52 protein-coding genes (2 of these 52 cut by a window edge) are annotated in these 56142 nt (G+C 65.3%); 21 read left to right on the top strand and 31 right to left on the bottom strand.

The genetic code is table 11. The annotated features are described in order from the left end of the window. Positions 1-987, bottom strand: the 5' portion of a protein-coding gene (locus DES45_RS13825; RefSeq protein WP_114770612.1) for an alpha/beta hydrolase. The gene continues 33 nt to the left of window position 1, outside the view; the window shows 987 of its 1020 coding nt (coding positions 1-987); it begins with the start codon at positions 985-987; its stop codon lies beyond the left edge, outside the window. 173 nt (positions 988-1160) lie between these two features. On the opposite strand from DES45_RS13825, the gene DES45_RS13830 reads away from it, so the two are divergent. Both DES45_RS13830 and DES45_RS13835 read left to right on the top strand, forming a co-directional pair. Beyond that, the gene (locus DES45_RS13830; protein ID WP_114770613.1) at positions 1161-2498 is read left to right on the top strand and encodes a solute carrier family 23 protein; all 1338 of its coding nucleotides are present in this window, start codon (positions 1161-1163) and stop codon (positions 2496-2498) included. Positions 2499-2631: 133 nt separating this feature from the next. Further along, positions 2632-3492 (top strand): SDR family oxidoreductase, encoded by an 861-nt coding sequence (locus DES45_RS13835; RefSeq protein WP_114770614.1) that lies wholly within the window; start codon positions 2632-2634, stop codon positions 3490-3492. Positions 3493-3557: 65 nt separating this feature from the next. Here the strand turns inward: DES45_RS13835 and DES45_RS13840 are convergent, their stop codons facing one another. Next, a complete protein-coding gene (locus tag DES45_RS13840) occupies positions 3558-3767 on the bottom strand; it encodes a hypothetical protein (protein WP_114770615.1) in 210 nt (69 codons plus the stop codon). Between the two features lie 197 nt (positions 3768-3964). Between DES45_RS13840 and DES45_RS13845 the strand changes: the two genes are divergently transcribed. Beyond that, on the top strand, positions 3965-4138 hold the full coding sequence (locus tag DES45_RS13845; RefSeq protein ID WP_114770616.1) for a DUF1328 domain-containing protein: 174 nt from the start codon (positions 3965-3967) through the stop codon (positions 4136-4138). 93 nt (positions 4139-4231) lie between these two features. Here the strand turns inward: DES45_RS13845 and DES45_RS13850 are convergent, their stop codons facing one another. Further along, positions 4232-4780 (bottom strand): sigma-70 family RNA polymerase sigma factor, encoded by a 549-nt coding sequence (locus DES45_RS13850; protein WP_114770617.1) that lies wholly within the window; start codon positions 4778-4780, stop codon positions 4232-4234. After that, on the bottom strand, positions 4777-4995 hold the full coding sequence (locus tag DES45_RS13855; RefSeq protein WP_147282411.1) for a NepR family anti-sigma factor: 219 nt from the start codon (positions 4993-4995) through the stop codon (positions 4777-4779). Before DES45_RS13855 ends, DES45_RS13850 begins: the two co-directional genes overlap by 4 nt. Positions 4996-5173: 178 nt before the next feature. On the opposite strand from DES45_RS13855, the gene DES45_RS13860 reads away from it, so the two are divergent. The 3 genes from DES45_RS13860 to DES45_RS13870 all read left to right on the top strand — a co-directional run bounded on the left by DES45_RS13860 (position 5174) and on the right by DES45_RS13870 (position 8702). Next, the gene (locus DES45_RS13860) at positions 5174-5977 is read left to right on the top strand and encodes a response regulator (protein ID WP_114770619.1); all 804 of its coding nucleotides are present in this window, start codon (positions 5174-5176) and stop codon (positions 5975-5977) included. A 295-nt stretch (positions 5978-6272) separates the two neighbouring features. Continuing rightward, the gene (locus DES45_RS13865) at positions 6273-6809 is read left to right on the top strand and encodes a hypothetical protein (RefSeq protein WP_114770620.1); all 537 of its coding nucleotides are present in this window, start codon (positions 6273-6275) and stop codon (positions 6807-6809) included. A 45-nt stretch (positions 6810-6854) separates the two neighbouring features. Continuing rightward, a complete protein-coding gene (locus DES45_RS13870) occupies positions 6855-8702 on the top strand; it encodes an ABC transporter ATP-binding protein/permease (RefSeq protein WP_170151496.1) in 1848 nt (615 codons plus the stop codon). 250 nt (positions 8703-8952) lie between these two features. On the opposite strand, the gene DES45_RS25165 is transcribed toward DES45_RS13870, so the two are convergent. Beyond that, positions 8953-9255 carry a hypothetical protein gene (locus tag DES45_RS25165; protein WP_170151497.1) on the bottom strand — a complete coding sequence of 101 codons (303 nt, stop codon included), beginning with the start codon at positions 9253-9255 and terminating at the stop codon, positions 8953-8955. Between DES45_RS25165 and DES45_RS13875 the strand changes: the two genes are divergently transcribed. The 3 genes from DES45_RS13875 to DES45_RS13885 all read left to right on the top strand — a co-directional run bounded on the left by DES45_RS13875 (position 9227) and on the right by DES45_RS13885 (position 10873). Next, complete coding sequence (locus DES45_RS13875; protein WP_170151498.1) at positions 9227-9772, top strand: PRC-barrel domain-containing protein; 546 nt, start codon at positions 9227-9229, stop codon at positions 9770-9772. The two genes, DES45_RS25165 and DES45_RS13875, sit on opposite strands and share 29 nt — an antisense overlap. A gap of 285 nt (positions 9773-10057) precedes the next feature. Further along, the gene (locus DES45_RS13880) at positions 10058-10297 is read left to right on the top strand and encodes a hypothetical protein (RefSeq protein ID WP_114770623.1); all 240 of its coding nucleotides are present in this window, start codon (positions 10058-10060) and stop codon (positions 10295-10297) included. A gap of 27 nt (positions 10298-10324) precedes the next feature. Next, entirely contained in the window at positions 10325-10873 is a 549-nt protein-coding gene (locus tag DES45_RS13885) for a hypothetical protein (RefSeq protein WP_114770624.1), read from the top strand. A gap of 167 nt (positions 10874-11040) precedes the next feature. On the opposite strand, the gene DES45_RS13890 is transcribed toward DES45_RS13885, so the two are convergent. Further along, the gene (locus DES45_RS13890) at positions 11041-11235 is read right to left on the bottom strand and encodes a con-10 family general stress protein (protein WP_114770625.1); all 195 of its coding nucleotides are present in this window, start codon (positions 11233-11235) and stop codon (positions 11041-11043) included. Positions 11236-11667: 432 nt separating this feature from the next. On the opposite strand from DES45_RS13890, the gene DES45_RS13895 reads away from it, so the two are divergent. After that, the gene (locus DES45_RS13895) at positions 11668-12090 is read left to right on the top strand and encodes an HIT family protein (protein ID WP_114770626.1); all 423 of its coding nucleotides are present in this window, start codon (positions 11668-11670) and stop codon (positions 12088-12090) included. Between the two features lie 69 nt (positions 12091-12159). On the opposite strand, the gene glpK is transcribed toward DES45_RS13895, so the two are convergent. The 3 genes from glpK to DES45_RS13910 all read right to left on the bottom strand — a co-directional run bounded on the left by glpK (position 12160) and on the right by DES45_RS13910 (position 16481). Next, the gene (gene glpK / locus DES45_RS13900) at positions 12160-13644 is read right to left on the bottom strand and encodes a glycerol kinase GlpK (RefSeq protein ID WP_114770627.1); all 1485 of its coding nucleotides are present in this window, start codon (positions 13642-13644) and stop codon (positions 12160-12162) included. Positions 13645-13674: 30 nt separating this feature from the next. Further along, a complete protein-coding gene (locus DES45_RS13905) occupies positions 13675-15195 on the bottom strand; it encodes a glycerol-3-phosphate dehydrogenase (RefSeq protein ID WP_114770628.1) in 1521 nt (506 codons plus the stop codon). Positions 15196-15272: 77 nt separating this feature from the next. Beyond that, positions 15273-16481, bottom strand: coding sequence for an MFS transporter (locus tag DES45_RS13910; protein ID WP_114770629.1), 1209 nt, complete (start codon positions 16479-16481; stop codon positions 15273-15275). Positions 16482-16788: 307 nt separating this feature from the next. Here DES45_RS13910 and DES45_RS13915 point away from each other — a divergent pair, with 307 nt between their 5' ends. After that, a complete protein-coding gene (locus DES45_RS13915) occupies positions 16789-18231 on the top strand; it encodes a DEAD/DEAH box helicase (RefSeq protein WP_114770630.1) in 1443 nt (480 codons plus the stop codon). 78 nt (positions 18232-18309) lie between these two features. Here DES45_RS13915 and DES45_RS13920 read toward each other — a convergent pair whose 3' ends face one another. The 5 genes from DES45_RS13920 to DES45_RS13940 all read right to left on the bottom strand — a co-directional run bounded on the left by DES45_RS13920 (position 18310) and on the right by DES45_RS13940 (position 23105). Then, positions 18310-18651, bottom strand: coding sequence for a pilus assembly protein (locus DES45_RS13920; RefSeq protein WP_114770631.1), 342 nt, complete (start codon positions 18649-18651; stop codon positions 18310-18312). After that, positions 18623-19936, bottom strand: coding sequence for a type II and III secretion system protein family protein (locus tag DES45_RS13925; RefSeq protein ID WP_170151499.1), 1314 nt, complete (start codon positions 19934-19936; stop codon positions 18623-18625). The genes DES45_RS13920 and DES45_RS13925 overlap by 29 nt, the downstream gene beginning before the upstream one ends. Before the next feature lie 744 nt (positions 19937-20680). Further along, entirely contained in the window at positions 20681-21628 is a 948-nt protein-coding gene (locus tag DES45_RS13930) for an acetamidase/formamidase family protein (RefSeq protein ID WP_114770633.1), read from the bottom strand. A 98-nt stretch (positions 21629-21726) separates the two neighbouring features. Continuing rightward, positions 21727-22098: a putative quinol monooxygenase gene (locus DES45_RS13935; protein WP_114770634.1), complete on the bottom strand. Its 372-nt coding sequence runs from the start codon at positions 22096-22098 to the stop codon at positions 21727-21729. Between the two features lie 56 nt (positions 22099-22154). Beyond that, positions 22155-23105 (bottom strand): helix-turn-helix domain-containing protein, encoded by a 951-nt coding sequence (locus DES45_RS13940; protein WP_114770635.1) that lies wholly within the window; start codon positions 23103-23105, stop codon positions 22155-22157. Positions 23106-23294: 189 nt separating this feature from the next. Here DES45_RS13940 and DES45_RS13945 point away from each other — a divergent pair, with 189 nt between their 5' ends. Both DES45_RS13945 and DES45_RS13950 read left to right on the top strand, forming a co-directional pair. Further along, positions 23295-24020, top strand: coding sequence for a carbonic anhydrase (locus DES45_RS13945; RefSeq protein WP_114770636.1), 726 nt, complete (start codon positions 23295-23297; stop codon positions 24018-24020). A 634-nt stretch (positions 24021-24654) separates the two neighbouring features. Beyond that, the gene (locus DES45_RS13950) at positions 24655-28053 is read left to right on the top strand and encodes a DUF5801 repeats-in-toxin domain-containing protein (protein ID WP_114770637.1); all 3399 of its coding nucleotides are present in this window, start codon (positions 24655-24657) and stop codon (positions 28051-28053) included. Between the two features lie 75 nt (positions 28054-28128). On the opposite strand, the gene DES45_RS13955 is transcribed toward DES45_RS13950, so the two are convergent. From DES45_RS13955 to DES45_RS13990, 8 genes are read right to left on the bottom strand one after another with little or no spacing between them, the layout of a single operon-like run. Further along, on the bottom strand, positions 28129-29292 hold the full coding sequence (locus DES45_RS13955; RefSeq protein WP_114770638.1) for an ABC transporter permease: 1164 nt from the start codon (positions 29290-29292) through the stop codon (positions 28129-28131). Next, positions 29289-30308 carry an ABC transporter permease gene (locus tag DES45_RS13960; protein WP_114770639.1) on the bottom strand — a complete coding sequence of 340 codons (1020 nt, stop codon included), beginning with the start codon at positions 30306-30308 and terminating at the stop codon, positions 29289-29291. The genes DES45_RS13955 and DES45_RS13960 overlap by 4 nt, the downstream gene beginning before the upstream one ends. Then, positions 30305-32224: an ABC transporter substrate-binding protein gene (locus tag DES45_RS13965; RefSeq protein ID WP_245571717.1), complete on the bottom strand. Its 1920-nt coding sequence runs from the start codon at positions 32222-32224 to the stop codon at positions 30305-30307. The genes DES45_RS13960 and DES45_RS13965 overlap by 4 nt, the downstream gene beginning before the upstream one ends. Next, the gene (locus DES45_RS13970) at positions 32221-34086 is read right to left on the bottom strand and encodes an ABC transporter ATP-binding protein (RefSeq protein WP_114770641.1); all 1866 of its coding nucleotides are present in this window, start codon (positions 34084-34086) and stop codon (positions 32221-32223) included. The genes DES45_RS13965 and DES45_RS13970 overlap by 4 nt, the downstream gene beginning before the upstream one ends. Positions 34087-34120: 34 nt before the next feature. Next, entirely contained in the window at positions 34121-36046 is a 1926-nt protein-coding gene (locus DES45_RS13975; protein WP_210272445.1) for a glycosyltransferase, read from the bottom strand. Positions 36047-36048: 2 nt separating this feature from the next. Beyond that, entirely contained in the window at positions 36049-37179 is a 1131-nt protein-coding gene (locus DES45_RS13980) for a glycosyltransferase family 4 protein (RefSeq protein ID WP_245571718.1), read from the bottom strand. Further along, a complete protein-coding gene (locus DES45_RS13985) occupies positions 37176-38450 on the bottom strand; it encodes a glycosyltransferase family 4 protein (RefSeq protein ID WP_114770642.1) in 1275 nt (424 codons plus the stop codon). The genes DES45_RS13980 and DES45_RS13985 overlap by 4 nt, the downstream gene beginning before the upstream one ends. Before the next feature lie 8 nt (positions 38451-38458). Then, positions 38459-39706, bottom strand: a complete 1248-nt coding sequence (locus DES45_RS13990) for a glycosyltransferase family protein (protein ID WP_114770903.1) — start codon at positions 39704-39706, stop codon at positions 38459-38461. A 175-nt stretch (positions 39707-39881) separates the two neighbouring features. On the opposite strand from DES45_RS13990, the gene DES45_RS13995 reads away from it, so the two are divergent. From DES45_RS13995 to DES45_RS14005, 3 genes are all read left to right on the top strand, one after another. Beyond that, entirely contained in the window at positions 39882-42605 is a 2724-nt protein-coding gene (locus tag DES45_RS13995; RefSeq protein WP_114770643.1) for an ABC transporter ATP-binding protein, read from the top strand. After that, positions 42602-43045 (top strand): Crp/Fnr family transcriptional regulator, encoded by a 444-nt coding sequence (locus DES45_RS14000; RefSeq protein WP_114770644.1) that lies wholly within the window; start codon positions 42602-42604, stop codon positions 43043-43045. The genes DES45_RS13995 and DES45_RS14000 overlap by 4 nt, the downstream gene beginning before the upstream one ends. A gap of 194 nt (positions 43046-43239) precedes the next feature. Further along, positions 43240-44304, top strand: a complete 1065-nt coding sequence (locus tag DES45_RS14005; protein WP_114770645.1) for a transglycosylase SLT domain-containing protein — start codon at positions 43240-43242, stop codon at positions 44302-44304. A 93-nt stretch (positions 44305-44397) separates the two neighbouring features. Here DES45_RS14005 and DES45_RS14010 read toward each other — a convergent pair whose 3' ends face one another. Next, entirely contained in the window at positions 44398-44634 is a 237-nt protein-coding gene (locus tag DES45_RS14010; protein ID WP_114770646.1) for an Lrp/AsnC ligand binding domain-containing protein, read from the bottom strand. An 88-nt stretch (positions 44635-44722) separates the two neighbouring features. Further along, a complete protein-coding gene (locus tag DES45_RS14015) occupies positions 44723-46027 on the bottom strand; it encodes a UDP-glucose dehydrogenase family protein (RefSeq protein WP_114770647.1) in 1305 nt (434 codons plus the stop codon). A 159-nt stretch (positions 46028-46186) separates the two neighbouring features. Between DES45_RS14015 and DES45_RS14020 the strand changes: the two genes are divergently transcribed. Beyond that, positions 46187-47194, top strand: a complete 1008-nt coding sequence (locus DES45_RS14020) for an asparaginase (protein WP_114770904.1) — start codon at positions 46187-46189, stop codon at positions 47192-47194. Here DES45_RS14020 and DES45_RS14025 read toward each other — a convergent pair. Then, positions 47166-48074, bottom strand: a complete 909-nt coding sequence (locus tag DES45_RS14025) for a LysR family transcriptional regulator ArgP (protein ID WP_114770648.1) — start codon at positions 48072-48074, stop codon at positions 47166-47168. The genes DES45_RS14020 and DES45_RS14025 overlap by 29 nt on opposite strands. A gap of 87 nt (positions 48075-48161) precedes the next feature. Here DES45_RS14025 and DES45_RS14030 point away from each other — a divergent pair, with 87 nt between their 5' ends. Beyond that, positions 48162-48773 carry a LysE/ArgO family amino acid transporter gene (locus DES45_RS14030; RefSeq protein WP_114770649.1) on the top strand — a complete coding sequence of 204 codons (612 nt, stop codon included), beginning with the start codon at positions 48162-48164 and terminating at the stop codon, positions 48771-48773. Between the two features lie 11 nt (positions 48774-48784). Here DES45_RS14030 and DES45_RS14035 read toward each other — a convergent pair whose 3' ends face one another. Both DES45_RS14035 and DES45_RS14040 read right to left on the bottom strand, forming a co-directional pair. Further along, positions 48785-49570 (bottom strand): bestrophin-like domain, encoded by a 786-nt coding sequence (locus DES45_RS14035; protein ID WP_170151500.1) that lies wholly within the window; start codon positions 49568-49570, stop codon positions 48785-48787. A gap of 97 nt (positions 49571-49667) precedes the next feature. Then, entirely contained in the window at positions 49668-50300 is a 633-nt protein-coding gene (locus DES45_RS14040) for a TetR/AcrR family transcriptional regulator (RefSeq protein WP_114770651.1), read from the bottom strand. A gap of 139 nt (positions 50301-50439) precedes the next feature. Here DES45_RS14040 and DES45_RS14045 point away from each other — a divergent pair, with 139 nt between their 5' ends. Then, positions 50440-51156: a glutathione S-transferase family protein gene (locus DES45_RS14045; protein WP_114770652.1), complete on the top strand. Its 717-nt coding sequence runs from the start codon at positions 50440-50442 to the stop codon at positions 51154-51156. Here the strand turns inward: DES45_RS14045 and meaB are convergent. Then, positions 51134-52120 carry a methylmalonyl Co-A mutase-associated GTPase MeaB gene (gene meaB, locus DES45_RS14050; protein WP_114770653.1) on the bottom strand — a complete coding sequence of 329 codons (987 nt, stop codon included), beginning with the start codon at positions 52118-52120 and terminating at the stop codon, positions 51134-51136. The two genes, DES45_RS14045 and meaB, sit on opposite strands and share 23 nt — an antisense overlap. Before the next feature lie 32 nt (positions 52121-52152). After that, positions 52153-52911, bottom strand: coding sequence for a DUF3750 domain-containing protein (locus tag DES45_RS14055; protein ID WP_114770654.1), 759 nt, complete (start codon positions 52909-52911; stop codon positions 52153-52155). Between the two features lie 180 nt (positions 52912-53091). Here DES45_RS14055 and DES45_RS14060 point away from each other — a divergent pair, with 180 nt between their 5' ends. After that, positions 53092-54075, top strand: a complete 984-nt coding sequence (locus DES45_RS14060) for an alpha/beta hydrolase (protein ID WP_114770655.1) — start codon at positions 53092-53094, stop codon at positions 54073-54075. A 79-nt stretch (positions 54076-54154) separates the two neighbouring features. Next, the gene (locus tag DES45_RS14065; RefSeq protein WP_114770656.1) at positions 54155-55138 is read left to right on the top strand and encodes a Bug family tripartite tricarboxylate transporter substrate binding protein; all 984 of its coding nucleotides are present in this window, start codon (positions 54155-54157) and stop codon (positions 55136-55138) included. 15 nt (positions 55139-55153) lie between these two features. Here DES45_RS14065 and DES45_RS14070 read toward each other — a convergent pair whose 3' ends face one another. Both DES45_RS14070 and DES45_RS25735 read right to left on the bottom strand, forming a co-directional pair. Then, the gene (locus DES45_RS14070; RefSeq protein WP_114770657.1) at positions 55154-55372 is read right to left on the bottom strand and encodes a hypothetical protein; all 219 of its coding nucleotides are present in this window, start codon (positions 55370-55372) and stop codon (positions 55154-55156) included. A 184-nt stretch (positions 55373-55556) separates the two neighbouring features. After that, a protein-coding gene (locus DES45_RS25735; protein ID WP_147282412.1) for a family 16 glycosylhydrolase crosses the window boundary here: on the bottom strand, positions 55557-56142 show its 3' end. It continues 596 nt past the right edge of the window; 586 of the gene's 1182 nt are visible here — the last part of the coding sequence; its start codon lies beyond the right edge, outside the window; the stop codon is at positions 55557-55559.

Here is a 56142-nt window from a genome sequence, read left to right on the forward strand (position 1 = left end):
CGTGTCCATCCGGTAGTCGACCGAGGAGTGGTTGTCGTGAAACTCCTCGTAGGTGTGGGCGACCCCGGCGGCGTCGAGCTTCCGATGCAGGAGGCGCGAGCCGTAGACCATGTTGTACTGGTCGATATCGCCGCAATCGATGAAGAGGAGCTTGAGCTTCTTCAGGGATTCGAGGTGCTCGGGCCTGTCGGCCATCCGGAGCGGATCCCAGCGCAGCCAGTTCGCCCAGCGCTCCTCGATGAGCGTGCAGGTCTCGAGATCCACCGGCAGGCGGATGCCGCAGAACTGGCTCGGGTCCGGATCGAAGGTGGCGGCCTGCGCCAGGATCATCATCACGTGCCAGTCGGCATCCTTGACCTTGGGGCCCTGCTCGAACTTTCGGAGGAAGGTCTCGACCGACATGCCGTCCTCGGAGAGGCGCCGCAGGGTGTTTGCGAACTCCCCGAGATGGTAGAGGAACTCGAACCCCACATCCCCCGAATGCGACGCGGCCGCCGACCACACCGTGCCGCCGTGGCGCAGCGCATGGACGAGGGCGCCATAGCCGCCCGAACTCTTGCCGAAGACGCCGCGCCTGCCTTGGCCGCCGCAGCCGAACCGCCCCTCGACGAAGGGGAGCATTTCCCGGATCAGGAACGTCTCCCAGGGACCCATGGCGGCGCTGTCGATGTACTGGTTGCCTCCCAGGCGCGTGAAGCAGTCCGGAAAGGCGACGACGACCGGCGGCATCGTGCCGGCTGCGATCAGGCGGTCGAGCCGCTCCGGGACGTTCTCGCCATAGTTCTTCCAGTTGGTATGGCCCGGCCCGCCGCCGGTATAGCCCACGAGATCCACCAGGAGCGGCAGGCCGCGGCCGTCGTGGCCCTCCGGCATGTAGACGTCGATCCTTCTGCGGGACGGGTCCCCGAGGAGATTGCCCTTGAGGCATTCGCTGTCGATCCAGAGGGTGTGCACGGCGCCTTGCGGCGCATCGTAGTCCTTGCGCATCGTCGTCCTCGTCCGTTGAAGCCCATCGGTGTGATCGCCCGGAAGGCAATTGTCCATAACCCGGGCAGCCGCGGCGGTTAATAAGTCCTTACCGCACCTACCATTCCCCTGGCCGCGGGATTACGGTGCACCCTCGTTAGCAATCTCATACGGCGTGACTTGGGGGAGTAATCATGTCCGACAGTTTCCTGCCACGATGGACCCTGAAGACCGAAGGGACCATCATGCCCGACGAGCGGCTGCCGGGTGGACAGATGTTCATCCTCGGCCTGCAGCACGTGGTCGCCATGTTCGGCGCCACCGTGCTGGCGCCGCTCCTGATGGGCTTCGATCCGAACGTCTCGATCCTGTTCTCCGGCATCGCCACGATCCTCTTCTTCTTCGTGGTGGGCGGCCGGGTGCCGAGCTATCTCGGCTCGAGCTTCGCCTTCATCGGCCCGGTCCTGGTCGCGACCGGCGCCTCCGTCGGGCAGCCGAACCCCAACATCCCCCTGGCGCTCGGCGGCATCATCGCGGCCGGCGCGCTGTATTTCCTCATCGGCCTCGTGGTCCAGCTCGCCGGCCATCGCTGGGTCGAGCGGATCATGCCGCCGGTGGTGACCGGTGCCATCGTGGCTGCCATCGGCCTCGTTCTCGCGCCGATCGCGATCTCGAGCGCCTCCGGAGTGACGCCGGACAACCAGAACGGCACGGCCTTCGCCCGCTGGATTGCCCTGACGACCGTCGTCGCCGTCGGCCTCATCGCCGTATACGCACCGGGCATCTGGCGCCGTCTTCCGGTTCTGGCCGGAGGGGCGATCGGTTATCTCGTCTACTTCATCTGCGCCAACGTCCTGGGGCTCGGCCAGCCGATCGACTTCTCCAAGGTGGCGCAGGCAGCCTGGTTCGGCCTTCCGACCTTCCAGAGCCCGGTCTTCAACACGCAGGCGATCAGCCTGATCGCGCCCGTGGCCATCATCCTGGTGGCGGAGAACCTCGGGCACATCAAGGCGATCGGCGCCATGACGGGCCGCAACCTCGATCCGTATCTCGGGCGCGCCTTCATGGGCGACGGCCTCGCCACCATGCTGTCTGGAGCCTCGGGCGGCACGGGCATGACCACCTATGCGGAGAACATGGGCGTCATGGCGGTCACCCGCATCTACTCCACGCTCATCTTCGTCATCGCCGCCGGCATTGCGCTGGTCCTCGGCCTGTCGCCCAAGTTCGGCGCCTTCATCGGAACGATCCCCGGGCCTGTCCTCGGCGGCCTGTCCATCGTGGTCTTCGGCCTCATCGCCGCGACCGCAGGCCGGATCTGGGTGGAGAACGCCGTCGACTTCTCGAACCCGCGCAACCTGATCACCGTGGCGGTGGCGCTGGTTCTCGGCGCCGGCAACTTCAAGCTGAGCCTCGGCGGCTTCACCCTGGACGGAATCGGCACCGCCACGTTCGGGGCCATTATCCTCTACCACATCCTGAACATGGGCCAGACGGCGACCGCGGCGGAGCGCCCACACGCCGCCGAATAGCCTAACGTCCTTCAGGAACACGCCTTCGAAGCCCGCGTTGGACCACAACGCGGGCTTCCTCGTTTGGAAGTCCGGTTTTCATGCGTCGCGAAGGGTCCTCCGGGCCCATTCTCCCCTTTCAGACGGACATGCCATGAGCCCTGACCAGAACCAGACTTTGCCGCCTCAGACCCAAGAGCAGCAGCCCGGTCGCGAGACCCAGATGAACCCGAGGCCGGATTACGAGCCCCGCTACCCGGGCAGCGGACGGCTCAAGGACAAAGTCGCCCTCGTGACGGGCGGGGACAGCGGCATTGGCCGTGCGGTCGCGGTCCTCTTCGCCCGGGAAGGTGCGAGCGTCGCCATCGTCTACCTCAATGAAGGAGAGGACGCACAGGAGACGAAACGGCTGGTGGAGCGGGAAGGCGGCCGATGCGTCACGATTGCAGGCGACATCGGAGATCCCGGCTTCGCACGTGCCGCCGTCGACCGGACCATCAAGGAGTTCGGAAAGCTGGACGTTCTGGTCAACAACGCCGCCGAGCAGCATCCGAAAAAGGACATCGCCGAGATCACGCCGGAGCAGATCGAGCGCACCTTCCGCACGAACATCTTCGGGTACTTTCACGTGACGCAGGCCGCCATGCCGCACCTGAAAGAGGGCGCCGCGATCATCAACACGACGTCGGTGACGGCCTATCGCGGAAGCTCGGAGCTGCTGGACTACAGCGCCACAAAGGGGGCGATCGTGGCCTTCAACCGGTCCCTGGCGCAGAAGCTTGCGGAGAAGAAGATCCGGGTCAACGGCGTCGCGCCCGGCCCGATCTGGACGCCGCTCATTCCGTCGACCTTCGATGCCGACAAGGTGAAGAGCTTCGGGGCCAATACGCCGATGAAGCGGCCGGGGCAGCCGAACGAGGTCGCTCCGTCGTACCTGTTCCTGGCCTGCGCGGATTCCTCCTACATCACAGGTTCGGTGCTGCATCCCAACGGCGGCGACGCGACGGAATCCTGATCGAAACGAAAAAGGGCGGCTCCGGAAGGAGCCGCCCTTGTCCTTATGGCCTTGAAGGAAAACGCTTACCGACGACGCCGAACCCGGACGGGCACAAGCGAAGGAGCCGGGGAGGACACTGACAGGGCAAAGAAGAGCATCAGCGCGGAGAGAGATCCGCCAATGAGAAAAAGTACTTCCGCGATCTCGACCTGCGAAGCCAAGCCGGTGACGGCAGCAAACGCCGTCAGGATCGTGAAGAAGAGAAATGCTCGAAGGGCAATGGCCTTGTTCATCGAATCTGTCTCCCAAGTGTTCTGGGAAACGTGGTGACGGGATGTCGGTTCCATACCTAGCCTGGTCTCCTTCTTTACTTTTCGTCACCCTTTAAAAACTGTCCAAATGAGTCTTTTTCACGGAACCCCACAGTCTCGCTTGACGTTGGTTGGGTATCATCGGCTCCGGTCGATTGTCAGTAATGCGAGGTAACACCATGCTCGGTTGGGCTGTCACTTTTCTCATCATCGCGCTCGTTGCGGCTCTCTTCGGCTTCGGCGGCATCGCCGGCACGGCGGTCGAGATCGCCAAGCTCATCTTCTTCGTCGCGATCGTCCTCTTCGCCATCTCGGCCGTGGTCGGCCTGATGCGCGGACGCAATCCAATGTGACGCAGGTTCACCTGCGCCGAATGAGAACGCCGCCTCCCTAAGGCGGCGTTTTTCATGTGGGGAGAAGGAGCGAGAGCCGCAATGAGGCGGGGGTCAGACCGAACTCTGGAGAGCGGCGCGGGTCATGCTGTCCGGGCCGAGGTCATCGACGTCGTTGACGTTGAGCACGGAGGCCAAGCGGAAGCGGGCGCGGTTGACGCGGCTCTTGATGGTTCCCACGGCGCAACCGCAGATGCTCGCGGCTTCCTCGTAGGAGAAACCGGAGGCGCCGACGAGGAGGAGGGCCTCCCGCTGGTCGTGGGGAAGCTTCGCGAGCGCGGTCCGGAAATCCTCGAAATCGAGCCTGGAGCCCTGCTCGGGCTGGACCTTCAAGCGGCCCGCATAGGAGCCGTCGGGGTCTTCGACCTCCCGGCGCCGCTTCCGGTACTCGGAATGGAAAAGATTTCGCAGGATCGTGAAGAGCCAGGCGTTCAGGTTGGTGCCGGGCTCAAATCGGTGGAGGTTGGACAGGGCACGGAGGAGGGTGTCCTGGACGAGGTCGTCTGCCCGGTCGATCTGACCCGAAAGGGAAATTGCAAAAGCCCGGAGACTGGGAACGGCCGCAAGGAGAGCGTCTCGGAGATCTGGCTCCGGCTGCGTCATGTGGACCTCTCCTGGTCCTTCTCTTCGAGGAGGTCGAGCAGGTTCCTGAAGCGGTCGGGCACCGGCTGCTGCACCAACTCGTCGTACATCGCGCGCAATTGGTCGCCGATACGCTTCTGGCTGGTGCTGTCGAGCTTCGGATCGGATTCAAGCTTGTCGCTCAGGGAGCCTTCCGGAATGACCCGTGCCAGCTTGTTTCCCTTCTCACCCGTCATCTGCATCCCCTTGCGATCCCTGATTCTTACGGGATAGCCAACCTTGGCAGTATTTCATATTGGTTTCAGGCAACAACGCATATCATTGCCAGGAGTTCCAAAGAGTGGAACTTTTGCATGCCTGCCGAGTTGAATGGACCGTATCGGTAACGAGTCTAAAGCACATAAGGGGAAGCGAATGTCGACAGCTCAGCTTGTCGTCCAGCACTTACCGTATCTTCGTCGTTATGCCCGCGCTCTGACCGGCAGTCAGATGGCTGGCGATGCCTATGTAGCGGCCACCCTCGAGACGCTTGTGAGCGAGCCGGAGACCATCGGGCCCTCCGGGAACGTCAAGGTCGAGCTCTTCCAGGTCTTCACCCGCATCTGGAATTCGCTTTCGGTCAACGGCCGCAGCGAGCAGATCCAGCGCGACCTGCCGGCGGAGGTCCGCCTTGGCCAGATCACCCCATTGCCCCGGCAGGCGTTCCTCCTCTCCTGCCTCGAAGGGTTCGGCGAGGAAGAGGTCGGTCAGATCCTGGGCGTCGATACGCAGACGGTTCGCGACCTCGTCGACGAAGCCGGGCGCGAACTCGCGGCCGACATGGCGACCGACATCCTCATCATCGAGGACGAGCCGCTGATCGCCATGGATCTTGAGGCCCTCGTCGAAGGACTCGGTCACAATGTCACGGGTGTCGCCCGGACCCGGACCGAGGCGGTCAAGCTTGCCTCCACGAAGCAGCCTGGCCTGATCCTGGCAGATATCCAGCTCGCCGACGGCAGCTCGGGCCTCGACGCCGTGAATGATCTGCTGAAGTCCTTCGAAGTGCCGGTGATCTTCATCACCGCCTATCCGGAGCGCTTCCTGACCGGTGAGCGGCCGGAGCCCGCCTTCCTCATCGCCAAGCCGTTCCAGCCGGCCAATGTCTCTGCCGTGATCAGCCAGGCGCTGTTCTTCCAGCAGAGTGCCCGTCGCCGCGAGGTGCGGGCGACCGCCTGACCTAAGGTTCACATCCATCAATGTAGAAAGCCCGGCCGTCGAGCCGGGCTTTTTCATTACTGCAAAGCTTCGAGGAAATAAAAAAGACGGGCCATAAGGCCCGTCTCAAGGTGCCGGCCAATGCACAAGGGGAATGCGGGGAGGACCAGGAGGCCGGTGCTTAAAGAACGCGGCCCGTCAATTAAAGGTTCCAAGTAAATTATTACCTTTTTGCAGTAGATTTCCGCTTGGAACGGGACGGATACGGTCGCGTTGTTTTGCCAAACGGTGCAGCTGGGAAAGCAGGAGACTAGGGATGTTCCGCACGACCGCAACCTTGATCGGCATGGCCGGTGCGGCCGTTCTGGCAGGCGGCTTGGCTCCGAATGCCTTCGGCACGGTGTCTCTGGCGAAGTCCGACACCGCCCTTGATCGCGCGGCTCTGACCCAGCAGGTCATGGCATCGGCGAAGACATCCCGGCTCCAGGAGCCGTCGCCGTCCCAGGATCGGCAGACCGTCACGGTCGTCGAACTGGTCGGGATGAGCCAAGCCACGGTGATCCTGCGGGATCGCGACGGCCGCGTCCTCTACAAGTCCGATCCCCAGGCGGGCACCACCACGTTCTCGAAGAATACGGACCTTCCCGTGGTGACGCTCAAGGAAGAGGAGCGGGGACCAGCGGTGCAGCAGCATCCGACGGTCCGTCGCGAGGGAAACGAGACCCCTGCGACAACCCCGCAGAAGCGCCGCAACCCGGTCGGGTGCGTGGGTGACGTCAGTCCGCTCGCCCGGGCGAGCGCGGATCGATCCCCGAGCCTCTGCCTCGCTCTTCTGGACCAGTCACTGACCTGAGCAGCCTCTTTACGAAGGGCTGGGGGCCCAGTGGAGTGTGAGTGCGTGAACGATAGTGCCGTTGAGACGCTGGAGCGTCGCCGACTGTTCGCCCGGTTCTGGCGGACGGCCTCGGGTTTCTGGACCGGGCAGCGGAAGCGGGAAGCTTGGTTCCTGACCCTGACCCTTCTGGCGATCATTCTGGGCCAGCTCTTCATCCAATATCGGCTGAACGTCTGGAACCGTGAGGTTTTCGATGCGCTGGAGAAGCGCGACATCTCGCTCGTCGGGTGGTACGCGCTGATTTTCGCGCCCCTCGCGCTTGCGGCGGTCGCCTTCAACGTTGCCTCCGTGTGGGGGCGCCTGACGACGCAACGCGCCTGGAGAGCCTGGCTCACGGACCATCAAATCGATCGCTGGCTGCGGAATGGACGCTACTACCAGCTCAATCTGGTCCGCGGCGAGCATCAGAACCCGGAATTCAGGATCGCCGACGATACCCGTATCGCGACCGAGTCCCCGGTTGACTTCGCCTTTGGCGTCACGACCGCGGTTCTGACGGCGATCACCTTCATCGGCGTGCTCTGGGCCGTGGGTGGGGCGTTGTCCTTCGACTGGAACGGGCGGACGATCAACATTCCCGGCTATCTGGTGTTCGTGGCGCTTGCTTACTCGATCGTCACAACGACCGCGATGCTCTTCATCGGCCGCCGCTTCGTGCAGGTCGCGGAAGGCAAGAACCAGTCCGAGGCCGAGTTCCGCTATGCGGCGACCCGGTTGCGCGAGAACGGCGAAAGCATCGCGCTTCTTGGGGGCGAGCCGGAGGAGCGCAGCGGCCTGAGCATCGCGCTCGGGAACGTGATCATGCAATGGCGCGAGCTGTGCGGACAGTACATGCGCACGACAGTCGTCTCGTACAGCAACTTCGTGCTGGCGCCCGTCATTCCCATTTTGCTCTGCGCCCCGAAGTATCTGGCCGGCACCATGTCGCTCGGCGAGGTCATGCAGGCCTCGGCCGCCTTCGTGACGGTCCAGCAATCCTTCAACTGGCTCATGGAGAATTATCCGAAGCTCGCCGACTGGACCGCCTCCGCGAACCGTGTGGCGGGCCTTCTCGTGTCCCTCGACCGGCTGGAGCGCGCCGAGCGGGGAGGGGCGGGCCATATCCGGAGAACCGAGGAAGGGACCGAAGCGGAGCTCGAGCTCTGCGATGTCTCCGTCACCCTCGACGACGGCACTGCGGTGGTCGACGAGACCCGCGTGCGGATCGACCGGGGCGAGAAGGTTCTCGTGGTCGGCGAGTCCGGCGCCGGCAAGAGCACCCTGATCCGTGCCATCGCGGGCCTTTGGCCCTGGGGCGAGGGTGAGATTTCCATCCGCAAGGGTGCGAAGCTGTTCTTCATGCCCCAGCGTCCCTACGTGCCTGTCGGCACGCTCAAGCACGCCGTCGCCTACCCCAATCCGACGGAGAGCATCTCGGACGACGATGTGGTGAAGGCCCTCAAGGATGCGGGGCTCGGGCACCTGACGGACAGGGTCAACGACCAAGGAGTGCCATGGGAGCGGACCCTGTCGGGCGGCGAGCAGCAGCGCCTGACCTTCGCGCAGCTCTTCATCCAGAAGCCGGACATCATTGTCATGGACGAGGCGACGTCGGCTCTCGACCCGGAGACGCAGGAACGGCTCATGGAGCGTTTAGGCGAGAGGCTGCCGGATGCCGCGATGATCAGCGTCGGCCATCGACCGGAGCTGGAGGTCTTCCACAACCGGCGCCTTGTCCTGGCAAGGCGCAAGCACGGTTCACGCCTCATCGCCGATGAACACCTGTCGGCCGAGAATTCCACCCTCCGGCAGACGCTCGCACGCCTCTTCAACAGGCGCAGGGTCATGGAGGGTGAAAAGCTGCGGCAATGAACGAGATAGGGTGGAACTTCGGCCCCGTCGGCGGGTTGGCCCGTTCGGCTTCTTGAAGGGTGATGCCGCTCCGAGAGGAGCGGATCAGTGCTACATGACACAATATTGTGAAGTATTGATAACGTGATTGTCTAATAGAAATTAGTTTTGTGGATGCGTTAACGCCGAGTTTCTCGGAACGATCCCATTTTGCTTGCGTTGAACCTCAGCGCAATGTGGCGCAAACGCGATTCAATCTACTGTCAGGAGATCAACCAATGCTGAAGAAGCATATGGCGGCTTGCCTTGTTGCGACCATGTTCGCGGCGCCTGCTTTCGCACAGACTTCGACGACACCGTCGGGCGCGACGGACCGTCCGGCGGCTTCGAGCTCCGGCTCGACGGCGACCGGCTCGAACGCCATGCAGCCCGGTGCGGCGGCCAGCCCGTCGGCAGGCTCCTCCGCCGGTTCCTCCAGCATGAACTCGTCTTCTTCCATGGGCTCTTCGGCCATGAACCAGAGTGGCGGGATGCAGGGCCAGTTCATGACCCAGATCCAGCCGAACCAGATCATGGCCTCCAAGCTGATCGGTACGAAGGTCGTCAGCGCCAACAACGAGTCGATCGGTGACATCAACGACGTGATCGTCGACCGCAACGGTCAGGCCGTCGCCGCCGTGGTCGGCGTGGGCGGATTCCTCGGCATCGGCGAGAAGGACGTTGCGATCCCGTTCAATTCGCTCGAGTTCGCCAGCCGCGAGCAGGTGAACGCAATGAACAACAATTCGAGCAACAACAGCTCCGGCAGCAACGTCTCGACGACGGGCTCGACCGCGACCGGCACCACCGGCTCGACGGCTTCGGGCGGCGCCATGAGCGGCAACACGAATACGGCCGGCTCCACCACGGCCTCGGGCGTTTCCGGCTCGAGCAACACCAACGAGCCGGAGCGCGTCGTCCTGCGCATGACAAAGGCCGAGCTGCAGGCAGCCCCGACCTTCAATGCGGACGCGAACACGTCGACGGGTTCGGCCGGCGCTTCCTCAACCGGTACTGGTGCCTCGGGCACGACGACCGCCCCGAAGCAGTAACCTCTCCCGATCCAAAGACGCGGCGCCTGGTTCTCCCAGGCGCCGTTTTCGTTGCTGAAGGCAACATAAAAGGCGCGGCCGAGAGGGCCGCGCCTTTTACGGGCCGAACCAAAGGGGGCAATAAGGTCCGGCACCGCCCAATAACGCGCTCGAAGACGAGTTGTTCCAAACGGCCTCGATTTTCTTCGGCCGCTCACGGCGGAAAGCGGGAATTCGGAGTGCCTCCGGGGAGGAACCTCGACCGATCCGACACGTTGCCACCACATAAGACGTGCGGAGGAAGCCATGACGGCAACGAACGAACTGGACGCCGTTCTGTCGCGAGAGGAACTGCCGGACGAGTTTTGCCGGCTCGCATCGAGTTCGCCACCCCGCGACAAACCTTCGGTGGCCTCGCTCCTCAGCGGCATCGTGCCGGGATGCGAGCCTCAGGACGATGCCGTGTGCCCGCTCATGCTGAGGCGCCACCTCGTCATACCGGCCTGGCAAAACGGCTTCGCAGCCAGACCCGGGCTGCGGCTGTAAGAGTAACGAACCAGGTTTGCTGAGCTCATGATCGGACCCCAGACATTCGCCTTTGGGCCGAGGCCCGTTTCTGTCCTGCTTCACCCGAATGCGGTTCCGGTTGCCGACATCTTCCGGTGCATCAGCGGATTCCAGGATCAGTACGATCTCGCGCTGCTGAATGGACCGGAGGAGGATTTGGGCAGGCTCACCCGCCCGGATTGCGCGAAGGCCATCATATCGGATGCCCTGCTGCTCGCGTTCGCTCTCGATCGCCAGAGGACGAGGCCGCTCTGCCATGCACCGCTCAAATCCCGCCGGGCGAGCACCGACGAGTATTGCCTGATGACACTGATCGGGGCCTCCCGAACGCGGGATTCGGAACTCGCTTACGAGGCCAGCACGGTTCTGGGAGTGGCGTCTCTCGATCTCGTTTCTTCCCTGGCTTCGGATCTCATCAACCAGATCGATGCCGGCGGCCTTGTCTTCAGGACGCCCGACATCACCGAGTTTCGAGCTCTGGTCGGTGACAGCCTCCTCTTCGAGGATGATCCGGAAGTCGGATTAGAGCATTCCGAGATGAAGTTCCGCTTCTAGATCTTCATCGAGGAACCGAGACAATCATCGCAGTTCTTTGAAGATGGACCGTTCGGCAACCGCCGAACGGCTTTATGCTTGCGTTTTCGGTTGCTCTTCTAGATCGCACGGCACGAAAAATTAAAGGGGCCGCAAGCGGCCCCTTTACTTACGCGTATCAACTAAAGTCATTCCTGATTGCTGCGGGTGCTTCCCGAAGCCTGGCCGCCTTTGCGCCCAGCCTCCGAAGCAAGTTCGCGATCCTGGGAGAAGGAGCGCTTCTCAGCCGGGACGCTCTTGCCGCCCTTGCTTGCGATCTCGCGCTGCCGGTCGCCGTCCATCGACGCGAAACCGCGCTTCGAAGTCGAACTTCCTGTCGCCATCACATGCCTCCTACGTGATTGGTTTACTGCCTTGAACAACCATGGTTAATTTCGATGGTTCCGCTTGGTTGTTCGAGATTTTGATTATCCTCTGCCAGGGAAGCTTGGCTTTATCGAGGCTCTCTTGAGGCGGATGGCCGATGTGCGCAGTTGTCGCAGTTCGATATGCGGTGAGGGTTCCAGTAATGGCCTGACTTTTTTCTTCCCCTCGGGTGGAGGTTACCTTGCGTTCCCTCCCATCGGAGCGCGTCTACTTCATTGGCGATCTTCTACTGATCGGTCCGTGCTCGCCGGATGAATCCGCTTCGTACCGCAACGCTTCGTCCTTATAATGCCGGGGCGGGAGGGGCCGCGCAGTGATGCCGAACCGGGCGCGGTCTGTCGGTGATCGGAAGGGCGCACGCTCAAAGTCGAGAAAGCAAGGATAGAGCCGTGGTGTACGACCAGAACAACGTCTTCGCGAAGATCCTCAGGGGGGAACTTCCCTGCCATAAGGTCTACGAGACCGACCGGGTCCTGGCCTTCATGGACATCATGCCCCGCGGCGACGGCCATGTCCTCGTCGTCCCCAAGGCTCCCGCACGCAACATCCTCGACGTCGAGCCGGACGATCTCGCGAACCTTGCCAAGGAGGTCCAAGTGGTCGCGAAGGGCGTCAAGGAGGCCTTCAAGGCCGATGGGCTCACGATCCAGCAGTTCAACGAGAGCGCGGGTGGGCAGGTGGTGTTCCACATCCACGTGCATGTGATCCCGCGCTTCGAAGGCGTCGCCTTGAAGCCGCATACGGGGCAGATGGAGGATCAGGAGAAGCTTGCCCGCTCTGCGGAAAAGATCCGCGCGGCCTTGGGCCGATAGGTCGGGCTGGATGGCAGGAAGGGCTGTGCCGGCAGTCCTTCCGGAGCGTGCTTTCCCGGCCGAGGGCCCTCAGTGCCAGTCGAGCGAGCGCTCGACCGCCTTGCACCAGCGTGCATAGAGGTCCTCGCGCAGGCCCTGTTCGAAGGTCGGCTTCCAGCGCTTGTCGACGGCCCAATTGCGGACGAGCTCGTCCGTTCCGGCCCAAAACCCCGTCGCCAGGCCGGCCGCATAGGCCGACCCGAGGGCCGTGGTCTCGATCACCTTCGGCCGCACGACCGGTACATCCAGGATGTCGGCCTGGAACTGCATCAGAAGCTCGTTGACCACCATGCCGCCGTCCGTGCGCAGCTCCCTGACGGCGATGCCCGTATCCTTGGCCATGGCATCCAGGACCTCGCGGGTCTGGAAGGCGGTCGCCTCCAGGGCGGCGCGGGCGATATGGCCCTTGTTGGCATAGCGGGTGAGGCCGCCGATCATGCCGCGGGCGCCGGCGTTCCAGTGGGGGGCGTAGAGGCCCGAGAAGGCCGGCACGATGGTCACGCCGCCATTGTCCTGGACGCTGCGGGCCAGGGGCTCGATGTCGGTCGAGGCTTGGATCAGGCCGAGATTGTCCCGCAACCATTGCACGAGGGCGCCCGCGATGGCGATGGAGCCTTCGAGTGCGTAGACGGTCGGTCCCTGCCCGAAGCGGTATCCGACGGTGGTGAGCAATCCATACTTCGACGGGTAGGGCTTCTCGCCGGTGTTCATCAGCATGAAGCACCCGGTGCCGTAGGTGTTCTTCGCCTCACCAGGCTGGAAGCAGGCCTGGCCGACAAGGGCCGCCTGTTGGTCACCCAGGATGCCGGCGATCGGAACGCCGGCGAGGACGCCCACCGCCTCGCCATAGACCTCGCTCGAGGAGACGATCGTCGGCAGGCAGGCCCGCGGAATGTTGAACAGGGCCAGGATTTCGTCGTCCCAGGCGAGGCTCTCCAGGTTCATCAGCTGGGTGCGGCTCGCGTTGGTCACGTCGGTGATGTGGCAGCGGCCGCCGGTCAGGTTCCAGACGAGCCAGCTGTCGACGGTCCCGAACAGGACGTCGCCGGCTGTGGCCTTCTCTCGGGCTCCGGGAACGTTGTCCAGGAGCCACCGCAGCTTGAGGCCGGAGAAATAGCTCGTCAGCGGCAGGCCGGTCTTGGACCGCAGGCGGTCATGCCCGCCGTCCCGGGCGAACTCCTCGACGATCGGATCGACCCGGGTGTCCTGCCAGACCAAGGCGTTGTGGAGGGGCTTGCCGGTCTGCCGGTCCCAGATGAGCGTCGTCTCGCGCTGGTTGGTGATGCCGATCGCGGCGAGATCCTTGGGAGTCAGGCCCTGCTTGGCGAGAGCCGCCCCGATGACCTCCAACGTGTTGTGCCAGATCTCGAGCGGGTCGTGCTCCACGTAACCGGCCTGCGGATAGATCTGCTCGTGCTCCTTCTGGGCGACCGAGATGATGCTGCCCGTCCGGTCGAACACGATGAAGCGCGAACTGGTCGTGCCCTGATCGATGGCACCCACGTAGTGAGCCATGGTTCCTCCCGAATGCTCGTCTAGGCGTTCTTATTGGGCCGCGACGGCGGCAGCATTCCGTTTGGCGATATACGCGTCGATCGCCTGGGCCGCGCCCGCCGAGACGTGCAGGCCGAGCTTCGACCGCCGCCAGAGGATGTCCTCTGCGGTGCGCGCCCATTCGCGACGGACCAGGTAGTCCACCTCCGCGGCCGTCAGGGTGCCGCCGAAATCCTCGCCGAGATCGGTCATCGACTTCGCGGAGCTCAGGAGATCCTCGATCCGCGTGCCGTAGGCGCGCGCCAGACGATGAGCGTGCGCTTCCGGGAGGAAGGGCCAGCGCGACCGGACGGTGGCGAGGAACCAGTCGAAATCCGCGTCCGGCATGTCGCCGCCCGGCATCTTGGCGGTTTCGGTCCAGGCCGGCTTCATGGCCGGGAAGTAGGGCTTCAGCTCCTCGAGGGCATGCTCGGCGAGCTTGCGGAAAGTGGTGATCTTGCCGCCGAAGATCGACAGCACCGGCGCCTGCTTGGGTGCGCCGTCGAGGTCGAACACGTAGTCGCGGGTCACTGCGGACGCATTTGTCGAGCCGTCGTCGAAGAGGGGGCGTACGCCCGAATAGGTCCAGACCACATCGGAGGGCTTCACCTCCTTCTGGAAGAAGTGGTTCACCACGTCGCAGAGGTACTGAATCTCGTTGTCGTCGATGGTGACCTTCTTGTCCGGCACCGATTCCACCGGGATATCCGTGGTCCCCACCAGGGTGAACTTCTCCTGATAGGGGATGGCGAACACGATCCGCTTGTCGGTGTTCTGCAGGATGAAGGCCTCCTTGGTGTCGAAGAGCTTCGGCACCACGATGTGGCTGCCCTTCACCAGGCGCACGTTCTTCCGGGTGTTGAGCCCGAGCTTGGAGTTGAGCACGTCGGCCACGAAGGGACCGCCGGCATTGACGAGGGCGCGGGCGCGCACCTCCTGCGTCTCGCCGGTCTGGACGTTCTGGAGCGTGGCGACCCAGACCTCGCCGTCGCGGCGGGCCGAGACCAGCTTCGTGCGGACGCGGATGTCGGCGCCCTTCTCGAACGCATCGAGCGCATTGAGGGCCACCATGCGGCTGTCCTCGACCCAGCAGTCGGAATAGACGAAGGCCGTGTCGAAGCCGGGCTTCAGGGCCTTGCCGGCCGGGTGCTTGGTGAGGTGGATCGTCTCGGTGCCGGGCAACTTCTTGCGGGGCGCCAGGTGATCGTAGAGGAACAGGCCGAGCCGCACGAACCAGGCCGGCCGGATGCCCTTCTCGTGGGGAAGGATGAACCGCAGCGGCCAGATAATGTGGGGGGCGGAGTTCAGAAGACGCTCGCGCTCGAACAGGGCCTCGCGGACCAGCCGGAACTCGTAATATTCCAGATAGCGCAGGCCGCCGTGGATCAGCTTGGTGCTGGCGGACGAGGTGTAGCCAGCGAGATCGCCTTGCTCGCAGAGAACCACCGAGAGGCCCCGGCCGACCGCGTCGCGCGCGATGCCCGCGCCGTTGATGCCGCCGCCAACAATCAGAAGATCAGTCACTGTCGTCACGAAAAGGTCTTTCCTTGAAGCCGGGCGCCCCCGGCCCCTTGCAGATGTTTCCTTTAGCCGTCTAAGGCAAGGCTTTTCTAGTGCGTTCCACTGTTCCTCGCCACCGCGAGATTTAGCATGAAAGTCACGAAGGAGCAGAGGGCCATTCCGAAGCAGGAGGCCACCACCGCTCCGTAACTGCCCCACCACGCCCAGAGCGCCCCGAAAGCGAAGGGGGTAGCCGCCATGGCCACCCTGACGGGAAGCGAGATCATGCCCTGGATGACCCCGTAATCCTCCCGGCCGAAGAGTTCCGGCGGCAGGAGGGCCCGCACGATCGTCATCATGCCGTTCGAGGCCCCGTAGAAGGCCGCGAACAGCACGATCAGCCACGACCCGGCCGGAATGAAGGGCAGGAGCCCGAAGGCCAGGACGTTGAGCCCCATGGTCAGGATGCCGATACCTTTCAGGCTCAGGGCCCGTTCCCCGAACCCGGTCAGGAACCGGGCCGCGACCTGGGCCGGCCCGACCACGGCGAAGGCGGCAACCGCTGCGTCCAGGCTGAACCCGCGCTCCACGAGCATCGGGATGAGATGGACCGGTATGCCCGTCGAGATCATCCCCTGCAGGACGGACGTGACCACGAAGAACCAGAACGACGCCGAGGCGAGCACGCGCCGGGCATTCGCGGCCAGAGGCTGAGCATGCGACGGGTGCCCGTGTCCGACGCGGCCGGCGGCGCCCGGAATGCTCAACCCGTGGAGCACCGCGCAGAGGCCGAGATTCAGCGCCGCTAGCAAGAGCAGAGCAGTCCGCCAGCCGAGCGCCTCGATCAGAAGGTGGGTGAGGGGGATGAAAATGGTGCTGGCGAAGCCCGCCACCAGGGTCATCACGGTGATCCCGCGCCGGGTCAGGAGCCCGAGATGGCCTGCCAAGACCGCGAAGGCCGGCTCGTAGAGAACGGCGCTCATGGCGATGCCGAGGCCGAACCAGATCGCCATGAAGGCCGGATAGTTGCTGACCAGCGCCCAGAGACCGAGAAGGAGCGCCGCCAGGATCGAGCCGCCGGTCATCACGGCGCGGCCATGGCCGAGATCGATGAGGCGCCCGACCGGCACCGAGAACAAGGCCGAGGAGCCCAGCGCCAGAGAGAAGGCGGCGGTGAGAGCGGTCTTCGACCAGCCGAGCTCCTGCTCCATGGGCTCGATGATCAGCGCAAAGGCGTAGAAGATCGTCCCGTAGGAAATCGTGACGGCGATGGACAGTGCCGAGACGAAGCGCCAGGGCATGCGGGCGGGAGAGGACATGGCGACCTTGAGACAATCGTCCGGCAGAAGGACGATCCCTGCTCTTATGTCACCGGCAGCGGTTGACGAACAGGCCTTTAGCCCTCATATGCACAACACGGCGTCAGCGCTCCACCCCGGAGCCGCTTGAGCGGGACTGCGTGACGGATATTCGCCAGATAGGCGAAGGCCCGGTCCCCTTCTTCAATCGCTCCAACCGTACGACGGCCCCATCACGCGGGCTGTCGCCTTGAGCCCGGAAACGCCTGTTTCCCTGGAAGATCAAGCCTTTAGGGCTCGCCAATATCTCTTCGAAAGACACGACCCTTTGACCCTATTCTCCGATTTCGGATTGGCTCAGCCGATCCTCAAGGCGCTTGCATCCGAGGGCTATGAGAAGCCCACACCGATCCAGGCCCAGACCATTCCGCTCGCGCTCGAAGGCCGCGACGTCTGCGGCATCGCGCAGACCGGCACGGGCAAGACGGCGGCCTTCGCGCTGCCGATCCTCCACCGCCTGTCCCAGAACCCGCGCCCGAAGGCTCCCAAGGCCTGCCGCGTGCTGGTGCTGAGCCCCACCCGCGAGCTCGCCGGCCAGATCGCCGACAGCTTCCGGGTCTATGGCCGCAACCTTCGCCTCTCGACCTCGGTCGTGTTCGGCGGCGTGACCATCGGCAAGCAGGAGCGCGAGCTCTCCGGCGGCGTCGACGTGCTCGTCGCGACTCCCGGCCGGCTCCTCGACCTCATCGACCGCAAGTCGCTGACCCTGCGGGATGTGGAGATCCTCGTCCTCGACGAGGCCGACCAGATGCTCGACCTCGGTTTCATCCACGCCCTCAAGCGGATCGTGAAGCTGCTGCCGGCCAAGCGCCAGAGCTTGTTCTTCTCGGCCACCATGCCGAAGACCATCTCGTCGCTGGCGGACGACTTCCTGCGCGATCCGGCCAAGGTGGCGGTCACGCCTGTGGCGACCACCGCCGAGCGTGTCGAGCAGAGCGTCATCTTCGTGGCGACCGGCCGCAAGCAGGCCCTGCTCGAGATCCTCCTGAAGGACGAAAGCATCGACCGCGTCCTCGTCTTCACCCGCACCAAGCACGGAGCCGACAAGGTCGTGCGCGGGCTCGACAAGGCCGGCATCGCGGGTGCCGCTATCCACGGCAACAAGTCCCAGCCGCAGCGTGAGCGCGCTCTCGCGGCGTTCCGAGACGGCAGCTGCCGGGTTCTCGTGGCGACCGACATCGCCGCCCGCGGAATCGACGTCGAAGGCGTGTCCCACGTCATCAACTTCGATCTGCCGAACGTGCCGGAATCCTACGTCCACCGCATCGGCCGTACCGCCCGCGCGGGCGCGACGGGCCTCGCCATCTCGTTCTGCAACGACGAGGAGCGGGCCTACCTCAAGGACATCGAGAAGCTGACCCGCCTCAAGGTGCCGGTCGCGGCTTTGCCTGAGGGCTTCTCGGCCGGTCCGGTCGGCGGCGAGGCGGCTCCGGAGCAGCGTCGCGAGCAGCCGCAGCGCGGCCGCCCCGCGCCGCATGCCCGCGGCCATCAGGGCCATGGCCAGCCGCGCAATGCCGATCCGAACGCGGAGCGCGGCCCCAAGCGCCGTCGCGGTCGCGGCGGCAAGCCGGCAGGCCAGCAGGCGGAGAACCGCCCGCAGCAGCAGGCCGCTCACGCGAAGCCCGCGCCGAAGCCGGCGCAGCGCCGCCCTGAGGGCCGCAGCGACGGCATGCAGGTGGCATGGCTCGACAAGGCGCCCCGGCGTCGCTGATCTCAGGTACGGAAAAAGGCGCCCTCGGGCGCCTTTTTTATTGTCGGTGACCGCGCCGAAGCGGCTGCCGATCGACGATCATTGCGAGGGCTGCGCGTTCTCCGAGCCGCGAGAGTTCCCTCCGGGGGAAATGTTGATCGTGGGGCCGGAGCTTTCCGCGGTTCCGGCGCTGTCCCTGATGTATTGTTTAGTGATCCTGTCGACGCGCTGACCATTGCCGCCGATGCGCGTATTCGCCGCCGCGCGGGGCCAGGGATCGGCGATATGCACGACCTTGTTGTGCGCGATGGCATCCCCTGCCGCAGCGGTGACCGTGTCGTCGTGGCTCAGATAGTCTGCACAGGCCCCGAGAAACAGCACCGGCAGGATGCCGGTCGCGGCGAGAAGGCGCTTAGCGCTTGACGATTTTCTTGCTGACATTCTTCACTTCCGGCTTGAGATCCACGATGTGTCCGAACGGCCCGATGACGTCCGTTCCCTCGGCGAAGCGACGCTGCAGGTCGTTGCTGACCTCCATCTGTCCCAGGAGGAAGAACTCGGCATCGTTGCTGGGACTCTTCGAATCGAGAGGCGTGCGCAGCGGCTGCCCGGGCTTTGCAGGACGGACAAGATGCGGCGTGACGATGATGACGAGATCCGTCTCCTCCTCCTGGAAGGACGAGGAGCGGAAGAGGGCGCCGAGAACCGGCACTTGCCCGAGCCAGGGCAACTGATCCTGGGTTTTCCTATGAAGGCTCTGGAGCAAGCCCGCCATCGCGAGGCTCTGACCGTCCCGAATCTCGATCGTGGTGCTGGCGCGCCGGGTGATGAAGGCGGGGATCTCGATCGTGGCCGAACGGATCGCCGTGTTCTCATCGACCTGACTGACCTCCGGCTCCAGCTTGAGATTGATCAGACCACTGTCGAGGACAACCGGCGTGAAGTTGAGACGGACACCGTATTCCTTATACTGAACCGTAACCTTGCCGTCGTTCTCAGCGACAGGAATTGGCACTTCGCCACCGACGAGGAAGCTGGCCTTTTCGCCAGAAAGTGCTGTGAGGTTCGGTTCCGCCAGGCGGCGCCCGAGGCCCTTCTCCTCGAGGGCTTGGATCAAGACATCGGCACTGATTCCGCCGCCGAGGATCTGGGCCAGCACAGTCCCGAAAGGGCTGTTGCCGTTCGGAAAAAGCGCGCCGACGTTGATGCCACGCTGGCTCGCGGCCGTTCCTGTAGCGATGCCTGTACCCTTAGCCCTGGCAAACCAGCTTACCCCAAGCTGGCGTCCGGCATTGCGGTTCGCCTCGACCACGCGAACCTCGATCAGAACCTGTTGGCCGCCGGTCACATTCATGGCGTTGATGACAGGAGCCGAGCTGTACTGCTCGGCGATCTCGAGGATCTTGCGCTGCGATATCCCATCGGGAACCGCGCCGCTCAGCCGTGTGCGCCCATTGATGGTTTCAACTCGGACTTTGGCCTGCGGTACGGCATTCTGAATAGTCTGCTGCAGGTCAGACACATCTGTGCCGACCTCGACATTGACCAAGCCGAGCAGTGTATCGTTGGTGCCATAGACTGCGAAATTGGTCCGCCCCTCGGCCTTGCCCAACACGTAAAGAGTCGTGTCGGTCAACGGAACGGCTGTCGCGATTTCCGGGTTGCCGACCACGACGCGACTAACCTTCCCGCTTGTCCGCGCGTTAACGAACTTGCCTTGATCCACCCGGATCTCCGCCGGAACGCCGCGCTCGAACGTGAGAAGACGCTCTTGGGCATGCGCAGCTGGCGGAAGGGTGCAGCCTAAGGACATGAGCACGCCGAAGGCGAGAGCCGGCAAGATCTAGCAAGAGATAAGACCTACGCGCATGTATGCCTCCTTCGAGTTCTGCCCACCTGGTGCAAAGGACGCCTGAACCAGGAGCGGCATATTGGATCGCTTGTCGCGAAATACAGAATATAACGTTGCTTTATAGCTACAGGCCCAGCTGGGAGAAAGGCAAGGGAAACAATGCTGCAACCGAGGCGCGATGCGCGGACGGATGGTGGTACCGTCGGTCGAGAACGAGCGCCGTAGCGAATGTAATGGATTTTCCAGGGTGCCGTTAGGGCCCAGAAGCCTGAAACATAGCGTACGCCATCGTCCGACTGGCATAGGCAGCTGATATCAGCGGCTTAGGCCGGTTGGTGGACCGAATCTTCCTATGGTCGCATGAGCGAAACTGCGGAGATCTCAATGGGCCGTGCCTGACAGCATTTCGTGCCGTAATGGCAGGCAATCGGCAGCATCGTTTGCAAAATCGCAATTGTTACATTGTCTCAAGCGCAATGTTCCGCGGCCGATCGAATGTGGATATGTGCCCGCCCGATCCTTTTCCCGTCTTCGGCCGCAACAGATGATGCGGAATCGCTGCCCCAAAGGCTGAAACGGCTCCGCATCGTCCGGGGTCGAACCACCTGCGGGGACGGTTCAGCGCACTCCCGGCCGCAAGAGGCTCTTCTCGAGCATCACGTGCACACCCTTGTTGCCGTTGACGACCTGGGTGATCCGCAGGTCCGCCGCGAGGCTGCAGAGGGCATAGGCCTCCGCCTTCGTGATGCCCGTGCGGGCTGCGATGAGGTCGATCATGTCGCGCAGCGCGATCACCACGCATTGGTCGAGGTCCGGGTCGAACGCCATGGTCATGATGTGCGTGTCCGTCTCGGCCATGGGCCAGGTGAGGCGCATGTCCTCGCGCAGGTGCAGCTCGAAGGTGCCAATGAGCCCCGTCTCTATGGCCGTGACGCAGACCTCGCCGTCGCCCTGCACGCCGTGCCCGTCGCCGACGGAGAACAGCGCGCCGTCCACATGGATCGGCAGATACAGGGTGCTGCCGGCGACGAGTTCCTTGTTGTCGAGATTGCCGCCGTTGCGCCGCGGGGGCAGGGTGCTCAGGCTCCCCCAGGCGGCCGGCGGAGCCACGGCCATCACGCCGAAGAACGGCTTCAGGGGCAACTCCAGGCCCCAGGGCATGCGTCCCGTCATCCGCTCCCGGTCGAGGGGGATGTGCATCAGGTGCATCTCGTCGAAGTCGTCCGGAAGGGCGCCCTTCAGCGGCGCCACGTAGGTGAAGCCCCAGTCGTAGTGGAGATCGATGGCCTTGATGCGGACCTCCAGAACCTGGCCCGCCTTCGCGCCCCGGATGGCCACGGGCCCGGTGCAGATGTGGCCCGGAAGCTTCGGCCGGTGGGCGACCTGGATGGCGGACAGCGCCTCCGGAATCGCGAGAGGCGCCTTCGGCATGACCTCGGGCCCGCCGGACACGGTGGAGATCGTGACGGTGTCGCCGGAATCGACCGTCAGGAGAGGGGCGAGCCCCGCATCGAAGTAGCCCCAGTGAACGGTGTCCGGGGAGGCATCAAGTCGGTAATCGGCCACGGGAGTCCTCTGTGCATGGGAACCCGGCGCAGATGACGGCGCCGGCTTGACGGTTCAGATGTGTCGCACTCCCGTGCCGCTAGGGCAACGGGTGTCCCTCACCAGCTTGCGAAGAACGTGAAGTCCCGCCGCATCGGCGTCCAGGTCTCGATTCGGCGCGGCTCGCGCAGCAGATCGGGCAGGCGGTCCCAAAAGGGCTTGCGGTAGGTCCGGTGCATCTGGACCTGCACCACGTCGTCTAGGTCGGCCCAGGTCTCGTAGAGCATGAAACGGCTCGGATCCTCCGGATCTTGGTGGAGGACGGCGTTGATGAAGGTAGGCTCGTGCCGCATGGCATCGAGGACCGGGGTTAGCAGGCCGAAGAACTCCTCCTCGCAACCGGGCTTCAGGGCAACGGTCACGATGAAGGTCACGTCCTTCGCCGGGCCGCGGCTTTTCTCGTCGCGGTGAAAATCGGCACGGTGCTTCATGGGTTTCTCCTGTTCGGGTCGACCTGAAGATTGAGGCCGTACGAGCCGGAAAGACATTACGCGGCAGGTAATGATCCGTTCTGAGCGGAAGGGTGAACCTCTTCTGCTGCCGCCAGGGTGCCACGAGCGGCCGAGCCCTCGCTCGCACCTGCGCGGAGCCGGGCCTCGGCTTCGACGGCCGCCTCGGCCACGGTATCCCAGAACGACGTGTGCCAGGCCCGGATCTCTTCGATCATCCGCGGTGACAGAGCGACGAGGTGGCGCCGACGGTCCTGGCGCAGGAGGCCTTGCGCCTGGGCCTGGTTGATCACGTTGCGAACATGCGAATGGGAGACGCCGAGATGGTCGGCGAGGTCGCGGCTGTCGAGGGTGAACAAGACCTCTGCGGGGTCATGCGCGGATTGGCTCTTCGCATAGTGCTCCCGCAGGAGCAGAAGCGCGATGCGATCGCCGCAATCGAAATGGTCGAACCACGTCCAGGCTGCCCCGCCGGGCAGGGGCGTCCGGACGCGCTCCACCAGCCGCCGGGTCCTGGCCATGAAGGCCCCGAAGCGCCCGAAGTCCGCCAGCAGCGCATCCGCATGGCCGGCCGGCACGGTGCCGAGGATTTCGCAGCAGCGGACGTGATGAAGGATCCATGTCCGGACGCCGACGATCAGAGTCTCGGTCGGGACGAGGTACTGGTTGCGCCGATCCCTGGGATCGGGTTCGACCCGGACGAAGCCTGCCATCCGCAGCAAGGCGAAGAAGGCTGCCAGCGTCCGGGAACGGCCCATCTGGGCCTGGATCAGCGCCAGCGTCGGCCTGCGCCCGAGCCCCTCCAGGGCCTCGAAATGCATCACGATGGCAAGACCGGCCGCGTGAGACTGGGTGGCCCGGCCGAAGATCTTGTTGATCAACTTCTCGCCCCAGAGCAGCCGCAGGATGCCATCTGCGCAGAGGCGGATCGCGGCCTCGTATCGTGCATCGGGTCCATGCTCGTTCAGGCGTTCCGTCTCAGGCTCCATCGGACCCGCTCCATGCCCGCTTCGACCGATCCAGGCGGCCGCGCGACCGGCTGACCCCTGCAAAGTTTGGACTTTTCTCCTAAAGAGGTACCTCTTCAAATGGGGAGGGTTCAAGCGGCATTGAGCATCAGGCGCCGCTTTCCCGTCCGGGCATCGGCCCTTTCAGTCATTTGCTGGAGACGTCCCATCATGTGCGAACAATGCTCCGCTCAGTCCCCGTCGCGGCTCTCCAGGAGAGGGCTGCTCTTCGCCGGCGCCGGTGCCGCCCTGGCATCCGGCCTAGGGGTTGCGGCCACCCCCGCCTTCGCGCAGAACGCGCCCCAGAACGCCATCAGCGGCGAGGCCGCCCTGAAGCGGATCATGGACGGGAATGCGCGCTACGTGGCGAACACCCCGGACCAGAAGGATTTCTCGGCGGGCCGCGCGGCGCGCGCCCAGTCCCAGCATCCGATCGCCGCGATCGTGAGCTGCGCCGATTCCCGCGTCGCGCCCGAATTCGCCTTCGACCAGGGGCCGGGCGACCTCTTCGTGGTCCGGGTCGCAGGCAATTTCGTCAATGACGACGGCTTGGCCAGCCTCGAATTCGGAACGCAGTTCCTCGGCGCGCCTCTGATCATGGTACTGGGGCACACCAGCTGCGGCGCGATTGCGGCCGCAATCCGCGTGGTCAACGAAGGCCTGCAGCTTCCGGGGCACCTGCCCGAGATGATCGGCGCCATCAAGCCGGCCGTCGAGGGAGCCAAGAAGGAGAATGCCGGCGACCTTCTGGCCGCAGCCACCGTCGCCAACGTGCGGCTCAATGTGGAGCGCCTGAAGAAGGCGAGCCCGATCCTGAGCAGCCGCGTCGCCGAGAACAAGCTTCACGTCGTGGGCGGCGTCTACAATCTGGCGACCGGCAAGATCGATCTCGTCTGACAGAATCCTCCCGTCACGTCAGTCGAAGGAGCGGCCGCCCTGCAAGGGGCGGCCGCTTTGCTTTCCCGGAGCGCTGCGGCCGGAATTCATTCCGCTCCCAACGTTCGCCTGACGAAAACAGCGGATTGGAACGTTCCAGGCGGTGGCGTCCTTCAAACAGGACCAAATGCCCTGTCTCGGTGATCAGCACAGTTAAGACTGCTCCAAAAGGGCTAAATTTCCCATTTTCTAGGCAGCAAAGCCTGCCGGCGGATACCTACAAATAGCGCTAGCAAGTTTTGAGGTAAATCAAATAAAAATTACATACAATTTTAAATAACTAAGTAGTGAAGAGTAAAAGAAAAGTATCCTAAGAATGGCTGGAAGCCGCCATTCCTTCGATGCCTTGGCAATATGGGGTGCGACATGGACGTGCGCGCCACGAGAACTGATGAGATGACTTTCCTCCCCGATGAAAATTCTGGCTCGGACAGTCAAGACGCCGCGAAGGAGCTCCGATGAGCTGAGGTCCGAACACCACAAGAATACATCAACCCACCACTATTCTCCGCAGTCGACGGACCTCTCATGAAGGGGTCCCACCTTCAAGCAGATAAAGCTCAGGTCTTTTCGATAGATCTGTGGGAGGACAACTATGGCCATTACTCTCGACAACGCCCAGACGACGATCACCGGCGATCTCACGATCGACGAAGACGGCGGCCTTGCACCGCCTTTGAATACCGGGGTCAGCGGCGATGGAAGCTCAGGCACCGACGGCGACGATGATGTTTTGGCTCCCAATACTGATTTCCAGACTTACCTTGCATCGCTGAGCGTCGTTCCTGCTTCGTCGGAATTCCCGCAATATGCACGCGATGCGATCACGGGCTTCAAGACCAATGCGACCGAGTTCTCGCTCACTCTCGCGAACGGGGCGCCTTATCCGGCTGACGGTATCGACAGCGGGCTGACGACTCTTACCGGGCAATCGATCATCCTGTTCGGCGACGCGGGCGGCGACGCCGTGATCGGTCGCGTCGGAGGAGCTAACGGCCCCATCGCTTTCGTGATCTATCTCGATGAGACCCCCGATACCGGGGTCATCACATCGGCGACACTCGAGATCGCCATGTACATGCCCGTCCAGCATCCGAAGGAGGGGCTGATCGACGGCAGCGACGTGGTGGATCTCTCCGGCAAGGTCTATCTGACCGAAACCTATCCGGTCGTGGTCATCGACACGTTCAACAATCTGGAGGACGTGACGCCCGGCAACAACACCTGGGCTCTGGTGGCGCCGGACGGCTTCGTCGAAGGCCCTGATCCTGTCGACATCGCGCCACGTGCCCTCTTGGTCACGGCCGATAACGGCCTGACCGTCAATGTCAGCACGCAGGGTTTCGCCGTTGGGAACCAGTCGATCGATCCTGTCTCGCCCGGCGGAAATCCGGTTAACGAACTCCTTCGCGTGGATTTCGTCACCAGCGCGGATGTGGACTACCAGCCGAACGAGGCGAACACCGCCGCCAACATCGCCTATGACAAGCACCAGGAGGACGTCTATACGGCGGGCTTCACGCTGTCGCAGGTGCAGGGCGGGCCGGTCGATCTCACGGTCGCGGCCTATAACGTCACCAACGACGCGAAGGGCACGACCTTCCTGTCCGAAGCGAATGCGGATTCCAACCAGCAGTCCAGGACCATCACCTTCGTGGAGATCAAGGACACCCTAACGAACCAGGTAGTAGAAGTCTGGCAGGTGATCGGCGGCGTGCCGACGAACACCACCAACCTCTCCGGGGCCAGCGTTCTGTTCAACCCTGACGGATCGGTCACCCTGAAGGACATGCTGGTCAACTATGCGGTCACCTTCAAGACAGCCGGCACTGCAGGCACGAACTTCGACCGGTTCACGATCGACAACATCGAAACAGGCAACGGCAAGTTCGACGTCAAGAATATCTTCTACGTCAATGAGCGGACGGAGATCACCAGCAAGACGGCCGAACTCGGCTCGCACATCGACTTCCAGGATGACGGCCCGCAAATTCTGTCAGGGACGAGCGACGCCGCGCTCGGTGTCGACGATACGACCCTCAATGTCGACGCGAAGGACGACTTCAGCGGCTTGTTCTCGGTCGATTTCGGCTCGGACGGACCCGGAACCATCAAGGAATACTCGCTGTCGGTGACCGCCTCGCAGACCAACCTGGAGGCCAAGCTCACGAAGGATGGCGCGGTCGAGACGATCTATCTGTTCGAAAAGGACGGCACGATCGAAGGCCGTGTCGGGGGCGCCGCTGGCACCGTCGCCTTCGTCCTCAGCGTCGACTCCGCGACCGGGGAGGTCACACTCGACCAGAAGATCGCGCTCTATCACAATCCTAGCGTCGACGCAGACGATGTCGAGACGATGACGGCCGGCCTGATCGGCCTGACGCTCAAGGTGACCGACGGCGACAAGGATCCGGTTCAGCGGACCGAGGATATCAGCGGACGTCTGAGCTTTGCTGACGATGGGCCCTCGATTGCCGCGGACGGGTCGGCCACGGCCATCACCCGTGACGAGACGACCGATCTCGGTCAGGAGGCGAAGACGCAACTGGCCTCCTTGTTCGCGCCGGTCTTCGGGAATGACGGCGAGGGCCATGTTTCCTACAAGCTCACTGCGGTGGACTCTCAGGTCAGCACCATCAAGGACACGGCCACCGGCGCCTTCGTGACCATCAAGGTGGTGAGCGATACGGAAGTGCAGGGGGTCGTTAACGACGGTGGGACGGAGAAGGTCGTCTTCTCGTTCAGCATCGATGCCGCGACCGGCGAACTGACCTTCGTTCAGGAGCGCGCGATCGTTCACCCGAACGTGGGTGACGGCAACAATCCGACTTACGGCGACGAGCCGTTGACCCTGCCTGCTGACCTCGTGAAGGTCGAGGCGACGGTCCATGATCGCGACACCGACCATGCGTCGGTCGCGGCGAGCATCTCCGATCTCGTCACGATCAAGGACGACCGTCCGGATGTGGGCGACGCGCAGCAGTGGATCACGGATTTCGTAGCCGACACCTCTCCATCCGTTACCGGTAACGTCGGCGGAACCTGCTTCGGGTCGGACGGCCCGGGCGCGATCAAGATCACCAGCGTGTCGGGCTCCACGAACCTGAGCGAGTTCACCCAGGTGCCGTCCAACGACGGCAACACGGTCACCTTCGAGAAGGGAGGGGAGGCCTGGTTCAAGTTCGAGCTCAACGCGCAGACCGGGCAGTTTGACTTCACGGTGCTGAAGAGCGGGACCGCCACGCTGGAGAACCTGAACTTCAAGATCAAGGCCGGGCCTCCGGTCGAGACCTTGAGCGTCCCCACGGCCTTCAACAACGCGGCGATCAAGTTCGACGGCGTGATCTACAAGGGAACAGGGATCAACAACTTCGACAATTCGACCACCAAGAACGTTGACGACATCAATCCCGACAACCTCGGCTTCGGGATCATGGGCAGCAACCCGAACCAGGCATCCCAGATCAACAACAACGAAGGCTTCGTGGCCGCCATGGGGGAGGACACGGACATCTTCAACTTTCAGGTTCAGGGCATCGGCAACAATGCCAAGAGCGTCCACCTGGAATACTACCTGGTGCAGGATGTGAACGATAACGGCAAGTACGATGTGGGAACCGACCAGATCGTCAAGCAGAGTGCATCCGGGGGAGACGTGATCTCCATCGCCAGCGGCAATGTCGCCACCAAGGTGGAGCTGAACGCGACCTCCGACTTCGACTTGGTGTTCGCCCGGTTCTTCTTCACCAACACCGACCTGCAGAACGGGGCCCTCAGCGGAAACCAGCTGCGCCAGGCGATCGACAATGCGGGCGTCCGCCTCCAGAACTTCCAGATCAAGACCGCCGACACGATCCCAGAATACGATTTCAGCTTCGGGATCACCAAGACCGACAAGGAGGGCGACTACGACACGACCACCGTCGCGATCCATGTCGATCCGGACTACGCGCAGGGTACCGCACTCGGGCCGAATGCGGTGCCGGTGATCTGACAGGCAGCTTCAGGCAGCAAGAAGGCGGGGAGAGATCCCCGCCTTTTCTCGTTCCTATCGTAACGGTATGGACCGTCAGTGATACGGGTCCGCCGCGTCGCGCAGGCCGTCGCCCATGAAGTTGAAGGCGAGCACCACCACGATCACCGGAACGATCGGGAACAGGAGCCAGGGATGGAGCTGGACGGCGGCGAGGTTCTGGGCCTCGTTGAGCAGCACGCCCCAGCTCGTCACCGGCGGCCGCAGGCCCAGTCCCAGGAAGGAGAGGGCGGTCTCGCCCAGGATCATCGACGGGATCGAGAGGGTTGCCGACGCGATCAGGTGGCTCATGAAGTTGGGGATCAGGTGGCGGGCGATGATGCGCTGCTTCGAGGCGCCCATCAGCTCCGCGGCCTTCACGAAGTCCTCCTCGCGCAGCGCGAGGAGCTTCGAGCGGACGGCGCGCGCCAGTCCCGGCCAGTCGAGAAGCCCGAGGATGATGGTGATGCCGAAGAAGACCAGGATCGGGCTCCAGTTCGCCGGCAGGGCCGCCGAGAGGGCGAGCCACAGGGGCAGCTCCGGCAGGGACCGCAGGATCTCGATCATCCGCTGGATGACGTGATCCACCCAGCCGCCGAGATAGCCCGCGAGGCCGCCGAAGAAGAGACCGAGCGCGAAGGAGACCGCGATGCCCACGACGCCGATCGTCAGCGAGATCCGGGCCCCGTAGATGATCCGCGACAGCAGATCGCGTCCGAGCCGGTCGGTGCCGAGAAGGAACATGGTCCCGTTCTCGGGCGGGCAGACCAGGTGGACGTTCGCATTCACGAGCCCCCAGAACTTGTACGCATCGCCCCGGCAGAAGAAGCGGATCGGCTGCGGGCTCGTCCGGTCGACCGTGTAGACCCGACGGAAGTTTTCAAGGTCGAAGCTCTGCGAATAGGAATACACGAAGGGCCCGACGAAGCGGCCCTCGTGCGTCAGGTGCAGGCTCTGCGGCGGCGCATAGATGAAGTCGCCGTTTCGCTTCGTCTGGTTGTAGGGCGCGATGACCTCGACGAAGGGCACGATCAGGTAGAAGACGAGCAGGATGAAGGCGGCCGCCACCGCCACCTTGTGGCGGCGGAACTTCCACCACATCAGCCGCCAGGACGATGCGCGGTAGAAGCTCTCGTTCTCGGCGCCGACGGGCTCCGTCGCCCCCGGATCGAACGGAGTCGGGTCGACGTAGTGGCGCTTGGTCGGAAGAGCGGTGTTCATCGTCCGCCTCCCATGCGGATGCGGGGATCGAGCATGGCGAGGAGCAGATCGGAGATCAACATGCCGATCACGGTGAGGACCGCCACGAACATGAGGATGAAGCCGGCCAGGAACTGGTCCTGGCTCTTGAGGGCGCTGAGCAGGATCGGCCCGACCGTCGGCAGGCTCAGCACGAGCGAGACCAGGACCGAGCCCGAGATGAGGTGCGGCAGCAGGTTGCCGATATCGGCAATGAACGGGTTGAGCGACATGCGGAACGGGTACTTCAGCAGCGCCTTGTTCGGCCCCAGCCCCTTCGCTTTCGCGGTCACGTAGTACTGCTTGCCGAGCTCGTCGAGCAGGTTGGCGCGCATGCGCCGGATCATGGCGGCGGTGCCGGACAGCCCGATCACCAGGGTCGGGACGATCAGGTGCGACAGGAGGGACTTGATCTTGTCCCAGGTCCACGGCTCGCCCGCATATTGCGCGTCGTAGAGGCCGCCGATCGAGACCCCGAACCAGCGGTTCATGTAGTAGAGCAGGATCAGGGCCAGCAGGAAGCTCGGCGTGGCAAGCCCGATATAGCCGATGAAGGTCGCGATGTAGTCGCCCACCGAGTATTGCCGCGTCGCCGAGTAGATCGCGATCGGGATCGACACGACGTGGATGAAGATCACCACCGCGAGATTGACGAGGAGCGTCAGCCACAGGGCGTCGCCCACCACCTCGACCACGGGCTTGTCGAACTCGAAGGACCAGCCCCAGTCACCCTGCAGCAGGCCGGAATAGCCGTTGGGGCCCGGCATCACGCCGATCCAGACCAGGTATTGTTCCCATGCCGGCCGGTCGAGGCCGTACTGCTTGATGAGGAACTCGGCCTTGGCGATGGAGGCGGACTCGCCCTGAGCCCTGAGCTCGGCGATCTGGTTGCTCAGGAAGTCGCCCGGCGGCAGCTTGATGATGAAGAACACCAGCGCCGAGATGATCAGCAATGTCACGACCATCGTGACCAGGCGACGCAACAGGAAACGGATCATCGACGGGCCTCTTTGCCGGCAGCCTTGTTCCAGTAGATCTCATCGGCGCGGTAGATGCCGATCATGGCGGTGGGCTCCCAGCTGTAAAGCGCCTTCTCCGGCAGCCCCATGAGCCCGTTGCGCATCACGATCGGCTGCAGGGCGCCCGCGACCGTGCCGATCACCCATTGGTTCTCGGCATGATTGCGCAGCATCTCGCGCCAGACGTCAGCCTGCACCGTGCGATTGCCCGTGTTCATCCAGGTGTCGTAGAGCTCGAGCAGCCGCTTGGCCTCGGGCATGTCCACGGCCTCGCCGTTCTTGCCCTTGGTCTCCACGTATTGCCCCCATTTCGGCCATGAATAGTTGTCCTGGCGCATGGGCGCGAACTCGGTCGGCGGCATGAGGGCGGTCGGGATGGCGTTGTCGAAGCCCTGGGCTGCGACCATCACGGTCAGCCCCGCGAAGGAGCGGTTGCGCAGCACCGTCCGGTCCTGCGGCTTGACGAAGAGGCGGACGCCAATCTCACGCCAGAACTCGCCGATCAGCGTCAGCCCGTCAACCACGAGGCTGCTCTCCCCGTCAGTCTCCACGATGATCTCGAGCTCGCGCCCGTCGGGCAGGAGGCGGATGCCGGCGCCGTTGCGCTGGGTGAGGCCGATCTCGTCAAGGAGGCGGGAGGCCTCGTCCGGATCGTACGTCGCGTTCAGGGTGCGCAGTTCGGGCGAGAAGAGCGGGCTTTCGGCCACGACCGTGTTGTTGCCTTCCGTGCCGAGACCGAACAGGAGCGCGTTGTTCAGCGTCCGTCGGTCGATGCCGAGCGAGAGCGCCTTGCGGAAGCGCAGGTCCCGGTTGAGCTTGCGCCAGACCGGATCGGTGGCGTTGAGGTTCGGATAGAGGGCGAGCTCCGTCCCGCGGGCATAGGGCCAGAGCAGGGTGTGGTAGCCCTTGGCCTTCTCGCCCTCCTTCAGGATCGGCACGTCGCTCATGGAGAGGCCGCGGAAGAGCATGTCGATCTCGCCCGCATTGGCCTTGGCGGCAAAGAGGCCGCTCGCCGAAACGTCCATGATCATCCGGTCCACGTAGGGAAGCTGCTGCCCCCGGTTGTCGACCCGGTGGTAGTAGGGATTGCGCTCGAACACGAAGCGAGTCGCCGGAGCCGTGTTGGTGATCCGCCACGGCATGAGGGTCGGCAGGTCGGGGTTCGTCTGCTCCTTCATGTCGTCGAGCCGGTTGTGAAGGGCGGCCCAGGACTTCAGCTTCGCCTTCTTGGCCTTTTCCTCCAGCGCGGCCTTGTCGGCGTATTTGGCATGGAAGCGTTTGAGATAGGCAGAGGCGCGGTAGATGCCGGGATCGAGCGGGCCTGCGAGCTGCGGCAGGAAGCGCGGGTTCGGCTTATCCCAGGTGTAGCGCACCGTCCGCTCGTCGATGACCTCGAAGCGCGGGAGCTTGCCGTCCACCATCATGAATTCGGGCGGGCCCGCCGGCGAGAGGTCGGGGTCCTGCGCCACGTCCTCCCAGTAATAGCGGAAGTCCTCCGACGTGAAGGGCGTGCCGTCCGACCAGCAATGGCCGGCCCGGAGCGTGAAGGTGAAGACGCGGTCGTCCTCGTTCTCGAACCTCTCCAGCAGGTCCGGTTGGAGCTGGAGGCTGCGGTCGTAGCCGATGAGCCGCGTATAGGCATAGGTCGAGATGTAGCGGATGTCGCGGGGACGGGACACGAGGGTGACGATGTCGCCCCCGTACTGGCCGCCCTTCGGGTTCACCACGATGGGGGGCTGCGGAAGCCGTTCGGCCAGCGGCGGCAGCTCCTTCTTGGCGACCTTCTCGGCGAAGAGAGGCGGCTCCACGTAGGTCTGTGCGAAGGCCGGCAGGGCCAGAAACCCGAACGCGGCCGCGAGATGAAGCGTTTTCGTCCGCATGCTCGTGAACATCATGCAGCCTCCCGGGCCTTGTGGGCCCCCATACGAACCTTGTGCCCCGGCTCGACCTCCTTCATCACCCCGGCCTCGCCCTCGACGAGGCGATAGGGCTCCGGCCAGTCGGCCGGATTGGAGAAGCGGCCGGCCCGCAGCTTGTCGAAATCGAGCGGCCGGTCGATGTCCGGATCCGGCACGGCTGCGAGCAGCGCCTGCGTGTAGGGATGCATCGGGTTGCGGAACAGGGAGGTCTTGGGCGCCTCCTCGACGATGTAGCCGCGGCACATGACGGCGATGGTGTCGGCGATGTAGTCGACCACCGCGAGGTTGTGCGACACGAACAGGTAGGACAGCCCGAGAACGTCTTGGAGATCCTTCAGCAGGTTCAGGATCTGCGCCTGCACCGACACGTCGAGCGCGGAGACCGGCTCGTCGCAGAGCAGCACGCGTGGCTCGAGGGCGAGCGCCCGCGCGATGCCGAGCCGCTGGCGCTGGCCGCCGGAGAAGGAATGCGGATAGCGCCTCAAGGAGCGCTTATCGAGCCCGACCATGTCGAGGAGCTGCTTGGCCCGCTCGTAGCGCTCGTCGGGCGTGCCGATGTCGTGGATGCGCAGGGGCTCCGTCAGAAGCTCGTAGACCGTCATGCGCGGATTGAGCGACGAGAACGGGTCCTGGAAGATGAACTGAACCGTGCGCCGGTAGTCGGTGAGGGCGCTGCCCTCCAGGCCGAACACGTCGCGGGGCCCGCTGCCGTCGTCGAACAGCACGCGGCCCGAATCCGGCGCCATGGCGCGCATGATCATCTTGGACACGGTGGTCTTGCCGCAGCCGGATTCGCCGACGAGGCCCAGGGTCTTGCCGGCTGGCAGCGTCAGGTTCACGTCGTTGACGGCCCGGATCGTGCGCGTCTTGCCGGAGAACCAGCCGGACCGGAGCGTGAAGCATTTGCGCAGGCCCTCGGCCTTCAGGATCGGCCCTTGCGGCTGCGGCCGCTTGGGCGCGTCCGTATTGGCCAGGATCGCGCTCTTCACGTCGCGGATCGGGGTCAGCCGCTCGTCCTCCCCCATGGCGAAGCGCGGAACGGCCCGGATGAGCGCCTTGAGGTAGGGGTGTTGGGCATTGCGGAAGATCTCCTCCCGCGAGCCCGCCTCCATGACGCGGCCGCGATACATGACCACCACCTCGTCGGCCACATTCGCCACCACGCCGAGATCGTGCGTGATGAGCAGGACCGACATGCCGGTCTCAGCCTGCAACTCCTTGATCAGGTCGAGGATCTGGGCCTGTGTCGTGACGTCGAGGGCGGTGGTCGGCTCGTCCGCGATGAGCAGGGCGGGGCGGGTGATCAGCGCCATGGCGATCATGGCGCGCTGGCGCAGGCCGCCGGATAGCTCGAACGGATAGGTGCGCAGGGCACGCTTGGGGTCCGGGAAGCCGACGCGGGCCAGAACCTCCATGGTGCGCTTGTCCGCCTCGGCCTGGCCGACATGGGCATGGATGATGAGCGCCTCGGAAATCTGGTCGCCGATGGTGTGGAGCGGCGACAGGGACGTCATCGGCTCCTGGAAGATCATCGCGATGCGCCCGCCGCGCAGGGCGTGCATGGCGTCGCTTTCGGGCCGCAGCTCCGCGATGTCCGCGGTTTTTCCGGTCGCCGGATCGTTGAAGACGATCGAACCGCCGGAAATGCGCGCCTTCTTCGATAGAATCTGGAGGATTGCCTGGGCCGTCACCGACTTGCCCGAGCCGGACTCGCCCACGAGAGCGACGGTCTTCCCTTTCGGAATGTCGAAGGTGAGCCCGTCGACCGCCCGGAAATCGCCGGAATCGGCTTTGAAGTCGACCGTCAGCTGCCTGACCGACAGGAGGGGTGTTTCCATGGGCTCCTCCAGAAGCGGTTTCGAGCATAACGCTTCACAGCTCGACCGCGATCCTGCTTTCGTTACGAAATAACCGATTTATCCGCAACAGGCGGATGCCCCGGCCGGCCAGATAGTCGATCAGGCTCTCGAGGAAGAACCATATCGCCTCGTCGTGGACCTTGTGATGAGTCAAAATTCCGATCGGCTCTTCGGGATCCGCAACTCCTGCGATACGCCTGTCGATGGCGGCAGCCAGCGCCGCCACAACCCGACCCGATTCGACCAGGCTGCGCGTTCCGCGCCAGTCGATCGGGTCGATGTGGGTGTTGATCTGGAGCAGGTCCTTGACGGGCGCATGACGGTCCCGGTCCCGGAAGGTCGAGAGGGCCGCGTAGCCACACTCCGGCAGGAGCCGCACCAGATCCGGCGAGATCCGGTTCCAGGGCGGCACGAAGACCGGGAGCAGCCTCGGGCCGAGGGCGGTCCGGGTGGCGCTCAGCGCATCCTCCGCCTCCTGCACCATCGCCGCAATCGGACGGCGGCTGCCGAACTCCGCCTTCTTTTCTCCTTGGGGCGCATGGTTGGCGTGGCGCCAGCCATGGACCAGGGAATAGGCCAGTTGCTCGTCCCGCAGCAGGGCGGCGAGCGAGGGCTCGATCAGCGCCGGAACGGCCGCGAGCCCGATCCCGGCTTCGTAGCGCCGGCTCAGGCCGAGCAGACGTTCCAGATCCGCCGTCCGGGCTACGGCGTCGTCGTCCCGCCACCAGAACCCGGGGTGGCAGCCGGCTTGGTCGGCGCGGTCCAAGGCCTCCCCGACCGGCGACCAATCGATGGGCCGGTGGAGGGCGGGCCGCGCGAGCGTCATCTCCTCGGCGATGGCGACGCTACGGTCGGCACCGCCGAGGGACGGCCCTTCGATGCCGGCCACAGTGCGGGCGAGAGCCTCCCGGATGGCATCCGCCAGGCGTTCGGCCGTGAGATCCGCCTCGGGCACGATCTTGGCGAGGCCGAGGGCCTGCAGGCGCTCCGCGCGCAAACGTTGCTCCGTCTCGTGGCCGGCCTCGAACGGCACGAGCACCGGCGCAGCGCCCGAGCGCAGGAGATCGACCACGGTGTTGTAGCCGGCTTGGCTGACGGAAACCTCCGCCTGCGCCAGCAGCGCGCGGAAATCGGGGCGGGCCCGCTCCACTGTCGCGTGGGGCGGCGCACCGTCCCGGATCGCGCGGAAATCCGCTTCCGCCACGCCCCGTCCGACCAGGATGCGCCAGGGGTGCTCCGGCAATGCGCGGGCTGCCGCAATGGCAGCGCGGTAGAGCGGCAGGCTCGCGGCGCTCGATCCGCCCGAGACGACGATGCCGCGACGCTCCCCCACGGGAACGGGAGCGTCGTTCTCGTCCACATAGCCGGTATAGCGCAGGAAGGGCCGCAGCGTTTCGTCGACGGGCCAGGAGGCGTCGAGCGGCACGAAGTGCGGATCGGCATGGACGAGGACACCGTCGTAGAACCGCTCGATCCGCCGATGGGCTTCCGCGACGCGCCCTTCCTTCGAGGGCGCGACCAGGATGTCCCGGACCGACGAGAGGATGCGCGGGCGAGGCTCCATGCGGTGAGCCGTCTCGAGGACGGCCGTGAACTCGTCGGCGAGAACACGGCGTCCGAACGGGAAGAGTTCGGTGATGACGAGATCGGGGCGCAGGGCTTCCATGGTCTCGACGAGGATCGCGCGTCGTATGGCGAGGCGCGCGGGGTCGATGGGTTCGCCGGTTTCGTCGAGAAGCGTCCTGAAGTCCGTGCCGGCGGTTCGCACCGGAGGCAGCTGCACGAAGGCCGCGTCGTCGAAATCCGCCAAGGCCACGGGACTTCCGCCGGACACGAGCGTCGTCTCGTGGCCCCGGCGCGCGAAGGCGCGGGCGAGCGCCGCCGCGCGGGTCAGATGCCCGGCGCCGAGGAGATGGGTGACGATGATCAGAACGCGCAAACCTATGCTCCGATGTCGCCCACGAGAGCGTGGAGCGCAGTGTGCAGCCGCGCGGCGGCCTGGTCGAGCCCTCTCTCCTGCATGACGAACCGGCGCGCGGCAGCCCCGTAGCGTTGGCGCCGGTCGTCCTCGACCAGCAGCGTCGCGATGGCCCGTGCGAAGGCATCCGCATCGCCGGGCGGCGTGAGAAGGCCCGTCGCGCCGTCCTCCACCACGCTGGCGACGCCTCCGAAGGCACCCGCCACCACCGGGCAGCCGAAGAGCTGCGCCTCGAGCAGGACCATGCCGTAGGCTTCGTTGACTGCCGGCCATACGAACAGGTCCGCTGCCTCGTAGAGGCCGCGCAGGACGGCCTTGCTTTCGACCTGGCCGTGAAACCGCACCCGCCCGTCGAAGGGCGCGAAGAGACGCGAGACCTCGCCGCGTGCCTCCCCGTCGCCGATGATATCGAGCGTCCAGGGTTGCCGAAGGCCCGCGAGGGATGCGGCGAGTATCCGGTAGGAAGCGAGCTTGTCGCCCTCCCGCATCATGGCGACCGTGAGAAGGCGCGGCCCGAGGGCAGGGCTCCTGCTTGCAGGAGAAGCCGCCGGCCATTCGTCGACGTCGAGGAAGGGCGGCAGGTCGATCAGGCGCTGGCGTGCGGGCCTTCGCGCCTCCAGCGCGTCCCGGTCGTGCGCCGTCATGACGAAGATCGCATCCGCCCGGTCGAGCGCGGCTTCCGCGCCTTCATGACCGATCGCCCACGGGCCGTCCGCACGCTTCGCGGCGCGCGACCCTTCCGCGATCACGTAACGAATGCCCAAAGCGTCGGCCACGCGCGGACCGATCCAGTCCGGCGCCTTGTAGTACACATGATAGGTGAACCATGCGCAGGGCCGGCGAGCCTCGGGCAGGGCGCGGTACTGCGCGATCAGGCGATCGGCCGTCGTGAGGGATTCCTGCCGGAGCCGCTCCTGCGCCACCGGCTCGCCGGCCTTGTCCAGGGTGCGCAGGTCGCTTTCGAGGCGGGGCTGGAAGCCGCCGCGTTCCAGGGCCTTCATGAGGAGCCGCGCCATGGTGCGGTCGCCGGACGGGGAGGGGTGATCCGGGCTCTTCAGGGGAGCATAGAACGCAACGGGTCTCGGCGGGTTCACGCGGGCACCGGATCCTTCGAGCCGTTCTCGACGAGCGCCCTGAAGCGGTGCTCCAGGTCGTCGATTCCGCCCTCCATGGAGAAATCGTGCCGCAGCCGCTCGTAGGCAGCGTCTCCCATGGCCTTGCGGCGCTCGGGCTCGCGGGCCAGGAGATTGAGGGCGTTCGACAGCGCCTCCCAGTCGCCCGGCGGCACGAGCTGCCCTTCGGTGCCGTCGCGGATGAATTCCGGGATGCCCGCGAAGTCGGTCGCCAGGATCGCGAGCTTCTGGCTCGCCGCCTCCATGATGACGTTCGGCAGGCCGTCCCGGTCGCCGGAGGCGGCCTTCTTGGACGGTAGGGCGAAGAGGTCAGCCTGCTGCAGCAGCGCCACCACGTCCGGCTGCGCCTTGGGGCCGAGGAACGCGACCCTGTCGGCGATCCCGTTCTGCTGCGCCTTCGCCTTCAGGCTGTTGAGCAGGTCGCCGCCGCCCACATGGGCGAAGCGCCAGTGCAGGTCTGGGGGCAGGGCGGCGAGCGCCTGGATCAGGTCGTCGAAGCCCTTCTTCGATACGGCCCTTCCGACGGAGACCATGCGCACCGGATCGGCCGGATCCGAGCCGTCCCGCGGCGGACGAGCCTCGGGCGGCGCGGGAAAGCGCGAGAGGTCGAGCCCATGATAGACGAGCGAGACGTGGTCCGGCGTCGGGCTTAAAGAGCGCAGGTTCTCGGCCCCGTGCGCCGTGCAGGTCACGCCCCAGCGGGCCTCGGCGAGCTTCTCGCGCTTCTCCCAGTCCGGCGTGGTCCAGATGTCCTTGGCGTGGGCCGAGAAGGTCCAGGACCGGCCGGTCAGGAGGGCCGCATAGCGCACGACGGAGGCGGGCGTGTGCAGGTAATGGACGTGCAGATGCCCGATCTCGGCGGGCAGTTCGCGCGCCATCACGAAGGCCTGTCCCAGCCGGCGGACCCGGTTGGCGGTGAAATCGCGCTTCAGGTCGCGCCAGAAGGTCTGCATCAGCCTCCCGAAACCCTTCTGCCGCATGCTCCAAAGTGCGCCGCGCAGGACGCGGATCGGCTCCTCGTAGAGATATTCCGGCAGATAGGTGACCCGTGCCTTGATCTTCCGGTTCATGGGATGCACGGCCCGTTCCGTCGGGTGCCGCAGCGACCAGATCTCGAGCGGAATGCCGCGCTCCTCGAGGGCGAGGATCTCCTGGGCGATGAAGGTTTCGGACAGGCGCGGGTAACCTTTGACGGCGACGGCGATCCGTCGGGCAGCAGGCGAAGGAAGCATCCTGATCGTTACTCGGCCGCCTGGTGAAAGGCGGCAAAAGCGGTGGCGTTGTCGGTCAGAGCCTTAAGCCGCTCCTGCACCCGGTCAAGCCCGTCGAGCAGGCCGGGGATCACCACCTCCGAGGGGCGCGGTTGCGAGGACAGCCCGCGCAGGGCCGCCGCCATGCGCTCGGGCGTGCGCGGCGCCCGGTAGTCGCTCAGCATCCGAACCAGCCCGAGCCGCTCGGCCTCGACGGCGCGGATGTACTGCTCCAGCCGCGGCCGCGTGCGCGGCACGATCAGCGTCCGCTTGTCGAAGGACAGGGCCTCGCAGAAGGTGTTGTAGCCGCCCATGGCCACGATGGCCTCGGCCTTCTGCATCAGGCGCTCGATCTTGGTGTCGAAGGAGAGCACGTCGAGCTTCGGCTGCCGGGCGATGCGCTCCACGAAGGAGCCGCGCTTGTCCCGGTCGATGAAAGGGCCGAACAGGACCAGGGCCGGCATCTCGATGTCCGGATCGGCCTCGTAGGCCGAGATCACCCAGTCGATCAGGTCGTCCCCGTCGCCGCCGCCGCCGGTGGTGACGAGGATGAAGGGCTGCTTGGTGATCTTCGGATAACGGTTGAGCGAGGGCGTCGGCGGCACCTCGCGGCGCAGGTAGCCGGTATAGGTGATCCGCGCCTCGACCTCGGGCGGCAGCCCGAGCGCCGCGAGCGGCTGATAGACGTCGCGCAGGCCGTAGACCCAGATCTCGTCGTAGTAGCGGATCAGGGCGTCCTTCGCGTCCTTGCGCTCCCATTCGGGAACCAGGAGCGCGGGCTCGCCCATCACGTCCCGCACGCCGAGCACGAGGCGGCAGCCCGATCCCTGCAGGTAGTCGAGCGCCGGCAGGACCTCGCCGCGGAAGCCCGTCGGCTCCTTGTCGACGATGAACACGTCCGGCTGGAAGGACTTGGCCGCCTGGAGGATCAGGGACTGGCGCAGCCGCACCGCCTCGTCCAGGCTCACGTTGAGGTTCAGGCAGCGGTAATCGCCGTCGGGGAGCTTGGTGACGCCCGGAATCCGGATATAGTCGACGCCGCTGCCGAACTCGAAGTTGCCGATGACCGGAGAGCCCGAGATGATGACGACCGAGGTGTCCGGTTCCCGGGCCACGATGGCGTTCGCGATCGCCCGCGAACGGCGCAGATGGCCGAGACCGAAGGTGTCATGGCTGTAGATCAGGACACGCGTGCCGGAGCCGCGCCCTGACGAAGCCTTCGTTTGGGTCGATGTCATCTTCACATCCATGACCAGGTCCGCCGGGCGGGCGCCCCTCGGTGGAAAGGGTTTCAAGTTGACGTTAGGACACTACTCTCTACCGTTGCAATAGCCCTCGGCAAAGTACCTATGGCGTAACTGTAAAACGGAAAGGGGTGTCGACCCATGGCCTGGAGATGGTATCCTTCTTCTAATGGATAAGAGCCTCTTCCGTTACATTTGGAAGCACTCGAAGCGCGACCAACTCATTGTCTGCGCTGTCGTTCTTGCGTCCCAGCCGTTCTATTTCATGTCGCTCGACCTGCCTCGCCAGATCGTGAACGAAGCGATTCAGGGTGAGGCGTTCCGCGACGGCAACACGACGGCTCCGTTCCTGAAGCTGGGGATTGATCTCCCGTCGTGGCTGGGCGGCGGGTCGTTCCAGATCTTCGAGGGGTTTCAGCTCAGCCGCGTCGGCCTGCTCTTCGGGCTCTCGACCCTGTTCCTGTTCTTCGTCATCATCAACGGCGGCTTCAAGTACTGGATCAACGTCGCGAAGGGTATCCTCGGGGAACGGATGCTCCGGCGCATGCGCTTCGACCTGTTCACGATGGTGCTGCGCTTCACGCCGGAAGCCCTGCGCACGGTGAAGTCCTCCGAGACCGCGACGATCATCAAGGACGAGGTCGAGCCCATCGGCGGCTTCATCGGCGATGCCTTCATCACGCCGGTCTTCCTCACCATGCAGGCGGCGACCGCCCTGTTCTTCATCATGGTGCAGAACGTCTGGCTCGGCCTTCTGGCCCTTGGTGTGGTAGGGATCCAGATCATCATCATCCCGCGCCTGCGGCGGGAGCTGCTGCGCCTGGGCCGGGAGCGCCAGCTCGCCTCCCGCGAACTCGCCGGCCGCATCGGGGAGGTGCTCGACGGCATCGAGGTGGTGCACGTGCACCATGCCTACAACTGGGAAAGGGCGGAGATCGGCAACCGCCTCTACACGCTCTTCGACATCCGGGTGAAGATCTATAACCGGAAGTTCGTCGTCAAATTCCTCAACAACTTCCTGTCCCAGCTCACGCCGTTCTTCTTCTACGCCATCGGCGGCTATTTCGCCCTGCGCGGAACCCTCGATATCGGCCAGCTCGTGGCCGTGATCAGCGCCTATCGCGAGCTGCCGCCGCCCCTGAAGGAGCTGATCGACTGGGATCAGCAGCGCCTCGACGTCCAGGTGAAGTACGACCAGGTCACGCAGCACTTCGCCGACGAGCGGCTTGCCCCGCTGATCGAGGCCCGCGAAGAGGAGGCTCAGGACGAGCCTCTCGTCGGGGCGCTCGCGGGCGAGGACCTGCGGGTCAGCGATCCGCATGGCGGCATGATTCTGGACAGCGCCTCCTTCGCGCTCGACCTGCCGGCGCGGGTGGCGCTGATCGCCGCGGGCAGCCCCGCCGCGAGCGTCATGGCGCGCATCGTCGCACGGCGGACGCCGGGTTTCGGCGGCGAGATCCGCATCGGCGAGCGCGATCTCATGCGGCTCCCGCCCGGCGTCGTCGGCCGCCGGATCGCCTATGCGGGCATCGATCCGATTCTGTTCCCCGGCACGATCCGCGACAACCTCATCTACGGCCTGCGTTTCAAGCCTCTGGGCAAGACCGAGGAGGGGCGGCGGGAGGCCGAGCGCCGGGTCGCGGAGGCGCTGAGGACCGGCAATCCGGTCGAGAGCATCTCCGACCAATGGATCGACTATGAAAGGGTCGGCGCGAAGGACGCCGATGACCTGGACCGCCTGCTCGTGCACCTGCTCAACCGCATCGGGATGGGCAACGAGATCTATCTGTTCGGCCTCGCGGGCCGGATAGACCCGGACAAGGATCCCGACCTCGCGGAACGCGTCGTCGACGCGCGGCGGGGCCTCTACGACACGTTCCGGTCCAGCGGCATGGCCGACCTCGTCGAGCCCTTCGACGCCGACCGGTACAACGATCAGGCGACCATCGCCGAGAACCTGCTGTTCGGAGTTCCCACCACCGAGGAGTTCATGGGGCGCCGGCTGGCGGAGAACTCCGACTTCCGCAGCGCCCTCGACAAGGCCGGCGTGACCGATGACCTGGTTCACATGGGCCTGCAGATCGCCAAGACCATGACGGAGATCTTCCAGGGCCTGCCGCCGGGACATTCCCTCTTCGAGCAGTTCTCCTTCGTGGGCGCGGAGGAGCTGCCCGAGTTCGAGGCCATCCTGCGTCGCCATCCGCGCCCGAGCGAGGACATGGACCGGGACGACCGTGTCCGTCTCCTCTCCCTGCCGCTGGCCTATGTGGAGGCGCGGCACCGCTTGGGACTCCTCGACGACCGGCTCAAGACGGAGCTGGTGCAGGCCCGCCGCTTCGTGCGCGAGACCCTGGAGAAATCCGAGTTTGCCGGGGTCGACTTCTACGATCCGGAGAGGATCACAGCGGCCGCGCCGCTGCGCGACAACCTCCTGTTCGGCCGCGTCAGCTACCGGGTCGCCAACGCCCGCGTGCGGGTCGCCGAGGCGATCTCGACGGTGGTGCGCGAGATGGGCCTTCTGGAGGACATCCAGCGGATCGGCCTCGACCAGCAGGTCGGCACCGCAGGACGTCTGCTGACGCCGCAGGAGAGGGCGAGCGTCAATCTCGTCCGCTGCCTCGTGAAGCGTCCGGACATCCTGGTCATCGACGGGGCTCTCGCCCCGTTCGACGAGGCGCGCGCCCAACAGATGACTGAGCTTCTCCTCGATCTCCTCGAGGAGCAGAGTCTGTTCATGGTCGTGCCGAACGAGCGGCAGGCAAAAGGCTTCGATGTCCTGATGCGCTTCAAGGACGGACAGGTTACGACAGAAACGACGACAGGCGGCCGGGAGCCCGAGGCCATGGAGCCCGGGCCTGAGGCCGCCCAACCAATTGAAGGAGAGGTGGCATGACTCTTGAGGCCGAGGTGCAGTCCCTGCGACAGGTGCCTATGTTCCGGGACATCGATCCGGCCCGGTTGAAGCTCCTGGCCTTTACCAGCGAGCGGGTGCAGTTTTCGGACGGTCAGCGCTTCTTCTCGCAGGGGGACGCCTCCGACGCCGCCTACGTGATCCTGGACGGCCGGGCGCACGTGCTGCTCAACACCCCGGGCGGCGAGATCACGGTGGCGGAACTCTCGGATAACGCCCTGGTGGGCGAGATGGGCATCCTGTCCGATTCCCCCCGCTCGGCGACAATCATGGCGGCGGAGCCCACCACGGCGCTTCGAATCGACAAGCGGGTCTTCCTCGAGCTTCTCGCCCAGTTCCCCCAGATGTCCCTCGCCGTCATGCGGGAACTCGCGCAGCGCCTGGAGCGCACCAATGCGCAACTTGTCGCGCAGTCATCGTGAAAAATTGGGGAAACCTCCCCGATTTTAAGGAAAATTTGGCGTAATTTCCCGGGGAAAACCTCACCCGGAGGGTTAAAAAAGCGTTTCTTACGGTCAAGCTGACCGATTATGGACACAACTTCCCGTCAACCCTTGTCCCACAATGACACAAGGGAAGGTTCGACCGTCCGGTCGGATCGAGCGGGAAAAAAGTGATGCCGACCAATGCGAGAACGCTGCTCTGCGCAGTGCCGCAACCTGTCGCGGACGTGCGCAAGCACCACAGCCGCCATTCGCTTCGCCTCTTCCTCACCGTTGGTCTGATGCTCGGAGTCCAGGCCGTGAGCGCCGGCCCTGCGGCCGTCGCTACCCTGCCGAGCGCCCTCACGGCGCGTCCCTTCGCGGTGGCGCCCGTCGCCGCCGCGGTGACAGTGCCGGATGTCTTCACGCCCGCCCTGGGCAAGGAACCGGGGCTGTTCCGGTCCATCGTCGAGAGCGCCTTCTCGTTCACCAAGCCGGCCAAGCCGAAGCCCGAGCCCTATCCGGTCGAGGCCGCCGGTGATCCCGACGAGCTCATCCCGTTCAGCGGCCGCAACGTTCCGCGCTGGCTGGTCCATTCCATCCTCAAGGCCGCCCACGTGACCGGTGTTGACCCGGTCTACATGATGACCCTGGCGGATGTGGAATCGAGCCTGTCGCCCGAAGCCAAGGCCTCAACGTCCTCGGCCCAGGGGTTGTTCCAGTTCATCGACAGCACCTGGCTCGAAACCGTCCGGACGCACGCGGCCGATTACGGCTTCGCGGCCGCGGCCGAGGCGATCAAGACCGTCGACGGCGAGGCGGCGGTGGACGCGAAGGACCGCGACTGGATCATGGGCCTGCGCACCGACCCGTACTTCTCCGCCCTCATGGCGGGCGAGCTGATCAAGGACGTGGAGCGCGCGCTTCAGGCGCAAGGGGAGCGCGAGCTCGCCGAGGCCGAGCTCTACATCGCCCACTTCCTCGGCGCGAAGGCCGCCGTGCGCTTCCTCGAGGTTCTGGACCAGGACCCGAACATGAAGGCCGCCAAGCTCTTCCCGAAGGCCGCCAAAGCGAATGCCGGGCTCTTCATGGACGGAAAGGGCCGCAAGCGCCGCCCGGTGACGGTCGCGGAGTTCTACAACAAGATCGATTCCAAGATCGTCCGCCGCCTCGACCGCTACGACGACATCGGACCGTATCTCGCCGAGATCAACACCATGGCGGAGCGGACCATGGAGGCCAACGCCGTCGTGCAGTGACAAGGCGCCGATCCCGAAAGCGTGGGATCGGCCTCTTCAGCCTGATGAGTGCATTTTCAGCGGCGAGGTGGGATCACCTCGCCGATTTTCGTTTCAGAACGCCTTGAAGGTGATGATCGTGCGGGTGTCGGCGATCTCGGGGACCGACTGCACGTTCTGGGCCACGAAATGGCCGATGTCGATGTCGTCGTCCACGTGGAACTTGGCCAGGATGTCGTAGTTGCCGGCCGTCGAGTAGATCTCGGACGCGATCTCCCGGTCGGCGAGCTTGCTCGCGACGTCGTAGGTCTTGCCGAGCTTGCATTTGATCTCGACGAAGAAGGTCTGCATGGGGGCTCCAGGGTCGTTCGGATTCGGGGCTCTTGCCCTGACATATGGCACGGCAGGGGGCCGGGGTGAACCGCCCCCCGCCCGGTGCTCACACCCTGCCGACACTCTTGTAGGTGAAGCCGCGGCGGCGCACGTCCTCCGGACGGTAGATGTTGCGCAGGTCCGCGATCACCGGCTCGGCCATGACCCGCTTCAGGCGGTCGAGGTCGAGGGCCCGGAACATGTTCCACTCGGTCACGATGGCGACCGCGTGAGCGCCTTCGGCGCAGTCATAGGCGTCGCGGGCGTAGGACACGTCCTGAAGCATGCCCTTGGCCGCCTCCATGCCCTCCGGGTCGTAGGCCCGGATGCGGGCGCCCGCATCCTGAAGGGTGCGGATGATGTCGAGGGAGGGAGCCTCGCGCATGTCGTCGGTGTTTGGCTTGAAGGTCAGGCCCAGCACCGCGATCGTCTTGCCGCGCACCGAGCCGCCGCAGGCGGCGATGACCTTCCGGCCCATGGCGCGCTTGCGCTGGTCGTTGATGGCCGCCACCGCCTCGACGATGCGGGTCGGGGCCTCGAAGTCCTGCGCGGTCTTGATCAGCGCCAGCGTGTCCTTCGGAAAGCAGGAGCCGCCATAGCCGGGGCCGGCATGGAGGAACTTGGAGCCGATGCGGTTGTCGAGGCCGATACCGCGGGCCACGTCCTGCACGTCCGCGCCCACATGCTCGCACAGGTCCGCGATCTCGTTGATGAAGGTGATCTTGGTGGCCAGGAACGCGTTGGCGGCGTATTTCGTCAGCTCCGCAGCGCGCCGGCACATGTCGAGGATCGGCGCCTGGTTGAGGTAGAGGGGGCGGTAGATCTCGTTCATGACCGCGAGCGCGCGCTCGTCCTCGGTGCCGATGACGATGCGGTCGGGCCGCTTGAAGTCGGCGATGGCAGCACCCTCGCGCAGGAATTCCGGGTTCGACACGACGGCGAAATCCGCGTCCGGCCGGACCTCGCGGATGATGCGCTCGACCTCGTCGCCGGTGCCCACCGGCACGGTCGACTTGGTGACCACCACCGTGTAGCCCTTCATGGCGGCGGCGATCTCGCGGGCGGCCTGGTAGACGTAGGAGAGGTCCGCGTGGCCGTCACCGCGGCGGGACGGGGTGCCGACCGCGATGAACACGGCTTCCGCCGCTTCCACGGCCTCGGCCAGGTCCGTCGTGAAGGATAGGCGCCCCTCGCGCACGTTGGTGGCGACGAGGTCAGCCAGTCCCGGCTCGAAGATCGGGATTCGGCCTTGCCTCAGGGCCTCGATCTTCGCCGGCTCCTTGTCGACGCAGCAGACCGAGTGGCCGAAATCGGCAAAGCACGCGCCGGAGACCAAGCCCACATAGCCGGCTCCGATCATCGCAATACGCATCAGGATCTCCCCCAGTTACCCGAGCTAGGGTTTAGTAGGACCGAGGCCCCGCGGCAACCCGGAGCGTTGGACTGCCTCAAAATAGCCAATTGCAACAAGGTCCCCCTTTGACTTCCTGATCGGTCGCGCACAAAAGACCGCGTCCAAATGGGAGCCCTCATGGATAATCCTTTCCTTGTCGACGTGACGCGTGGAAACCTGGTCGAGTCCCAGCATCGGGGCAGCGTGGCGGTGATCGATGCCGACGGCAGCACGGTCCTGTCGCTCGGCGACGTGGAGCGTCACGTCTTCCCGCGCTCCGCCGTGAAGGCCATCCAGGCCCTTCCCCTGGTGGAGAGTGGCATCGCGGAGAAGTACGGCCTGACCGATCAGGAGATCGCGCTCGCCTGCTCGTCCCATTCCGGCGAGCCCGAGCATGTGGAGGTCGCCACCGCCATCCTGGCGAAGGCCGGGCGCGACCGCTCCTGCCTCGAGTGCGGCGTCCACTGGCCCATGGGCGAGGCGGCCACCCGGCTGCTGGCAGCCCAAGGGGAGCAGCCGAGCGCGCTCCACAACAACTGCTCGGGCAAGCATGCGGGCTTCATCTGCCTGGCCTGCGGCATGGACGAGGACCCGAAGGGCTACGTCAGGGCCGAGCACAAGGTGCAGCAGGCCGTGAAGGCCTCCCTCGAGGACGTCACCGGAGCCTCCCACACGGAGGACGAGGCGGCGATCGACGGCTGCTCGATTCCGACCTACGCGATCCCGCTCCCGGCGCTGGCCTTCGGCTTCGCCAAGTTCGGGACCGGGACCGGGCTTTCGCAGGGCACCCAGGCGGCCGCGAAGCGCATCCGCAAGGCCGTGGCGCAGCACCCCCTCATGGTGGCGGGCACCGACCGTTTCGACACCAGGATCATGGAGGTCCTGCGCGAGCGGGCCTTCGTGAAGTCCGGCGCCGAGGGCGTCTATTGCGCGACCCTGCCGGAACTCGGCTACGGCATCGCCCTAAAGGTGGACGACGGCGGCCCCCGCGCGGCCTCCGCCGTGATGGCGGCCCTCGTGCTGCACTTCCTGCCCATGAACGACCAGGAGCGGGCGGCCGTGGAAGCCCTCGCGGAGCCGGTCCTGAAGAACTGGAACGGCATCGAGGTCGGCCGCTTCAGGGTATCGCCGGACCTCCTGGGCTGACCGGGACCAGGACGGACCCGGCGGCCCGGAGCACGGCTCGGGTCACGTCGCGCAGGAGGTTTCCGGCGATCCGGCTTTCCTGCCAGAACAGCGGCACGTCGAGCGGCTGTCCTGCCTTGAGGGCGACGAGCCGTCCGGCGCGCAGGTGCCCGGCCACGAGCGTCTCTGGGTTCATTCCCCAGCCGATCCCGGCGAGGGCCGCGTCCACGAAGGCCTGGGATGCCGGCATCCAGTGCAGGGGCGGGCGCACTTCCGCGTCGAGCGCCTCGCGCAGCCAGAGCGCCTGAAGCCGGTCCTTCTCGTTGAAGACCAGGCAGGGCGCCCGGGCGGCCGTGTCCGCGTCGAACCCTCCAGCGAACCACCGTTCCATGAAGGCGGGGCTCGCCGTCGCCACGTAGCGGAGCGCTCCGAGCGCATGGCAGTTGCAGCCCTGGATGGGTTTGCCGTGGGACGTCACCGCCGCCACGACCTCGCCGCGCCGAAGCCATTCGGCGCTGTGGTCCTGGTCGTCGAGCACCAGGTCGAACAGGTATCCCTCCGTCTGCGCCATGGCATCGATGAACCAGGTGGCGAGGCTGTCGGCGTTCACGGCGATGCGCAGGGTGGCGGGCCGCGTCTCCGGCCGGAAGCCTGGAAGGCCCTGGCGCAGGGCGCCTTCGAGCAGCGCGACCTGCTCCATGTGCTGGCACAGGCGCTGCCCGGCGGGCGTGGCGGTGCAGGGCTGACCGCGGACCACAAGAATGGTGCCGACGCGTTCCTCCAGCAGCTTGATTCTCTGCGAGATGGCGGAAGGCGTGACGTTGAGCTGCTGGGCGGCGCGCTCGAAGCTGCCGGTCCGGATGACTGCCGCGAGAGCCGCTAGGTGCGCGTAGTCCAGCATCAATTTTTCTAAACCGGCTTCAGGATCTTTAACTGTCCTAATCTTGCGGCGGGTTTTATCGGGTGTCCAGTCCTACCGGAACCCGCCATGTCCGCCCCCTTCCTCGCCGGCTTCATGCTCAGCCTCAGCCTCATCCTGCCGATCGGCGCGCAGAACGCCTTCGTGCTTCGCTTAGGGTTGCGGGGCGAGCACGTGTTCGCGGTCTGCCTGACCTGCGCGCTCTCGGATGCGGTCCTGATCTTCGCCGGCGTCGCCGGCTTCGCGCAGATCGGGGCGCACCTGCCCTGGCTCGAGACGGCCATGCGGTATTTCGGGGCGGCGTTCCTCGCCGTCTACGGCGCCCGCAGCTTCATGGCGGCCTTCGGCGAGGGCGCTGCCCTGAAGCTCTCCGGCACGGCTCCGCCCAGCCTACGCCGGGTCCTTCTCACCTGCCTCGCGCTGACCTGGCTCAACCCGCACGTTTATCTCGACACGGTGGTGCTGATCGGGTCGATCTCGACCCAGTTCGCCGACGGACGGAGCCAGTTCGCCCTCGGGGCGATGCTGGCCTCGCTGACCTTCTTCTTCTCCCTCGGTTACGGGGCGCGCCTGCTGCGGCCGCTCTTCGTGAAGCCCGGGACGTGGCGCATCCTCGACATCGGCATCGCGCTGGTGATGTGGATCACGGCGGCGCGCCTGCTTCTCGAGACCATCGCCTGACGGGATGCGCCTCACCGCTCCATCTGCTCGCGGGCATGGACGAGGTCGCTCGGCTTCAGCCCGTGACCGCCGCGGAACGGGCGGTCGAGCACCGCGACCATGTAGATGACGAGGCCGATGAAGGCCATCAGCACGCCGCCGAAGATGAGGTGCGTCGTGCGCTTCAGGTCGAACAGCCACAGGACGAACACGTTCAGCACCGCGCCGACGATGACCACCGACCACAGGATTCGCGGAATGTTCGTGCCGGCAGCCTGGATGCGGGCGCGGCGGCGCTCGATGAACTCGTCGAAGGCGCGCAGGGTCTGTTCGTGCAGAAGGTCCTCGCCGGCGTCGCGGTTCGGCCTGAAGTGCATGAGCCGCTCGCCCAACTGGTCGACGAGCCGCATTCCCGGCTCCGAGATCCTGTCGCGTTGCTGCTCCCGCCAGCCCGGGCCCGCTTCCTCGTCGACATAGCGGCGCAGGTCCTCCATGAGCGCCGACCGGATCGGCTCGGGATAGGCGCGGACATTGCGGTAGAGGGCGAAGAGGCTCGACGCCTCGCGGCCGACCGCATCCTGCGCGATCCCGTAGTTCTGGTAGACCGCAATCGAAAGCAGGGCGAGCAGCACGCCGTAGAAGAGCGTGTAGGAATTCAGCAGCAGGCCCACGAGGGTGTTGGCGCTCCTCTCGCCCTTGAGGAGCCGCGCAACGGCGGGCTGGAACAGGATGGAGCCGATCAGGGTCGGCACGAGGAAGCCGATGCAGACGACCAATGCGCCGAGCGGGAGAGGCAGGTCGTGCAGCCATTCGATCATGGCCTGTTTCGGTCCCTCCGGTCTCTTCGTCCGATCGACCGACAGGATCGCATTTTCCGGCGGGAGATCAGGTGCGATTTCGGATAGGGCGGCAGGCCTATCGCAGGGACGCGCTCCGAGGCTGCATCGCCCGCGAGAGTTCCTCGGCGCAGATCCGCAGCGCCTGCGCATCTTGCGCCGCCTTCGCCATCGCCATCGCGCCGGAATAGCTTGCGACCACGAGGGTCGCGAAGGCCTCCGGGTCGAGGCCTTCGAGCAGGCCGGCCTCCTGGTCCGTCCTGATCTTTTCGGCGACGGCGGCGCGCCAGCGCACGAAGACGGCATCGATCAGCCGCCGGAAATCGTCGTCGTGCCGGGAGAGCTCCAGCGCAAGGTTGCTGAGCGGGCAGCCCGATACGCATCCCTGCCGGTCCAGCTCGTCGGCGATGCGCGTGAACACGGCCGAAATCCCGTCCGCAGCCGTGCGGGCGGACAGGACCGGCCTGATCCAGGTTTCCTCGACCGCGTCCGCGACCCGGTCCTGGAGCACCGCGAGGCCAAGATCCTTCTTGCTCGGGAAGTGGTGCGCCAGCGCGCCGCCGGTGGCGCCCGCTGCGCGTTTCAAGTCATGCACGGAGGTGGCGTGGTAGCCCCGGGTCGCGAAGGCTTCGAAAGCCGCATCGACGAGCCGTCGCCTCAATCCCCCGGGATCGTTCGTTCGCACGCGCGCGGCCCTGGTCCGTTCTGCCATGTGGTGAACTCCTCCACCAACCATAGCAGATTGACAAAACCGGACAACTGACCTGTAATCGCGAACAGGATAAGCGTCCTGTTTGGGGCAGAGCGGCAACGAGCCGCCGTGCCGGCACGGCGCAAGGAGGATGCGACCGATGAAGCTCTATTCAGGACCCTTGAGCCTGTTCTCGCGCAAGGTGGAGATCGCGCTCGACGAGAAGGGGCTCGCCTTCGAGCGTGTCATGGTTCCGTTCAACCAGATCGTCGGCTACAGCCCGAAGCACCCGGACGTGGTGGCCGCGAACCCCAAGGCACAGGTGCCGGTCCTCGTGGACGGCGACCTCACGCTCTACGATTCGACCGTGATCCTCGAATATCTGGAGGATGCCTATCCGGAGCCTCCGCTCTTTCCCCGTTTGGCGAACGAGCGTGCCGCCTGCCGCCTTCTCGATCTCTTCGCCGACGAGGTCATGCTGGTTCCGATCCGGGCGTTCATGCACCGCACCGGACCGCGCCCCGACGATCCGCAGAAGTGGGAGGCCTTGGAGGCGAAGGCGAGGGAGGCCGGTGCCGTCATCGAAAGGCATTTCGCGCAGCTCGAAACGACCCTCGGGGAGAAGCCGTTTCTCTGCGGCGATCTGAGCGCGGCCGACATCGCGGCGTTCATGTCCGTCCTGTTCACCCAACGCCTCGGCGGCCCGCCGTTGTCCCGCCACCGGGCACTGTCGGCCTGGTTCGACAGGCTCAGCGCGCGCCCGGCCTTCGCAAGGGCATGGGCCGGGATCGTCGCGGCGGACCGGGAGCTCTCCGCACCGGTCGAGGGCGCCTATGGCGGAAGTGCTCCGGCCTTCACAGTCCCAGCAGCGAAATGATCTCGCTTGCGCCGGCGTTCGGGGAGAGCGAGCCCTCCCTGATGGCCCGCTCGATCTCCGGCACGCGCCTGCGCAGGGCCGGATCATGGGTGAGCCGGTCGTGCAGGCGCTCGTGCACGAGGGCCCACATCCATTTTGTGTCCTGCGCCTGACGCTTGGCGGCGAGCTCGCCGCTCGCCTCCAGGCGCTTTCGATGATCGAGGATCTTCGTCCACAGCTCGTCGAGGCCCTGGCCCGTGAGGCCGGAGATCGTCAGCACCGGCGGGATCCAGTTCGACGAGGCCGGGGTGAGGATGTGGAGCGCCGCCTTGTATTCGGCCGCGGCCGCCTTCGCCTTCATTCCGGCGTCGTCCGCCTTGTTGACGGCGATCATGTCGGCAAGCTCCAGGATGCCCTTCTTGATCCCTTGCAGCTCGTCGCCGGCGCCCGGCAGCATCAGCACCAGGAAAAAGTCGGTCAGATCCGCGACCGCCGTCTCGGACTGGCCCACGCCCACCGTCTCGACCAGGATCACGTCGAACCCGGCGGCCTCGCAGAGCAGCATGGTCTCGCGGGTCTTGGCCGCGACCCCGCCGAGCGTTCCCGATGACGGGGAGGGGCGGATGAAGGCGTTCGGGTCGGAAGCAAGTCGCGCCATGCGGGTCTTGTCGCCGAGGATCGCGCCGCCGGTCCGAGTGGAACTGGGGTCGACCGCCAGGACAGCGACCTTGTGGCCCTTTTCGGTGAGCATGGAGCCCAGCGCGTCGATGGTGGTCGACTTGCCGACGCCCGGCACGCCCGTGATGCCGACCCGCACTGCATGGCCGGTGCGCGGCATCAGCTCCTGCAACAGGTTTCGCGCCGTTTCCCGGTGATCGGCCCGGCGCGATTCCATGAGCGTGATGGCGCGCGCCAGGGTGGCGCGGTCGCCGCGCGCCACGGCTTCGGCCGTCACAGGCTGTCGTTGTGCTGATCCCCCGGTCATATGAAAGGCTTTAGCGCGTTCCGGGGTGGTTTTCACCAAGTAACGGGGTTCATCCCGAGCCGTCCCCAGCCGGGAATCTTGATGGCCGGGCGGCGCACGTCGAGACCGGCCACGAGGCCGAGGAAATCGACCTCGATGCCCTCCACCCAGCCGACGGCGATGCCCGCATAGCCGCCGAAGGAGACCTGCACGCCGGTCCGGCTCGGGGTCAGGCCGACGAAATCGGTCAGGGGCTGCCAGTCCTTGCCGATGGCGGTGGGCGGCAGCGCGGCGCCGAGTTCCGGCACCTGGCGCATCACATGGGCCACGAAGGTGTTGGAGTTCGGCCCCGGCCACGCGTTGTAGGCCCCGACGCTGCGATAGGGATAGCTCGCGACCGCCGCCCTGATCTGTGGAATGAGACGCTGGGCCTCGTCTCCCTCGATCAGCACGATGGGCTGCGGCGCGTTGCCGAACCAGCGCCCGTCCGCGATCCAGCCGTTGGTGCGCACCGGGCTGCCCCAGCCGACCTTGTCGTAGCGGGTGTAATCGGAGGCGCCGGCCTCCTTCACGACCACCCAGGTGTGATGGGCGAAGATGCCGCGCCAGCGGCCGACCCGCGCCGCATAGACCGCGACGATCGCCTGCGGCGCCTCGGAGGCCTTCGGCAGCAGCTGTGCGCTCGACCAGTCGGCGGCACGCCAGCTGGGCGCCACGTCGTCGCGCATGGCCCACCAGACCGCATGGGCCCCGAGGGGAAACAGGAACAGGCCGAGGATGATGAGGAAGGCACGGAAAAGAACGAGAAGCATGGTGGCAAAATGATGCGTCGATTCCTGCGCATCAAGCCTCGGCGGGCGTGCTTCAGGCCCCGTTCACCAAGGGTTTACCATCCTGGTCAAGCTTTGTGGCCATCCTTGGCCCCTGCCTTGCCTCCGCCATCATCGGGGGTGAAACAGCACCCCCGATTTGACCCTCCGATTCCAGGCCCCATGCATTTCCCCACCCGTCGCTTCGCCGTCGCCGCTCTTGCGAGCCTTGCCCTGTCCGGCTGCCTCGGCGGTGAATCGCCGCTGACCGACGCGGCGGTGACTCCGCGCGCCAGCCTGTCGCGGGATCCGACCCTACTGATCGCCACGACGCGCCTGCCGGCCGGCCAGCCCCTGCGCAAGCCCTGGTTCACGGCCGAGCGCTCGCCCGACCTGATCTTCGCCGAGGCGAAGCTGACGCCTCCGAAGAGCGGTCTCATCGGTACGTCGGATTGGAGCATCGCGTCGATCGAGGGGCTCGATTCGAAGAATGCCGCGCAATCCTTCGCGCAGGCGGCCCTCGGACGCGATCTCCTGCTCTACATCCACGGCTACCGGGAGAGCTTCGAATCCGCCGCCACGTCGACCGTGCAGCTCTCGGAGGGCATCAAGTTCCGAGGAGTCACGGGCCTCTTCACCTGGCCATCCGCCGGCTCGACCTTAAGCTACGTGAGCGACCGCGAGAGCGCCATGTGGTCCCGCGATGCGTTCGAGGACCTGCTCACCGCCCTGTCGAAGACGCCGAGCGGCGGGCGCGTGCATCTCGTGGCGCACAGCATGGGCACGCTGCTGACGCTCGAGACGCTGCGCATGCTGCGCGCCTCGGGCGGCGAGCGAGCCATGGAGCGCATCGGCGCGGTGGTGATGGCCGCCCCCGACATCGACATCGATCTCTTCGCCCGCGGGCTCGAGCGGCTCGGGCCGGACGCGAAGAAGATCACGGTCATCAGCTCCACCAACGACCGCGCCCTTCAGGTCTCGAGCCGCCTTGCCGGCGGCATCGTGCGCGCCGGCGGGGCGGAGCGCGAGCGGCTCGAGGCGCTCGGCGTGCGCGTGGCCGACGCCTCCGAATTCGGCGGCAGCTTCATCAACATCAACCACGACCTGTTCCTCTCGAACCCGGAGGTGCAGCAGGTGGTGAAGCGCGCCATCGAGCGCGCGGAGTAAGCTTGCTCCGACGCGGAGCTGCTTGCCCGCGCCGGGCCAAGGCCTAGGTTCTTCCCGAAACATCCTTGGGAGGAACCGAATGATATTGACCCGCCGCACTGTTCTCGCCGGCCTTGCATCCGCCTGCGCGGCCTCGGCCCTATCCTGGCCGGCCTTCGCGCAAGCCGATTACCCGACGCGGCCCGTCCGCGTGGTGGTGCCCTATGCGGCCGGCGGCGGGACCGACTTCTTCGCCCGCCTCGTGTTTGCTGAGATCGGCAACAGGCTCGGCCAGCAATTCGTGATCGAGAACAAGGCAGGCGCGGGCACCAATCTCGGGGCGGAATCGGTCGCCCGCGCGGAGCCCGACGGCTACACGCTGCTCCTCGGCGACAGCTCCACCTTCGCGACGAACAGGAGCCTCTACCGCAGCCTGTCCTTCGATCCGTATAAGGACTTCAGCCCTGTCTCCTTAAGCGGCCGCTTCGCCCTGGTGCTCCTCGTCAACACCGACAAGCTCAAGGTGAACTCGGTCAAGGAACTGGTGGAGGCGGCCAAGAAGGCGCCGGGCTCGATCAATTACGGCACTCCAGGCCTGGGGAGCCCGTTTCACCTCGCGACGGAGCTCCTGTCCCAGCAGGCCGGCATCAAGCTGACCCATGTGCCCTATCGCGGGGCCGCGCCGGCCGTGCAGGATCTCGTGGCCGGAAACATCAGCACGATGTTCATCGATTTCGCGACCGCGCGCTCCCAGCTCTCGGGGCCGGTCAAGGCGATCGCCGTCGCGTCTCCTCGCGAGTTCGCGGGCCTTCCCGGTGTTCCGCCGGTATCGGCCGACTTTCCGGGCTTTGAGGCCTGGGCCTGGCAGGGGATCGTGGCCCCCGCCGGCACGCCTCCGGCGATCGTCGCGAAGCTCAACGAAGCCTATCGCCAGACCGTGGCTCAGCCCGCGATCCGCGACAAGCTGACGGGAGCCGGCATCGAGGTCCTCCAGAGCACGCCGGAGGAGATGGCCTCCTACATGCAGGCGGAAGGCGCCAAGTGGGAGCAGGTCATCAAAACGGCGGGCATCAAGCTCGAGTAGGGAAGGGCCCGGCCCTTACCGCTCCTCGCTCACGGGCGAGGCCTTCACCGAGGCGGCGAGATCCCTGCGCGCCTCGGCCCTGGCCTCGGAGCGGATCTGCAGGACCCCCGGAATGAGCGCGCACAGGCTGCCGCCGACCACATAAGCCGCGAACGCGGCAATGAAGCCATAGGGCCACGCAACAACTGCCGAGATTATGCCCCCTAGAATCCCAAAGATCAGCATCGGGATCATCAATAAAACTCCAGCAGTATTTTTGAGACTTTGTGTCTGCCGCGATTGCGAAATTATTAACACCACAACGCTTAGCGGGATTCATACCCTAGAGACAACCTCCGTTCGGGGAGGGTTTTCCCAAACGGAGCGATTTTTTCGATGAAAATTGTCGCGGAGGGCTGCCGAACGGCCGAGCTTGACCTCAAATGATGAGGAAATCGTCGTATCCGAGCTGGGCCTTGCCGATGCCGTCGAACGTGATCGAGCCGCCGTCGGCGAGCTTGAGCACCGCGTCGCCGGAGGCGTTGTTCGTGATCTGCCGGTAGAGACCCGAGAAGTTCTTCTGGCCGAGGATCGCCTTGGCGACCTGCACCACGTCGCCGCCGGCAGGATCGAAGTCGAGGATCCTGTCGTGGCCGGTCGGCCCTGTCCGGTAGACGAAGGTATCGGCCCCGATGCCGCCGGACAGGATGTCGTCGCCCTTGCGGCCCTCGAGGGTGTCGTTCCCGCCATAGCCGAAGATGATGTCCTTGAAGGTGTCCGGCAGGGTGTCGCCGACGAGGATGTCGTTGCCGGCGCCGCCCTTCAGGGTCGGGATGAGCGACGGAGAGGCAGGCCCAAGGGACCAGGCGCGGATGTAGTCGATCTGGAACTCGGCCGGGAAGCGCGTGGAGGCATCGGGAGCGCCTGGCCAGTTGCCGCCGACCGCGAGGCCCGCGAGCAGGTACATCGGCTCGTTCATGCCGGTCGGGTTCTGCATCGTGCAGACCTCGTCGCCGTCGAGGTAG

The sequence above is a fragment of the Microvirga subterranea genome, from assembly GCF_003350535.1.
In the GTDB taxonomy this organism is placed as follows: Bacteria; Pseudomonadota; Alphaproteobacteria; order Rhizobiales; family Beijerinckiaceae; genus Microvirga; species Microvirga subterranea.

What these genes read in the sequence shown, in the direction of transcription:
- DES45_RS13830 (WP_114770613.1), top strand. Translation starts at nt 1,161, where the DNA reads ATGTCCGACAGTTTCCTGCCACGATGGACCCTGAAGACCGAAGGGACC.
- DES45_RS13835 (WP_114770614.1), top strand. Translation starts at nt 2,632, where the DNA reads ATGAGCCCTGACCAGAACCAGACTTTGCCGCCTCAGACCCAAGAGCAG.
- DES45_RS13840 (WP_114770615.1), bottom strand. Translation starts at nt 3,767, where the DNA reads ATGAACAAGGCCATTGCCCTTCGAGCATTTCTCTTCTTCACGATCCTG.
- DES45_RS13845 (WP_114770616.1), top strand. Translation starts at nt 3,965, where the DNA reads ATGCTCGGTTGGGCTGTCACTTTTCTCATCATCGCGCTCGTTGCGGCT.
- DES45_RS13850 (WP_114770617.1), bottom strand. Translation starts at nt 4,780, where the DNA reads ATGACGCAGCCGGAGCCAGATCTCCGAGACGCTCTCCTTGCGGCCGTT.
- DES45_RS13855 (WP_147282411.1), bottom strand. Translation starts at nt 4,995, where the DNA reads ATGACGGGTGAGAAGGGAAACAAGCTGGCACGGGTCATTCCGGAAGGC.
- DES45_RS13860 (WP_114770619.1), top strand. Translation starts at nt 5,174, where the DNA reads ATGTCGACAGCTCAGCTTGTCGTCCAGCACTTACCGTATCTTCGTCGT.
- DES45_RS13865 (WP_114770620.1), top strand. Translation starts at nt 6,273, where the DNA reads ATGTTCCGCACGACCGCAACCTTGATCGGCATGGCCGGTGCGGCCGTT.
- DES45_RS13875 (WP_170151498.1), top strand. Translation starts at nt 9,227, where the DNA reads ATGACCCAGATCCAGCCGAACCAGATCATGGCCTCCAAGCTGATCGGT.
- DES45_RS25165 (WP_170151497.1), bottom strand. Translation starts at nt 9,255, where the DNA reads ATGATCTGGTTCGGCTGGATCTGGGTCATGAACTGGCCCTGCATCCCG.
- DES45_RS13880 (WP_114770623.1), top strand. Translation starts at nt 10,058, where the DNA reads ATGACGGCAACGAACGAACTGGACGCCGTTCTGTCGCGAGAGGAACTG.
- DES45_RS13885 (WP_114770624.1), top strand. Translation starts at nt 10,325, where the DNA reads ATGATCGGACCCCAGACATTCGCCTTTGGGCCGAGGCCCGTTTCTGTC.
- DES45_RS13890 (WP_114770625.1), bottom strand. Translation starts at nt 11,235, where the DNA reads ATGGCGACAGGAAGTTCGACTTCGAAGCGCGGTTTCGCGTCGATGGAC.
- glpK (WP_114770627.1), bottom strand. Translation starts at nt 13,644, where the DNA reads ATGGCTCACTACGTGGGTGCCATCGATCAGGGCACGACCAGTTCGCGC.
- DES45_RS13910 (WP_114770629.1), bottom strand. Translation starts at nt 16,481, where the DNA reads ATGTCCTCTCCCGCCCGCATGCCCTGGCGCTTCGTCTCGGCACTGTCC.
- DES45_RS13920 (WP_114770631.1), bottom strand. Translation starts at nt 18,651, where the DNA reads ATGTCAGCAAGAAAATCGTCAAGCGCTAAGCGCCTTCTCGCCGCGACC.
- DES45_RS13935 (WP_114770634.1), bottom strand. Translation starts at nt 22,098, where the DNA reads ATGAAGCACCGTGCCGATTTTCACCGCGACGAGAAAAGCCGCGGCCCG.
- DES45_RS13940 (WP_114770635.1), bottom strand. Translation starts at nt 23,105, where the DNA reads ATGGAGCCTGAGACGGAACGCCTGAACGAGCATGGACCCGATGCACGA.
- DES45_RS13945 (WP_114770636.1), top strand. Translation starts at nt 23,295, where the DNA reads ATGTGCGAACAATGCTCCGCTCAGTCCCCGTCGCGGCTCTCCAGGAGA.
- DES45_RS13950 (WP_114770637.1), top strand. Translation starts at nt 24,655, where the DNA reads ATGGCCATTACTCTCGACAACGCCCAGACGACGATCACCGGCGATCTC.
- DES45_RS13955 (WP_114770638.1), bottom strand. Translation starts at nt 29,292, where the DNA reads ATGAACACCGCTCTTCCGACCAAGCGCCACTACGTCGACCCGACTCCG.
- DES45_RS13960 (WP_114770639.1), bottom strand. Translation starts at nt 30,308, where the DNA reads ATGATCCGTTTCCTGTTGCGTCGCCTGGTCACGATGGTCGTGACATTG.
- DES45_RS13965 (WP_245571717.1), bottom strand. Translation starts at nt 32,224, where the DNA reads ATGATGTTCACGAGCATGCGGACGAAAACGCTTCATCTCGCGGCCGCG.
- DES45_RS13970 (WP_114770641.1), bottom strand. Translation starts at nt 34,086, where the DNA reads ATGGAAACACCCCTCCTGTCGGTCAGGCAGCTGACGGTCGACTTCAAA.
- DES45_RS13985 (WP_114770642.1), bottom strand. Translation starts at nt 38,450, where the DNA reads ATGCTTCCTTCGCCTGCTGCCCGACGGATCGCCGTCGCCGTCAAAGGT.
- DES45_RS13990 (WP_114770903.1), bottom strand. Translation starts at nt 39,706, where the DNA reads ATGACATCGACCCAAACGAAGGCTTCGTCAGGGCGCGGCTCCGGCACG.
- DES45_RS13995 (WP_114770643.1), top strand. Translation starts at nt 39,882, where the DNA reads ATGGATAAGAGCCTCTTCCGTTACATTTGGAAGCACTCGAAGCGCGAC.
- DES45_RS14000 (WP_114770644.1), top strand. Translation starts at nt 42,602, where the DNA reads ATGACTCTTGAGGCCGAGGTGCAGTCCCTGCGACAGGTGCCTATGTTC.
- DES45_RS14005 (WP_114770645.1), top strand. Translation starts at nt 43,240, where the DNA reads ATGCCGACCAATGCGAGAACGCTGCTCTGCGCAGTGCCGCAACCTGTC.
- DES45_RS14010 (WP_114770646.1), bottom strand. Translation starts at nt 44,634, where the DNA reads ATGCAGACCTTCTTCGTCGAGATCAAATGCAAGCTCGGCAAGACCTAC.
- DES45_RS14015 (WP_114770647.1), bottom strand. Translation starts at nt 46,027, where the DNA reads ATGCGTATTGCGATGATCGGAGCCGGCTATGTGGGCTTGGTCTCCGGC.
- DES45_RS14020 (WP_114770904.1), top strand. Translation starts at nt 46,187, where the DNA reads ATGGATAATCCTTTCCTTGTCGACGTGACGCGTGGAAACCTGGTCGAG.
- DES45_RS14025 (WP_114770648.1), bottom strand. Translation starts at nt 48,074, where the DNA reads ATGCTGGACTACGCGCACCTAGCGGCTCTCGCGGCAGTCATCCGGACC.
- DES45_RS14030 (WP_114770649.1), top strand. Translation starts at nt 48,162, where the DNA reads ATGTCCGCCCCCTTCCTCGCCGGCTTCATGCTCAGCCTCAGCCTCATC.
- DES45_RS14035 (WP_170151500.1), bottom strand. Translation starts at nt 49,570, where the DNA reads ATGATCGAATGGCTGCACGACCTGCCTCTCCCGCTCGGCGCATTGGTC.
- DES45_RS14040 (WP_114770651.1), bottom strand. Translation starts at nt 50,300, where the DNA reads ATGGCAGAACGGACCAGGGCCGCGCGCGTGCGAACGAACGATCCCGGG.
- DES45_RS14045 (WP_114770652.1), top strand. Translation starts at nt 50,440, where the DNA reads ATGAAGCTCTATTCAGGACCCTTGAGCCTGTTCTCGCGCAAGGTGGAG.
- meaB (WP_114770653.1), bottom strand. Translation starts at nt 52,120, where the DNA reads ATGACCGGGGGATCAGCACAACGACAGCCTGTGACGGCCGAAGCCGTG.
- DES45_RS14055 (WP_114770654.1), bottom strand. Translation starts at nt 52,911, where the DNA reads ATGCTTCTCGTTCTTTTCCGTGCCTTCCTCATCATCCTCGGCCTGTTC.
- DES45_RS14060 (WP_114770655.1), top strand. Translation starts at nt 53,092, where the DNA reads ATGCATTTCCCCACCCGTCGCTTCGCCGTCGCCGCTCTTGCGAGCCTT.
- DES45_RS14065 (WP_114770656.1), top strand. Translation starts at nt 54,155, where the DNA reads ATGATATTGACCCGCCGCACTGTTCTCGCCGGCCTTGCATCCGCCTGC.
- DES45_RS14070 (WP_114770657.1), bottom strand. Translation starts at nt 55,372, where the DNA reads ATGATCCCGATGCTGATCTTTGGGATTCTAGGGGGCATAATCTCGGCA.